Raw genomic sequence first — 57,553 nt, forward strand, 5'->3', positions numbered from 1 at the left:
GCTGGGCCGCGCATATCATCGAGCAGCGCATCGACAACAAGATCATCCGCCCCAGCGCCAACTACACCGGGCCGGAGAACCTGAAGTTCGTGCCGATCAAGGATCGCAAGTAAGACCGGCTGCCGGATTGCCCTGCGTCGGGTTGCATTGAATCCGAGCCTGCGGGCAAAGGGGTAGTTGGTCGCCGACACGGGGCCACTACCCCTTTTTCATACTTATATAGATTTCCCTACACCATGAATTCTGCAAACCGCAAACCGCTACCGGGCACCAAGCTGGATTACTTCGACGCGCGCGCCGCGGTCGAGGCGATCCAGCCGGGTGCCTACGACAAGCTGCCGTACACGTCGCGCGTGCTGGCAGAAAACCTGGTGCGCCGCTGCGACCCCGCCACCCTGACGGATTCGCTCAAGCAGCTGATCGAGCGCAAGCGCGACCTCGACTTCCCGTGGTTCCCCGCGCGCGTGGTGTGCCACGACATCCTGGGGCAGACCGCGCTGGTGGACCTGGCCGGCCTGCGCGACGCCATTGCCGACCAGGGCGGCGACCCGGCCAAGGTCAACCCGGTGGTGCCGGTGCAGCTGATCGTCGACCACTCGCTGGCGGTGGAGTGCGGTGGCTTCGATCCCGATGCCTTCGCCAAGAACCGCGCCATCGAAGACCGGCGCAACGAAGACCGTTTCCATTTCATCGACTGGACCAAGAAGGCGTTCAAGAACGTCGACGTGATCCCGCCGGGCAACGGCATCATGCACCAGATCAACCTGGAGAAGATGTCGCCGGTGATCCACGCTGACCATGGCGTGGCCTACCCCGATACCTGCGTCGGCACCGACAGCCACACCCCGCACGTCGATGCGCTGGGCGTGATCGCCATCGGCGTGGGCGGCCTGGAAGCCGAGAACGTGATGCTCGGCCGCGCCTCGTGGATGCGCCTGCCGGATATCGTCGGCGTGGAGCTGACCGGCAAGCGCCAGCCCGGCATTACCGCCACCGACATCGTGCTGGCGCTGACCGAGTTCCTGCGCAAGGAGAAGGTGGTCGGCGCCTACCTGGAATTCCGTGGCGAAGGCGCGTCGAGCCTGACGCTGGGCGACCGCGCCACCATCTCCAACATGGCCCCGGAATACGGCGCCACCGCGGCGATGTTCTTTATCGACGAGCAGACCATCGAGTACCTGCGCCTGACCGGCCGCACCGACGAGCAGCTCAAGCTGGTCGAGACCTACGCGAAAACCGCCGGCCTGTGGGCGGATTCGCTGAAGAATGCCGAATACGAACGCGTGCTGAAGTTCGACCTGTCGAGCGTGGTGCGCAACATGGCCGGCCCGTCCAACCCGCACAAGCGCCTGCCGACCTCGGCACTGGCCGAGCGTGGCATCGCCGTGGACCTGGACAAGGCTCGCGCGCAGGAGGCCGAAGGCCTGATGCCCGATGGCGCCGTGATCATCGCCGCCATCACCAGCTGCACCAACACCAGCAACCCGCGCAACGTGATCGCCGCCGCGCTGCTGGCGCGCAACGCCAATGCGCGCGGCCTGACGCGCAAGCCGTGGGTCAAGTCGTCGCTGGCGCCTGGCTCCAAGGCGGTCGAGCTGTACCTGGAAGAATCCAACCTGCTGCCCGACCTGGAAAAACTCGGCTTCGGCATCGTCGCCTTTGCCTGCACCACCTGCAACGGCATGTCCGGCGCGCTCGACCCGAAGATCCAGCAGGAAATCATCGACCGCGACCTGTATGCCACCGCCGTGCTGTCCGGCAACCGCAACTTCGACGGCCGCATCCACCCGTATGCCAAGCAGGCCTTCCTGGCCTCGCCGCCGCTGGTGGTCGCCTACGCCATCGCCGGCACCATCCGCTTCGATATCGAGAAGGACGTGCTGGGCAACGACCAGGACGGCAAGCCGGTCTACCTGAAGGACATCTGGCCGACCGACGAAGAGATCGACGCCATCGTCAAGCAAAGCGTCAAGCCCGAGCAGTTCCGCAAGGTCTATGAGCCGATGTTCGCGCTGACCGCCGAGACCGGCGAGAGCGCCGCGCCGCTGTACGACTGGCGCCCGCAGAGCACCTATATCCGCCGTCCGCCGTACTGGGAAGGCGCGCTGGCCGGCGAGCGCACGCTGCAGGGCCTGCGTCCGCTGGCGGTGCTGGGCGACAACATCACCACCGACCACCTGTCGCCGTCCAACGCGATCCTGCTGAACAGCGCGGCCGGCGAGTACCTGGCCAGGATGGGCCTGCCGGAAGAGGACTTCAACTCGTACGCGACGCACCGGGGCGACCACCTGACGGCGCAGCGCGCCACCTTCGCCAACCCCACCCTGATCAATGAAATGGCCGTGGTCGACGGCCAGGTCAAGAAGGGTTCGCTGGCGCGCATCGAGCCGGAAGGCAAGGTGGTGCGCATGTGGGAAGCGATCGAGACCTACATGGACCGCAAGCAGCCGCTGATCATCATCGCCGGCGCGGACTATGGCCAGGGCTCGTCGCGCGACTGGGCCGCCAAGGGCGTGCGCCTGGCCGGCGTGGAAGCCATCGTCGCCGAAGGCTTCGAGCGCATCCACCGCACCAACCTGATCGGCATGGGCGTGCTGCCGCTGGAGTTCAAGCCGGGCGTGAACCGCCTGACACTGGGACTGGACGGCACCGAGACCTACGACGTGATCGGCGAACGCCAGCCGCGCGCGACGCTGACGCTGGTGGTGCATCGCAAGAACGGCGAGCGCGTGGAAGTGCCGGTGACCTGCCGTCTCGACAGCGACGAGGAAGTGTCGATCTACGAGGCTGGCGGAGTACTGCAGCGGTTTGCGCAGGACTTCCTGGAGTCGAACAAGGCGGCGGCTTGAGCTTTGGCTGCAACCGAAGCCGACGGTGTGCTCCCCTCTCCCGGTTGCGGGAGAGGGGTCGGGGTGAGGGCCGGCGCGTCCAGTACCGAAGCGCCTGACTTCGTGGAGGCTCCCGCCCTTACCCCCACCCCTCTCCCACTTCGCGGGAGAGGGGATCGTCCGCCAGGGGCGGTGGCATGCAATCAGCCACCCCGCATACGAACCGCGCGTTGCCTGCGCGCGCATTGATTCCCAGGCTGTACAAGGCCCCCGGCCTAACCACGACAAAACATTCCCATGGCCCACGTACCCCAGATCAAGATCCCCGCCACGTACATCCGTGGCGGCACCAGCAAGGGCGTGTTCTTCCGCCTGCAAGACCTGCCCGAGCGCGCCCAGGTGCCGGGCCCCGCGCGCGACGCGCTGCTGCTGCGCGTGATCGGCAGCCCCGATCCCTATGGCAAGCAGATCGACGGCATGGGCGCGGCCACCTCCAGCACCAGCAAGACCGTGATCCTGTCGAAGAGCACGCGTCCGGATCACGATGTCGACTACCTGTTCGGCCAGGTCTCGATCGACCAGCCCTTTGTCGACTGGAGCGGCAACTGCGGCAACCTGTCGGCCGCGGTCGGCCCGTTCGCCGTCAGCGCCGGCCTGGTCGACCCGAGCCGCATTCCGCAGAACGGCGTGGCCGTGGTGCGCATCTGGCAGGCCAATATCGGCAAGACCATTATCGGCCATGTGCCCATCACCAACGGCGCAGTGCAGGAAACCGGTGACTTCGAACTCGACGGCGTGACCTTCCCGGCCGCCGAAGTCCAGCTCGAGTTCATGGACCCGGCCGCCGATGAAGAAGGCGCGGGCGGCGCGATGTTCCCGACCGGCAATGTCGTCGATGACCTGGAGGTGCCGGGGGTCGGCACGCTCAAGGCAACCATGATCAACGCCGGCATCCCGACCATCTTCGTCAACGCCGAGAGCATCGGCTACACCGGCACCGAGCTGCAGGACGCCATCAACAGCGACACCAGGGCGCTGGCGATGTTCGAGACCATCCGCGCCCATGGCGCGCTGCGCATGGGGCTGATCCAGGACATCGACGAGGCGGCCCGGCGCCAGCACACGCCCAAGGTCGCGTTCGTGGCCAGGCCGGTGGACTACACCGCCTCCAGCGGCAAGCAGGTGGCCGCGGCCGACGTCGACCTGCTGGTGCGCGCGCTGTCGATGGGCAAGCTCCACCATGCCATGATGGGCACGGCGGCGGTGGCAATCGGCACCGCGGCGGCCATCCCCGGCACGCTGGTCAACCTGGCGGCCGGCGGCGGCGAACGCAACGCGGTCCGGTTCGGGCATCCGTCCGGCACGCTGCGCGTCGGCGCCGAGGCGCAGCTGGTCGATGGGGAATGGGTGGTCAGGAAGGCCATCATGAGCCGCAGCGCGCGCGTGCTGATGGAAGGCTGGGTGCGCGTGCCCGGCGACGCGTTCTGAGCTGGCAAGCGCAAGGCCCGCGCCGGCCAGCCGGGCCTCGCCAAAGTATGCGCCTGGAGTTATGGCGGCGGCGGTTTCATGCCGAATCGGCATAACCCTTGCGCCGCCCTTCCAACGCGAATTTCTCCTCACGTATAGTCTCTGCCGCTGCCCGCGCCGGGTTCTGCACCACAGTCCCGGCACGCGGACAGCCACCGACTGAACACGGACGGCACCATTCCACCCATAAGGTATGTCGTGCCGCTTCCAGTACGGGCCACACGTTCGTATAGATACCGAGGAGAAACATGAAACATTCCGCCCGCGTCACCACGCTGGCCGCTGCCCTGCTGTCGGCGAGCCTGATCACCGGCGCCGCCCACGCCCAGCTCGCGCCCGCGGCCCAGCCTGCCGCCGCCGCTGCCACGGCTCCGGCCGAAGCGCGCAAGGCCAACATCGTCATCATCGGCACCGGCGGCACCATTGCCGGCGCCGGCGCCGCGGCGACCAACACTGCCGCCTACCAGTCCGCCGTGGTCCCGGTCGACAAGATCATCGCCTCGGTGCCGGAAGTCTCCAAGGTTGCCAACGTCAAGGGCGAGCAGATCTTCCAGATCGGTTCGGAGAGTTTCAACAACGAACGCCTGCTCAAGCTCGCCAAGCGCGTGTCGGAATTGCTCAAGCAGCCTGACGTCGACGGCATCGTGATCACGCATGGCACCGACACCATCGAGGAAACCGCTTATTTCCTCAACCTGACGCTGAAGAGCGACAAGCCGGTGGTGGTGGTGGGCTCGATGCGCCCGGGCACCGCGCTGGGTGCAGACGGCGCGCTGAACCTCTACGACGCCGTGCTGGTCGCCGCCAACCCGGCGTCCAAGGGCAAGGGCACGCTGGCGGTGCTGAACGACGAGATCCACACCGGCCGCGACGTCTCCAAGACCAACACCTTCAAGACCGAGACCTTCCGCTCGCCTTTCGGCCCGCTGGGCTACGTGGTCGAAGGCCGCACGCTGTTCTACCGCCTGCCGGCGCGTCCGCACACGCTGCAGACGCAGTGGGACATCGACAAGATCGACAAGCTGCCCGAGGTGGCGGTGGTCTATGCCTACGGCAACGCCAACCCGGCGGCGGTCGAGGCGGCGGTTAAGAGCGGCGCCAAGGCCATCATCTATGCCGCCACCGGCAACGGCAGCGTCGGCGACTACATGGTCGAGTCGCTCAAGGCCGCGCGCGCCAAGGGCGTGCAGATCGTGCGCGCGTCGCGCACCGGCAGCGGCGTGGTGGTGCGCAACGCCGAGCAGCCGGACGACAAGTACGACTGGATCGTCACCGATGACCAACTGCCGCAGAAGGCGCGCATCCTGATGGCGCTGGCGCTGACGCAGACCAACGACAGCAAGGCGCTGCAGCAGGTGTTCTGGAAGTACTGATCCAGGACAGTACCGGGTCGCCCAGCGCTAGCTCCTGGCCGATCCCGGAACTCAGGCGCTTCCCGACCCGCGGCCGGGCCGGGAAGCCCGGGGGGTGTCATCAATCCGGCTCAGGGTCGCTCATGAGCTTGAGCACCAGGTGCCGGCCGTCGCTGACCGCACCGTTCCTGCCGACGACGTAAAGAAGGTAATCGCCGGCGATCGCCAGCCCCGGCAGCGGCGGCGCGGTGACCTCGAGCTTGCCGCCTTGCTGCGCGAACGGCAGCTTCACGTACTGGTTGCCCCAGGTCCAGTTGTGCGTGATCGGGCCGGTACGGATCATCGTTACCGATGCCACCTCGGTGCCGGACACCTCCAGCTTGAACTTGTTGCCGTGGCGGATGCTGGCCGGCGCATCGTCGATGACCGGCTTCGCACCCTTGAAGAAGTAAGGCGGCTTGTACTGCTCGATCACCGGGACGGCGGCATCCCGCTGCGCCTGCGTCTGCGGCGATCCCGGAATCAGGTTGACACGGTTGCCGCCCATGACCCAGACCGCCCCATTGGGCATCAGCAGCGCCGTGGAGTGATCGTGCCTTGGCACGGGAGACGACACCAGGTCGGTGCGGCGGCCGTCCGCCGGATTGAACATCTGATAGCGCAGGCTGTTGGTGCGTCCGCTCGTGCCACCAACCACCAGCAGTTTCCCGTCCGGCAGGGCCACCACATTGTTTTGCGTGACTGGCTGGATGAGACTGGCGAGCGGCTTCCATTTCGGCGTCGCGCTGGAAAAATCGATCGTTTCCGCGACCGCCGAGTCGGGCGTGTCGCCCCCGCTCGAGCCGCCGAACAGGAAGACCTCCTGCGACCAGGTGCCGTCCGCGCGAATCGTCACCATCAGCACGCCGGCGCCGCTGTCGTGACCGTTCTGGGCGGTGTCGACAAAGGTCCAGTGATTCTGCGCGCGCGTGGCGACCAGCGGATCGGCGAGCGCGCCCTGGACGTCGAGCAGATAGGTATTGCCGCTGTAGAAGAACGGGTCGTATCCACCGATATTGAGCCCGCCCGGCTGGCCCGGGAGCGGCGGCACCACCTCGGCCGTGACCGCAACCTTCCAGTCCTTCTCGTTCGGGCCGGTCTGGACGACAAAGGCGCGCGGATACATCGGCAACTGCTTCCATGCGTTTTCCAGGGCCACCGTCGTGTCGGTCTTGGGGTCGTAGACTTCCGGCACGCCCTGGCGCACCTTGGTGCTGCCGGCGTTGGCCGGCCCTACGCTGGTGTCCTGGTCGGAGCCGGACAGCACCAGGATCCTGCCGTCCGGCAAGGTCACCGCGGTCGGGTACCAGCGCTGGTATTTCAGGTCTGACGGGGTCGGCGGATCGGTGTTGTTCTCGTTGAGCGGATCGCAGTGAGACAGCACGCCGGTCGGATCCATTTCATAGCCGATTCTGACGCATGGCATCGGCCTTGGTACCCATGCCTCGGCTTTCGGATCGAAGATATTGATCTTCCTGCCGCCGTTGTTGCCGCCCTTGTCATGCAGCCCGACCACGTAGATCCGTCCATCCACGCCGGACACATGCCCATTGCAGAACAGGTTATAGCCCAGGCCCCTGGAAAAGCCGGCATCCGTGAAGAACCGGTCGGTGCTGCTGATGTCCGCGCTGGTCAGGTCGGCGATCGCGTTCTTGGTGAACACGCCGGTATCGATCATCGACTGCAGTCCGCACACATCCAGCAGCTGGGCGTTTTCGCGCTCGAGGTCCGGGCCGTAGCGGGACCAGCCGCTCTCGTCGAGCTGGCCAAGGCCGAACCCGCCCTGTACCAGTTCGATGTATTTCTGGTTGAATCCCGGAAATACATTGCTGCCGGGAACCGGCGCATTGAGATAATGTTTTGGTTTATATTCCGACGGCCGCATCCAGACCAGCATGTTGGGGCAGGTCGAATATTTCTTGTTCCATATCAGCGTTGCATGGATAAAATCCTTGTGAGCCGGAACCAGGCCGCTCTTTTCTCCACATACCGCCGGACCGGCTTCGGGACACTCGACAGCCGCCCGCGCGGGGCCTGCCGGCACGACGACCAGCCATAACGAGCACGTGCCCGCCACTGCCGCCGCGAAAGTTTTTTGCACGGTCTTCATGCCACACCTCCTCCAAGACCATTGCCCCAAAGACCCGGATTTTTTTCAATTTTTTTGGCTTTTCTTTAAATGCATAAATGTTGGTGGCGCGCAGCCTTGCACCGCCTTTTTTTGCATATCCGGTGGTGAGCATAAAATCAGTTTAGGCAGCGTTGTGGCCCGCTGATGCCCAGCTGGTGCACCTATGGTCGTACACGTATGTGACCCACCGCACAGACGTGATGCGTGACATCTGCCTGTCTGGTCGCCGGGTCAGGCCGGCCCGATCGACGAAGTTGCCCGCCTCATGGCGGCGTGGAATTTTTTTCGGTTCAGCCGGGATATGGTTCCGGCCGCGTTTGCAGCGAGCCCGGGCGAAAGCGAATCCTGGCAACTGCCAGCAGATCGCGCCAGTTTCACTGGCGCGCCTGGGTGCTAGGGGGAATTTCTGGCGGTTAATTGCGTTAATAGGATCGAACAGCACGCCCTTCAGCGCGCCGACTCAGAACATGGCGCTGCTCATCAAGGCCTTGGCGACCAGAACGCCCTCGTCGGGCGCTTCGGCGTACACCGAGACATCCGTCACCACCTGCCGGCGGCCACGCCGGGCCACCGACGCCACCGCCCGCAGCGCGGCCCCTTGTGCCGGCGCCAGATACTGGATCGACAGCGAACCGGTCGCTCCGCCTTTCACGTCGTCGGCACTTGCGCCAGACGCCGCCGCGGCCGCGCCGGCGATGTCGATCAGCGTGGCAATGACACCGCCGTGCACGATGCTGCCGTGGGTCACGTTGGTCGGCAGGAACGGCATCTCCAGTTCGACATGGTCCGGCGCCAGGCTTGCCAGCCGCACGCCGAGGGCGCGCGCCACGGGAGATCCCAGCAGCACGTTATCGACCATGGCGCGCATGCGCGGGTCGACGCCGGCTGGGCGGCGGTCTTGGGAAAGGGGCACGGCGGCGATGGTGTGGGGCATGGCTGGACTCCTGAAAAGGCGCGATTCCTGACGCAGCGTAATGGCGCCCGCGGCATGGCTCAATGACGTCCGAGGTAATCCCCCGCCCCCGCGGCACGCCTTTGGCCGGGCTGCCGCTGCGCTCCCGATATAATGGGCGGCCGTTTTACCCTCCGCCCTGCCGCCACCATGCCGTCACTTCCCGAATCCGCCCCGCTCCGCCCCCAACCGGACCACGGCAACACGGATTCCACGCTGTCCGAGCGCCCGGACAGCCCCTGCATCGGCATCTGCTCGACCTTGTTCGACGAGGTGTGCCAGGGCTGCGGCCGCACCGCGGCCGAGGTCAGCAACTGGGTATTTTTCAGCGACGAGGAAAAGCAGCAGGTGTGGGAACGCATCACGCGCGAAGGCACCGGCAAGCGATTCCGCCAGGGCTGAGCCGCGCGCACCCGCAGCCCGTCATTCTCCAGACAGGCGCCGCTCCATCGCTTCGACTTCGCGCCGTTCCAGCCGCTGCCGCGCCAGCTTGCGCCAGCTTTCGGCCAGCGGCGCCAGCGCGGCCATTTCCTCCAGCGCGGCATAGTCGAGCCGGTCGACATACAGCACCCGCAGCAGATGGTGCAGCGACCATCCGGGACAGGGCCGCGCCACCAGTTCGAGCATATCGCCCGCGGCGACCTCGCCGGCTTCCAGCACGCGGTAGTACCAGCCGGTGCGCAGGCTCTGCTGCACGGCGCGCGACATGCCCGCATAGCCGAAGCGGTGATTGAGCTTCCAGCACGGCTGGCGCGCCTGCGACACCTCGACCAGCGCCGTGCCCAGGCGGAAGCGGTCGCCGATGCAGACGTCGGCTTCGGTCACGCCCGTGGTGCTCAGGTTCTCGCCGAAGGCGCCAGGCGTGTCGAGGACGCCGTCGGCCGACGCGCCCTGTTCCCGCAGCGCCAGGCGCCACGCCGGGTAGTGGTCGAAGGCATAGTGGTGCAGCGCCTTTTCCGGGCCGCCGTGGTGCCGCGGATCGCCCTGCCCGTCGCCCACGAGCCCGGTCGTGGTCACGCGCAGGCGCGCGCGCGTTGCGGCCTTGGCAATGCCGCTGGGTACGCCCTTGGGTCCGAACGGGCGCACCGCGCCGGTCAGGACCGCAGCGACCGGCACGCGCAGGATGGATGCGGCCTCGCTCATAGTCCGGCCTGCTCCAGCCAGCGCGCGAACATGCGCTCCCCTGCCGCCGCCACGGTGGCGCCGACGCATGCGGTGCGCGCGCGGATGGTGCGCGGATCGATGCCGGCCTTGCCCAGTTCGACGGTATGGCCGATCAGCCAGGCCTCGATATCGCGCGGCATGACTTCGGGGTGAAACTGCAGCGCCAGCACCTGGTTGCCGATGGCATAAGCCTGGTTCGGTACCGCCGCGGTTGAAGCCAGCAACTGCGCGCCGGCGGGCAGGTCGAAGGTGTCGCCGTGCCAGTGCAGGACTTCCCATTGCGCCGCGGCCAGCTCGGCCAGCGCCGAATCGTGTCCGGCCGGCGTCGGCGTGATCGGCGCCCAGCCGATCTCGCGGGGGCCGGGATAGACCCTGGCACCGGCGGCGCGCGCAATCAGCTGCGCGCCCAGGCAGACGCCGATGAGCTTGCCGCCGGCGGCCAGGCGCTGCCGGATCAGCGCGATTTCCGCCTCCAGCCACGGATAGGCGTCGGTCTCGTAGACCCCGATCGGACCGCCGAGCACCAGCAGCAGGTCGGCCGGCTCGCTGGCGATGGGGCCAAGGTCGTCGACGCCGGCCTGGAACACCCGCAGCGTGTGCCCGCGCGCGCGCAGGGCGTTGCCGATCACGCCCGCGTGCTCGAAGGCGACATGCTGGATCACATGGGTGGTACGCGTTGTCATCAGGGGCTCCTGCCGGAAGTGAGGGAGAGAAAGGCCCACATGTTAGCGTCTGTCGCCGACTGCCGGTGGACGACCCAGGCATGACCCCGCCAGTTTGAGAACCTTCCCGGCGAGGCATGCCGCGGCCCGCGCTATTTTGTCGCAGGCGCCAGCACCAGGGCGTCCGCCGCGCCTTGCGGACCGGGGGCTGCCGACGGCGGCATGGTGATGTACTCCACCGCCGCCCACTTGCCGATCCAGTCACGGTAGCGCGGCAGCAGCGCATTGCCGGACTGCCCGGTGGAGTCCATGAAGCGCGACGCCGCCAGGTCGGACAGGTCATAGAGCGCGCGCACGCTGGCCGCATGGGTGTTTTCGAACGGCGCCTTGTCGTCGCGCAGGTTGTGCCGGCCGACGTTGACCGTATACGTGTCGCCGCCGGTCGGCACGCGCAGGCTGAACAGCGGCGCCAGGTAGCCGACCTTGCCGAACGGCCGGTGCTCCAGTCGCGCGGCGTGGGCCTCGCCCCAGCGCCAGCGCGCGGGATCGTCGCCATAGCGGCGCGACAAGTCCGCGATGGCCTGGGTCCAGGCATCGGCCACGGCATCGTCGCAGCTCTCGGCCGGGCCGGTATGGGGACGGTCGCACCAGAACGCGCCCAGCTTGCGCGGATCGCGCAGGATGTTGAGCATGGGCTGCTGCACGTTGCGCTGGTCCCACAGGCGCACGAAGATTGCCTCGCCGGTTTTCTCCTCGAACAGCCGGCGCGACAGCTCGCGCAGCCATGCAGTGACCACCAGCGGCTCGGCGCGCGCGGCGTCCATGGTGCCGTCCCACCGGCGCAATGCCTCCAGCAAGGCGCGTTCGCGTGCCGGGCGCGCGGCATCGCGGCTGACCGGCGCGGCCAGCAGCAGCGGCAGGACATCGCGCACCGCCAGCGAGACCACGTCCTTCTGGATCGCGGCGAAGCTTTCGAACGTATGCTTGGGCGTCGCCGCCAGCAGCGTGCGGATGCGGTCGAAGCGATACGGCACGGTCCATTCGCTGGTGATGAAGTACGGATAGTCGGGCGCGACGATGCGCTGGTTGGCCGTCACGATCACGCCTCCGGCAGGGTTGTACTGGTGCGGCAGCGCCTCGAACGGGATAAAGCCGGTCCAGTCGTAGCGCGCATCCCAGCCGGGCGCCGGGGCCAGGCCCTTGAGGTCGTTGTCGGCGCGGCGCAGCGGCACGCGGCCCGGCGCATAGAAGCCGATATTGCCGTCGACGTCGGCATAGACGATGTTCTGCTGCGGCGAGTGGAAGTCGCGCAGCGCGTCGGTGAAGCTGTTCCAGTCGCGCGCCTGGTTCAGTCGCAGCCCCGCCAGGAAGGTGCGGTCGTCCGGGCGCAGTGCGGTCCACTGGAATGCCACCACATATTGCGCGCCCAGCGGCGCCGCGGCGCTGGCGAGCGACTCGGCCACATCCGAAATCACCGGCCCGTGGCGCGTGCCGCGGACCTTCAGCGTCACGTCGGCGGCGCCCTTGACGCGGATGGTCTCGGTGCGGGTCTCGAACGCGGCCCAGCCCTGCGGCGTCTGGTACTGGGTGTCGTTGCCCGGTCGCACGCGCTCGAGATACAGGTCCTGCACGTCGGGCGCGGTATTGGTCAGTCCCCAGGCGATGCGGTCGTTGTGCCCCAGCACCACCAGCGGCATGCCGGGCAGCGTGGCGCCGGCAACCTCGAGCCCGGGCGCGCTCAGGCGCGCGAAGTACCACAGCGCCGGCGCCTGCAGCCCCAGATGCGGGTCGTTGGCCAGCATCGGCTTGCCCGATTGGGTGCGCGCGCCCGACACCACCCAGTTGTTGGAGCCCATGCCCTCGACGTAGCCCGGCGGCGCCTTGTCGCCGACGCTGGCCATCGCGCTCGCCAGCGGCGCCAGTTGCCGGTACAGATGGCCATAGTCCATGGTGCGTACCGGCTGCTCGCCCGGATACGGCGCCAGCAGTTCGCTGATGCGGGCCACCGGCAGCACCTGCGCCAGCCGCATGCGCAGCGTCTCCTGGACCCAGTTGCCGCCCAGGTCCCATGCCATCATGGTCTGCCAGCCCAGCGTGTCGGCCGGTTCCCAGCGCTCCGGCCGGGTGCGCAGCAGCAGGAACTCCGGCGGCAGCGGGCCTTTGCGCTGGTCGATCCATGCATTGACGCCGTCGGCATAGGCCTGCAGCGCCGCGCGCGCCTCGGGCGACGCCTGCGCGAAAATGGCCTCGGCGTTGCGCCGCACGCCCAGCGTGCGCAGGAACTTGTCGTTATCGACGGCGGACGGGCCCAGGATTTCCGCGAGCCGGCCCGCGACGATGCGCTTGTTCATCTGCATCTGCCACAGTCGGTCCTGCGCGTGCACGTATCCCAGCGCGAACCACGCATCGGCCTTGCTGGCGGCGCGGATATGCGGCACGCCGTGGCTGTCGCGCACGACCGTGACCGGTTCGCGCAACCCCGCCAGCACCTCGTTGCCCGACACCGGCGGATGTGCCGCATGGCGATACCAGACCAGAGCGCCCGCCGCGCCGGCCACCGCCAGCCCCAGCAGCACCGCCAGCCACCTGGTCAGCCGACCGAACCCGCGCATCGTTGTTCCCCCTTTGTCGTTGTCATGTTGTTCCGCGCACTGTCGCGCATTATCCGCGCATTTTCCACGTATTCCGCGCACGAAAAAATGCCCGGACCAGCCGGGCATTTCCACGCTCCTGTACTGCCCGCGTGCGGGCCCGTCAGGCGGCGGACTTTTTCAGCTGCAGCGACTTGTACTCGAGGAACTCCTCCAGCCCGTACTTGCCGGCTTCGCGGCCGTTGCCGGACTGCTTGTAGCCGCCGAACGGCGCCTGCATGTTGAACGGCCCGCCGTTGATATCGACCTGGCCGGTGCGGATGCGGCGCGCCACGCGGACCGCGCGCGCCTCGTCGCCGGACCAGACCCCGCCGCCCAGGCCGTAGATGCTGTCGTTGGCGATGCGCACCGCGTCTTCCTCGGTGTCATAGCAGATGATCGACAGCACCGGCCCGAAGATCTCTTCCTGCGCCACGGTCGCGCGCGGCTCGACGTTGCCGAGCACGGTCGGCTTGACATAGAAGCCCTGCTCCAGTCCTTCCGGTGTCTCCGGGCCGCCGGCCACCAGCTCGGCGCCCTCTTCCAGGCCGCGGCGGATATAGCCGGTCACGCGGTCCTTCTGCACCGCGGAGATCAGTGGGCCCAGCTTGCTGGTTTCCTGCAGCGGATCGCCCACGGTAAAGCCGGCGACCACCTTCTGCGCGATCGCCTTGACTTCGTCGTAGCGGGCGCGCGGCACCAGCATGCGCGTGTGCGCCGAGCAGGTCTGGCCGGAGTTGAGGAAGCAGGCATTGATGGTGCCCTTTACCGCAGCCGGCAGGTCGGCATCGTCCAGGATCACCGAGGCCGACTTGCCGCCCAGTTCCAGCGCGACGCGCTTGACCGTTTGCGCGGCCAGCTCGGACACGCGCTTGCCGGCGCGGGTCGAGCCGGTGAACGACACCATGTCGACTTCCGGATGGCTGGCCAGCACCTCGCCCACCACCGGGCCGTAACCGGTCACCAGGTTGAACACGCCCGGCGGCAGGCCGGCGGCCTCGATCACTTCGGCCAGCACGAAGGCATTGAGCGGCGCCACCTCGGAGGGCTTGAGCACCACGGTGCAGCCCGCGGCCAGCGCCGGCGCCACCTTCAGCGTGATCTGGTTGAGCGGATAGTTCCACGGCGTGATCGCGCCGACCACGCCCACCGGCTCGCGCACCACCAGCGAATTGCCGACTTCTTCCTCGAAGTGAAAGCCTTCCAGCAGCCTGGCGGCCTGGCCCCAGTTGTAGACCGGGCCGCCGACCTGGATCGCGCGCGCCAGCTTGATCGGCATGCCGACTTCGCCGGCGATCAGCTGCGCCAGTTCTTCGCTGCGTGCCTTCAGCCCTTCGGCGATCCGGGCGATATAGTCGGCCCGCACTGCCGGCGGCGTGGCCGACCAGCCGTCGAAGGCCGCGCGCGCCGCCTGGATGGCATCTTCGGCGTCGCGGGCCGAGCCTTCCGGAATGGTCCCCATCACCGCTTCGGTGGCGGAATGGATGACATCGATCTTGCCGTTGCCGTGGGGCGCGACCCACTTGCCGTTAATGAAGAGTTTGTCTCGTTGTTGCATGGCCACAGTTCTCGGTTTGGTGAATTGGCGATTGCAATTTTTTGTTACTTTTATGGTGCAGGCACATTGTAGAGCGGATTCCGGCCCATGTTATGGCGCTGGGGGAAATGGCGCCGGCCGCGCCTGCCGCTCCGCACAAGAACCTGGCGATAATCGGCCGCGGGTGACAGACGGGAGACACGCGAGGCGTGGACGGGGGAGACTCGCCACGGCGCGCGCACATAACAAAAAAGGGGGCGAGGCATGGTCGATCCGATCTACCGCAAGACAGAGGCGGGACAGGACGAGATCCGCAGCCGCGCGCGCAAGCTGGACCACAAGCTGCGCGCGCTTTTGCTGATGGTCAACGGCGAGCGCCGCGAGCAGGCATTGCTGGCGCAGGTGGCGGGCATGGGGATCGGCCCGGAGGCCATGGCAACGCTGCTGGCCCAGGGGCTGGTCGAAGCCGTCGCCGAACCGGCGCAGCCACCCGCCAGCGCGCCGCAAGCACCCGCACGGGTCGCGCCACCGGCTGCCGACACCAACCTGTTCTCGGTCTACGCGATGCGCCATGCGCCGGTGGCCGAGGTAGCGGCGCCGCCGCATGCCAGTGCAGCGGCGGCCCACTCGCCCGCCGAGATCCAGGCATACCAGCGCGTCTACCATTTCTATACCGACGTGATCGGGCAGCATCTCGGGCTGCGCGGCTACATGCTGCAGGTGAAGGTCGAGAAGGCCGCCGACCTGCCCGCGCTGATGGCGCTGCGCGAACCGCTGCACGCGGCGCTGCTCAAGGCGCGGGGCGACATCACCGCCCGCGCCATCATGGCGCAGCTGGACCAGCTCCGCGACGGCAGCGCCGCCTGACACGCCGGTGCGGACAAAGAAAAGGCCGCCCGTAGGCGGCCTTCAGCATGCAGTGGGGTGTGGCGCTCAGCCGTCGATGCCCTGCGACTGCAGGTACTCGTCGTACGTACCCAGGTAGTCGGTCAGCGTGCCGTCGGTGCGGACCTCGATGATGCGCGTGGCCAGGCCGCTGACGAACTCGCGGTCGTGCGAGACGAAGATCAGCGTGCCCTGGAACTTGTCCAGCGCGATCTGCATCGACTCGATCGATTCCATGTCCATGTGGTTGGTCGGCTCGTCCAGCGCCAGCACGTTGTGGCGGCCCAGCATCAGCTTGCCCCAGATCATGCGGCCCTTCTCGCCGCCGGACAGCACCTTGACGTTCTTCTTGATGTCGTCGGCCGAGAACAGCAGGCGGCCCAGCGTGCCGCGCAGCGAGGTCTCGTCGTCGCCGGCCTGGGTCCACTGGCTCATCCAGTCCATCACGTCGCGGTCTACCGGGAATTCCTCGTAGGTGTCCTGCGGCATGTAGCCGACGTTGGCGTTCTCGGCCCACTTGACCGTGCCGCGGTCCACCTCGACGCCGCGCTGCACGCCGGTCTGCACCGCGCCGTTCAGCAGGCTGCGCAGCAGCGTGGTCTTGCCCGCGCCGTTCTCGCCGATGATCGCCACGCGCTCGCCGGCCTGGATCGCCATCGACAGGTTGTCGATGATCTTGCGGTCGTAGGTCTTGGTGATGCCTTCGACTTCCACCGCGAGGTTGTGCAGCTTCTTCTCGAACTCGAAGCGGATAAACGGGTTCTGGCGCGACGACGGCTTGATGTCCTCGACCTTGATCTTCTCGATCTGCTTGGCGCGCGAGGTGGCCTGGCGGGCCTTGGACTTGTTGGCCGAGAAGCGGCGCACGAAGTCCTGCAGTTCGCTGATGCGCTCCTTGGCGCGCGCGTTGGCGGCCATCTGGCGCTCGCGGGCCTGCATCGACGCTTCCATGTACTCGTCGTAGTTGCCCGGGTAGACCTTGAGCGTGCCGTAGTCCATGTCGGCCATGTGGGTGCAGACCGAGTTCAGGAAGTGGCGATCGTGCGAGATGATGATCATGGTGGAGTTGCGCTCGTTGAGCACGGTCTCCAGCCAGCGGATGGTGTTGATGTCCAGGTTGTTGGTGGGCTCGTCCAGCAGCAGCACGTCCGGGTTCGAGAACAGTGCCTGCGCCAGCAGCACGCGCAGCTTCCAGCCCGGCGCGACGTCGCTCATCGGGCCCTGGTGCTGCGCGGTGGGGATGCCCACGCCCAGCAGCAGTTCGCCGGCGCGCGCCTCGGCGGTGTAGCCGTCGTATTCGGCGTACTTGGCCTCGAGCTCGGCGGCCTTCATGTAGTCTTCGTCGGTCGCTTCCGGATTGGCGTAGATGGCGTCGCGTTCCTGCGCGGCGGCCCACATCTCGGTGTGGCCCATCATCACCACATCCAGCACGCGCATGTCTTCATAGGCGAACTGGTCCTGGCGCAGCTTGCCCAGGCGGATGCCCGGCTCCAGCATGACGTTGCCCGACGACGGCTCGAGGTCGCCGCCCAGGATCTTCATGAAGGTGGACTTGCCGCAGCCGTTCGCGCCGATCAGGCCGTAGCGGTTGCCCTCGCCGAACTTGACCGAGATATTCTCGAACAACGGCTTGGGGCCGAACTGCATGGTGATGTTTGCGGTAGAAAGCACGTCTTGAACCTTGTCTGGAGATTGTGGCGCCGCGGCGCGGGCCGGAAGAATTCCGGCGGCCATGGCCGGCGCTGCGGCACGGGCCACGCCGGGTTCATGCGAGAACCCGGGAGGAAATCAGGAAATAACCGCGCATTCTATCATCCGGACGCATTCCTTGCGACCGGCGCGCGCGGCGGAAAGCCGCTGGCTCAGGCCGGCGGCGGCAGCACCGGATAGCCCGAAAACGCCATGCTGAAGCCGTCGGCACGTGCCGACAGCCGCACCTGCGCCCCGACCGGCAGCGTCAGCTTGCGGGCGCAATGCCCGAACGGCAGGCCGGTCAGCACCGGCACTGGCAGTTGCTCGCGCAGGTAGGCGACCACGGCGTCCATGTCGTAGCCGTTGTCGTAGTCGGTGACGCGGTAATTGGAGAAATCGCCCAGCACGATGGCGCGCTGCGCGCCCAGCACGCCGGCCTGCTGCAGCTGGACCAGCATGCGCTCGACCCGGTAAGGGGGCTCGTTGATGTCTTCCAGGAACAGCACCCCGCCCTGCACCTGCGGCATGAACGGCGTGCCCAGCAGGCTGCACAGCATCGCCAGGTTGCCGCCCCACAGCGTGCCCTCGACGCTGCCGGAGAACGGCTGCCCGCCGGACTGCGGCGCGGCGATGTCGACGCGGTAGGCCGGATTGCGCAGGATGCCCTCGAAGTGCTCCCACATGTAGGCGTCGACGGCTTCGGCGCCGAAGTCGGCCAGCAGCATCGGTCCGGCAAAGGTGACGCCGCCGGTGGCCGCCAGATAGGCCAGCTGGAACGCGGTGAAGTCGCTGTGGCCGACGATGGGCGTGCCGCTGGCACATGCCTGCCCCGCGATGCGGGCAAAGTCGACCTGCGCCAGCAGGCGGGCGATGCCGTAGCCCCCGCGCACCGCCAGCGTCAGCTCATGCGGCACGCCGGTGCCGATCGCGTGCAGGTCGGCCAGCCGCTCCGCGTCGGTGCCGCCGAAGCGCAAGTAGCGCCGCGCCAGCACGTCCGGGTTGGTCATGTGATAGCCATGGTGCTTGAGCCAGGCACAGCCACGCGCGGCGGTGGCGACATCGTGCGGATACCCGGACGAGGCGATCAGTCGGACTTCGGTATGCGGCCTGCTGTTCGGCGTGCTCATGCTTCAGTGTCGTGGTTCTGGTCGGGTCCGGCGGCCGGCTGGGGTGCAGCGTTCTGTGCCGACGCCCCTTGCGCGGCCTTTTGCGCCGCTTTTTGCGCGCGGCGGCGGGCGCCGAAGAAGTCCTTCAGCATCTGGCCGCAGGGCTCGGCCAGCACCCCGCCGGTGATGCTGGTCTGGTGGTTGAGCTGGGCCTGTTCGAACAGGTTGACCACGCTGCCGGCGGCGCCGGTCTTGGGGTCGCTCGCCCCGAACACCACATGGCGCAGCCTTGCATGCAGGATCGCGCCGCTGCACATGGCGCACGGCTCCAGCGTCACGTAGAGCTCGCACTCGGGCATGCGGTAGTTGCCGATGACCTGGGCGGCGGCGCGCAGGGCCTGCATTTCGGCGTGCGCCGACGGGTCGACCGAGCGGATCGGCAGGTTGTGGCCGCGCGCAATGATGGTGTCGTTCCAGACCACCACCGCACCCACCGGCACCTCGCCCGCGGCTTCGGCCAGGCGGGCCTCTTCGAGCGCGGCGCGCATGTAGCGCGCGTCGCGCTCGGCGGCTTGCGCCGGATCGTCCGGCAGCGCGCGCGGCGCACGCAGCGGCAGCGGTGGCGGCGAAGGCGGCAGCGGCGGCTGCGTCATCGTCGCCGCTCAGTCCTGCGCGGGCAGCTGCACCGGCGCGCTGACCTCGGCCCAGCAGTTGGGCGTTTCGAACAGCACCAGCCTGGTCAGCTGCAGCTGGTGGCCGAAGCAGTCCTTGAACACCGGCGCCAGGATGTCGAAGGCCACCTGGGCCAGGTTCTCGACCGTCGGGATCGCGTCCAGCACCACGGTCTTGTGCCCTTCCATCGATTGCAGGAAGTTCAGCAGCGCGGTGTCGCCGCGATAGATCAGGAAGGCGTGGTCCCACTTGCTGACCAGGTGCTCGTTGGCAAGCGCCTTGATATCGCCGAAATCCAGGATCATGCCGTCATCCGACGCGCCCTCGCGATGCAGCACCTCTCCCGACAGCGTCAGGTCGAGCCGGTAGCGGTGGCCGTGGATATTGCGGCACTGCCCGCAGTGGTTGGGGATGCGGTGGCCGGAGTCGAACTCCAGCCGGCGGGTGATGGAAACTTGTTTGCTCATGTGTACCGGCGCCGGTGCCGGCCGCCTGCGTTGAAGCGGACGCCGCGCGTGCGTCCGAAGCCTCTATTGTGGACTGAATTGCCTGGGTCGTGATGCCCTTGTGCGCCCCGATGCCGCCTGGGCCGGAGCCACCCGCGCGACCGCTCAGCGGATGCCCAGCAGCTTGTGGGTCTGCAGCGACAGCCGCCAGCGCGGGTGGCGCTGGCAGAAGGCCACCGCGGCGGCGGTATTTTCCCGCGCCAGCGGACCGTCCATGGCCTGCACCAGGAAATGGCGGAAATCAAGCTTCTCGTATGCGGCGAAGTCTTGCCCTTCCTGCGGGATCACCACCTTCAGCTCATCGCCGCGCGTGACCACCAGCTCCGAACCCATCTTGGGGCTGACGCAGACCCAGTCGATGCCGGGCGGCACGGCAATGGTGCCGTTGGTCTCGATCGCGATCTCGAAGCCCTGCGCATGCAGCGCGTCGATCAGCGGCGCATCGAGCTGCAGCAGCGGCTCGCCCCCGGTGCAGACCACCAGCGGCTTGCCGCCGGCACCCTGCGGCCACTCCGACGCGACCACCGCGGCCAGTTCCTCGGCGCTGCGGTACTTGCCGCCGCGCGTGCCATCGGTGCCGACGAAATCCGTATCGCAGAACTGGCACACCGCGCTGGCGCGGTCCTGCTCGCGGCCGCTCCACAGGTTGCAGCCGGCAAAGCGGCAGAACACCGCGGCGCGGCCGGCGTTGGCGCCTTCGCCCTGCAGCGTATAGAAGATTTCCTTGACGGCGTAAGTCATGCGTGGGGGTCTCTCTCGGACCGTAAACAGCGGTTCGCAGCAGTTCGGCAGCGTTTGCTGGCCGGGGTTCAGTAAAGGATGGGCAGGGCCGGAGCCGGACCTCGCGCCGCGTGGTCACATTGGCGCGTGTCGCGCCCTCTGTGGACCGAAACGTATCGATCGGGGCGGCTGTGCTGGCAGCGCGGGTGCTGCCGGGTGGGGCTGTCCTGGCCTGTCGCAGGCTGCGCCCGGCATTGGGCCGGACGTGCCGCAAGTATACCAGAGGCCCCAGGGTTTCCGCTCGGCCGCCGCAGCCCCGTCCGCCCCGGCAAAGGTGATGTACAGCGCTCGCGCCGGGCCGCGTCGGGCCCGCGTCGGCGCGGCCCGCCCGGCCCGTTGCGCGCCTACTTCAGCCCGAGATAGTCGCGCTTGCCGATCTGCACGCCCTTGTGGCGCAGGATGTCGTAGGCGGTGGTCACGTGGAAATAGAAATTGGGCAAGGCAAAGCCGAGCAGGTAGGACTTGCCGTCGAAGCGCAGCGGGCCCTGGGGCAGCTTCAGTTCGACCACCCGCTGTTCGCTGCCTTCCAGCTGCGCCGGCGTGATCTGCTCGAGAAACACGATGGTGCGGCCGATGCGGTCCTGCAGTTCCGCAAAGGTCGTTTCGGTATCGGCAAAGGACGGCACCTCGATCCCGGCCAGCCGCGCGGCGCAGCCCTTGGCGGCATCGCTGGCGCGCTGCACCTGCGCCGGCAGCGCATCCATGTCGGCGATCAGGCGGGTCTGGATCAGGTCGGCCGGGTCCATCCCCTGCGCCTGGGCGTGCGCCGCGCCCTTGGCGAGGATCGCGTCGAGGTGGCCCAGGGCGCGGATAAACGGAGGGATCGAAACGTCGTACATCGAAAGTGCCATGGAGGGTCTCCTGTGCAGGGGCGGGTTGCTTGTCTTGCGGCCCGGCATGCGGACCGGACCGCAGCCGCGAGCATAGACCGGATCGGCCTTCGCTGCCGACCATGCGCCGCGGGCCGGCATCCTGATTTAACATAGCCAGCCACCGCCCCCGCAATCCTGCAATCCCGCCGCCCTGCCCAGCCTGCGCCCGACATGAACGCGCCGTTCCCTCTCCGCACGGAGTGCCCGCCCGGTGCCTGCATCTGCGGGCGCGAAGCGCTGCTGAGCGACCCCGATGCCGACCTGCGCGTGTTGCGCCTGACGCGCGCCGAGGAAAAGCGGCTGGTCGAACGGCTCGAGAACCTGACCAGCCTGGCCGAGCTGCAGCGCATGGAGGGCCTGATGCAGGCCCAGCTCGGCATCGTGCTGAGCATCACGCCCAGCGCGCGCGGCGTGCGCACCGTGCGCGGCATCAGCATCCAGGTGCTGGAGCAGCCGGGCCTGTGCCGCAAGATCCGCCAGTCGATCCCGTCCGCGATCCGGCGCAGCATGGAGGCGCACCCAGAAATCGCCTACGCCATCGTTGATGCGCACGACCTGCTGGGCGGAACCTGAGCGCGCCGCTCAGCCGTTGCTGTCGGCCAGCCGCAGCGCGTGTTCGCGCACATCCGCCGGCCAGTCCGCGATCTGCCGGGCGAATCCCGCCAGGTCGCGGGCGAACAGCGCCCGGCTCGCCTCCTCGAATCCTGCCAGGTCGCCGGCAATCGCCACCATGAAGTGATACGCGCGCTCGCTGGCGGCGCGGCTGAGGTCCTTGCCGGCGTGATCGCGGCGTGCCTGCTCGACCAGCTTGCGCAGAGCCACCGAGGCGCCGCCCGGCTGCGCGGCCAGCCATTCCCAGTGGCGCGGCAGCAGCGTCACCTCGCGCGATACCACCCCCAGCCTGGGCCGGCCGCGGCCGCGCGGTTCGGCTGTCTGCGGCACATCGCCGCCCTCGCCGACCTCACCGGCCGCCGGGTGCGGCGCGGCCAGCTGCGCCGCGCGCACTGCCGACCGTTCAAGCATCTCGTCTTCGGTACCGCTGGTATCCAGGTCGATCGAGCGGCCGGTGCAGTCGTCGAACACCAGCACCGGCCCCGCGGCGCCGTGGTCCAGGGCCCGTCTCAGCGCCAGCGCGTTGTCCGGCAGCGGACCCGAGGCAATGCGGCGGTGGCCGTCGAAGGTGGTGAAGTGGCGAGGCATCAGGGCGGTCATGGCAGCTCTGCGAAAGAGAAACAAGAACATCGCCAAATATTACCCGGATGAAATAAGAAGTCAATATTACCCGGGTAATTTATGGCGATCCGGCCATCAGGGTGTAGGACCGCGCCCGATACCTGCGCCGGCACCACTGACCTATCACTGAGACATAGGCCGAACAAGCGGAGGTCGGGCGGCATGACGATTTCATACTGGGCAGCCGGGACCACCCTTTCCAGCCCGCCCCTGGACGGCGACGCGACCTGCGACGCCTGCGTGATCGGCGCGGGCATCGCCGGGCTGTCGGTCGCCTATGAATTGGCCGCGGCCGGACAGGCCGTGATCGTGATCGATGCGGACGGGCCTGGCGCGGGCGAGACCGGCCGGACCACCGCGCACCTGATGACGGCCTTCGACGATTATTTTTTCTACATCGAACGCCACCTCGGGCATCAGGCGGCACGGCAGGTGGCCCAGAGCCACGCGGCCGCGGTGTCGCGGATGGAATCGATCTGCGCGGCGGAGGCCATCGACTGCGACTTCCGGCGCGTCGATGGATTTCTCTTTGCCGAATCGGCCGATGGCGAGGACCTGCTCGCGAGGGAACTGGATGCCGCGCACCGGGCCGGCCTGGACGACGTCGAGCGGGCCGGCGACGTGCCGACTGGCAAGGTGGCGCTGCGCTCGGCGCTGCGGTTTCCGCGGCAAGGCCAGCTCCATCCGCTGAAGTACCTGGGCGGCCTGGTCGACGCGATCCAGCGCCGCGGCGGCAAGGTGTACGGCAAGACCCGCGCCATGGAGGTCGAGGACGGCCGGCCCGCCACCGTGCGCACCGGCAGCGGCGCGCGCATCGAGGCCGGCAATGTCATCGTCGCCACCAATACGCCGTTTATCGACCGCTTTGCCATCCATACCAAGCAGGCCGCATACCGGACCTTCGTGGTGGGCATGAAGGTGCCGCGCGGCAGCATGCCGCTGTGCCAGTTCTGGGACACGCTCGATCCCTACCACTACGTGCGCATCGCCGGCGACCTCGACGCCGGCTACCACTTGCTGATCAGCGGCGGCGAGGACCACAAGGTCGGCCAGGCGGACGATGCCGGGCAGCGCTTTGGCAGGCTGGTCGACTGGACCCGCCAGCGCTTCCCCGTGGTCGACGAACCCGTGTTCGCGTGGTCGGGCCAGGTGATGGAGCCGGTCGACGGGGTCGCCTTTATCGGCCGCAACCCGGGCGACGCCCATGTCTATGTCGTGACCGGCGATTCCGGCAATGGCATGACCCACGGCGCGATCGCCGGCATGCTGATCCGCGACCAGATCACCGACCGCACCAATGACTGGGCCGAGCTTTACGATCCGTCGCGCAAGTCGGTGACGGCCGTGGTCGAGTACGCGCGCGAGAACGCCAATGTGGTGGTCCAGTACGCCGACTGGCTCGGCAAGGACGACGGCGTCGCGCTCGATGCCATCGCCCCGGGCGCAGGACATGTGGTCAAGGCAGGCGGCCGCCATGTGGCCGCGTTCCGCGATGCGGATGGCGGCCTGCACACCTTCGACGCCACCTGCCCGCACCTGAAATGCCTGGTCCAGTGGAACAGCCTGGAGCAATCCTTCGATTGCCCATGCCATGGCTCGCGCTTCGGCGTCGATGGCTCGGTGCTGCATGGTCCGGCGAAAGGTGGCCTGGAACCCGTCAACGTGACACGGGACGACCAGCGCCATCATTGAACGGGGAGGCACGCCGCGCCGGCACTGCGATGGCATTGCGATGGCGCGGCGAACGCGAGGGCCCTTGCGCGCCATGAATGCGCCATGAATGCGTCCTGAACGTCAAAGGAGTCGCCATGCTCACTCCCGCCAGCATTGCCAAGCACCCGATCCATCCGATGCTGATCACCATTCCCATCGGCTTGTGGGTCTTTTCCTTTGCCTGCGACCTGATCCGCTATTTCGGCGGCGACAGTCCCAACTGGCCGGTGGTGGCCCTCTATGCCATGGTCGGCGGCATCATTGGCGCGCTGATCGCGGCCTTGCCTGGCCTGGTCGACCTGCTGTCGCTGCCCAGCGGCATCCGCCGCATTGCGCTGCTGCACATGGGCATCAACCTGACGGTGGTCGCGCTCTATGTGGTCAACGCCTGGTGGCGCATGCGCGGCGCCGGTGCCGGCGCCATCGTGCTGTCGGCGATCGCCATCGGCCTGCTGGTGGTGTCCGGCTGGCTCGGCGGGAAGATGGTGCATGTCCACGGCGTGGGCGTGCAGACGCCGCCCGCACCGCTGCGGTGACCTGGCGGGCCCTTACAGCAGGTCGCGCAGCCTGTAGTACCACATCCCCAGCACCAGCGCCGGGGTCCTGAACAGCGCGCCGCCCGGGAAGCGGTGATGCCGGATGCGGGTAAAGACATCGAATCTCGAGGCATCGCCGCTCATCGCCTCGGCGATCAGTTTGCCGGCCATGCCGGCAAACGACAGCCCGTGGCCGGAGAATCCCTGCGCGTAGTAGAGGTTGGTGCCGATGCGGCCCAGGTCGGGCGCCCGGTTCATGGTGATATCGACGAAGCCGCCCCAGGAATAATCGATGGTCAGGTCCGCCGTCTGCGGAAACACCTGCAGCATGCGCGCGCGGATGCGTTGCACCAGGTTGCCGGGCGGGCGCGCGCTGAAGGTCTCGCCGGCTCCGAACAGCAGGCGGTTGTCGGCACTGAGACGGAAGTAGTCGACGATCAGGTTGTTGTCGGATACCGCGACCCGGCTCGGCATCAGCGCGGCGGCACGTTGCGCGTCCATCGGCTCGGTCGCGATCATGTACGTCCCCACCGGCATGATGCGCGCCGCGATCTCCGGCGCCAGATGGTCGCCGAATTCGCCCAGGTAGACGTTGCCCGCCAGCACCACCTGCCGGCACCGCACTTCGCCCTCGGCGGTCTTTACCACCGGCGCCTGGTCGCGCTCGACGCGGTAGGCGGGCGAATTCTCGAATACCTCGACACCCTGCCGGCGCGCCGCATCGGCCAGCCCCAGGCAATACTTGAGCGGATGCAGGTGGCCCGAGTGCGGGTCATACGCTCCCGCGACGAAGCGGTCGCTGGCGACATGGCGGCCCAGCTGCGAACCCTCCACCCATTCGAGCGGATAGTCATAGCGCTCGCGCATATGGCGCACCCAGCGGCGCAGGCCGTCGACCTTGTGCGCCCTCGGCGCCAGCGTCATGTAGCCGCGCACGTGGTCGCAGGCAATGCCGTAGGCGGCGATGCGCTGCTCCAGCAGCCGCATGCCTTCGACCGATGCATTCCAGGCAGCCTGCGCTACCTCGGCCGGGCACTGGCGCTCGATCGCGCCCTCGCCCTCCGCACCGAAGCCCACGATGGCCTGGCCGCCATTGCGCCCGGAAGCGCCCCAGCCGATCCGATGCGCCTCGAGCAGCGCAACATCGAAACCCCGCGCAGCCAGCTCCAGCGCGCACGACAGGCCGGCATAGCCGCCGCCCACCACGCACACCTCCGCATCCGTGCGTCCCTGCAACGGCCGGCTCGGCGCCGGCCGCGCGACGCTCGCCTCGTAGTACGAGTTCTCGATGACGCCCAGTTCTTTCTGCAGCAGCCCCGACATCGCCTTCGGCTCCGGTTGCGCCTGGCCCGCGCCTACGGCACGCGCACGTTGACAAACTGCCAGGGGTCTTCGTCGCCCGCCTCCGGATACAGCTGCGAGTGCTGCGTCAGCGGCGTCCAGTCGCCATAGACGCCGACCAGTTCGCCCAGGTAAGGCCGCGCCACGCGCAGCACCGCTTCGTAATCCAGGTCATCGGGCTCGACCACGCCCGCGCGCGGATGCTCGAGCGCCCAGACCACGCCGCCCAGGATGCCGGCGACCACCTGCAGGCTGGTGGCGGTGTTGTGTTCCACCAGTTGCCGGGCCTGTTCCGTGGTCAGCCGGGACCCGTACCAGTAGACGCCGCGCGCATTGCCCATCAGCAACACCCCGAGCTCGTCCCTGCCGGCGACGATGTCGTCGCGCAGGATGCGCTGGTGGTCCTGCTTGCGGCCGCCGTTCCCCATCAGTTCGTCGATCGACAACAGCGCGTCCGCGCAGGGGTGGTAGGCATAGTGCACCGTGGGCCGGTAAACGACTTCGCCGCTGTCGCGCAGTGTCAGGTGATCGGCAATCGAAATCGATTCGCCGTGGGTGATCAGGAAGCCGTGGTAAGGGCCGCCCAGCGGCGTCCAGCTGCGCACGCGCGTGGCGAATCCCGGACGCGTCAGGTAAACCGCCGCATCCGAGCCGAACCCGTGCCGCCGCGCATCAGCCGGCCAGTGCCGTTCGTGCGTGCCCCAGCCGAGTTCGGCCGGTTGCAGCCCCTCCTCGATAAAGGCGTCGACCGACCACGTATTGATGAACTCATTGGCGGCCTTGCGCGGCTCGCCGACCTGGGTATCCTGCTCGGCGATGTGGATGGCACGGATATCCAGCTGCCGCGCCAGTGCCGCCCAGTCCTCGAAGCTTGCCGGCGTTTCATGGTCGACGTCGTTGTCCGCCGCGATATTGATTAGCGCCTGCTTGACCAGTGCCGACACCAGGCCCGGGTTGGCGCCCTGCGTCAGGATCGCGGTGGGCCCGTCGCGCTTGTCGAGGCGGAACGCCAGCACGCCTTCGCGCAAGGCATAGTTGCTGCGGCGCGAGAGCGGCGCGGCCGGGTCCGTGGCCGCGCCCGCCCACGGCTCGATCGAGGTATCCAGGTACAGCGCGCCGTGCTCCCAGCAATAGCGCACCAGCGCCTCGCTCGATACGTTGACCGACAGGTTCAGCAGGAAGTCGCCCTCGCCGACGAGATCCTGCAGCACCTGCTTGTGATTTTCCTCGGTCAGCGCCTTGCTCACTACGCGGATGCCATAACCCTGCGCAATGGAGAGATCGTTGCCGGCCGGACAGATCACGGTGATCTGCCCCGGCGTGATGTCGAGATGGCGCAGCAACACCGGCAACACGGAACGCGCGATGCTGCCGAAACCGACGACCAGCATGCGGCCGGCCAGTCCGCCGAACTTCTTGAAAGTGGTTGCCGGCGAGTCCATCGCGTGCTCCCGAGATACCGCCGCTGCGGAGATGACTTCTATCTCTCATAAGCAATCCGCATGCCGGTCCCCTGAGGCGCGCCCTGCGCAGCGATATGTCGCTGCCTGCTGCCGCGCACACCGACCGATGTGGCCTCAGGTAACTATTGCCACCGGACACCGGCAAACCTTGCAACGGTGTGCGCGCCACCATGCGCGCCGGGCTGGAACGCCCCTTGCGGCTGCCGTGCTTCCAACGCAAGGAGACGACGATGAAAGCTCGGACATGGATGATGGCGTGGCTTGCCTGCACGGCGCTGGCCAGCGGCGCGGCACTGGCGCAGGGCGCGGGTGGTGCTGGCGGAGGCGCCGGCGGCAGCTCGGGCGGCGGCAGCGCCGGCACGGGTCCGTCGGGCACGACCGGCACGCCGGGCAGCCCGGGCACGCCCGGGACCGGCACCAGCATGACCGACGGCGGCGGCAAGGCCGCCAGCGGCGACACGCACGGCAGCTCGCGCTCGTCGGCCGGCAAACGACATGGCACCGATGCCGGCGCCGGGCGGGCGGCGGGGGCATCGGGCGTGGCCGCGCCCTCGGGCTCGACGGGGTCGCCGTCGGTTACCGGGCCGGGGACCACGCGTAGCGGCGGACTGGACGCGCCCAGCACGGGCACCGGCGGCACCGGCACCACCGGACCGTCGGGCGGCGCGCCCGGAACCGGCATGGGTCGCTGAGCAGCGCGCGACTGAGCGCGGACAGCAGCGCGGGCGCGGCGCCCCGGCTAGAACGGCGCCGCGAACGTCAGCCGCACGCCTTGCTGCAGCCCGCCCATGCCGACCATCACGTTGTAGTCGAGTCCAAACGTCATCGAGCGCGTGCGCAACTTGCCGCCCAGTCCCAGCTGCAGGCGATCGCGCCCGTATGGCGCGTTGACCACCGTGTAAGCAGGTCCGGTGCCGGCAAGGTCCGCGTACGCCAGCCCGGCCCCGCTCTGGCCGCTGAAATCATGCTGGTATTCCAGCCGCGCGAACGGCAGGAACAGGCCCCATCGCGTCGCCGTGGCGTATTCCGTGCGCAGCCCGAGCGTGCCGGACACCGTGGTCACGGTCTGGCCGAAATACTTGAGCGCGCTGAACCCGGCACCGGTCTCGGTGAACGGGTCGAGCGTGCTGTCGGACACTGACAGCCGTCCGTACGGCGACACCAGCCAGGCCTCGCTCCGGTACTCGTATCCCGCCGACAGCGAGGCGAAGATCTGGTGGCCGTCGCGCTTGCCGTAGGCGAACGCGCTTTCGTCGCCCACCCAGCGGCGCGAATCGAAGCTGAGCGAGCCGTAGCCGGCGACGCCGTCGATAAACAGCGACGGCTGCGGCCGGTAGCTGCCGTACAGCGCGGCGCTGAAACTGTCCGCCGTGCTGCGCGTGCCGGCCGAACCCACGTCGGTGCTGTCGCGGCCATAGCCGAAGCCGATGCCCAGCGTGAGCTGGTCGGAGAAGCGATAGTCGGCCCCGGCCGTCACGCCACCCGTGGTGAAGCGGAAGCCCGAGCGCTGGGTTCCCGCATTGGCGAAGCCGAAGTCGACGGTGCCCGCGGTCCAGAACGCCAGGCGCGCGTCGTCAGCGTCTTCCCCGGCAGGCTGGCCGCCAGGGTCCGCGCCGCCGGGCAGGTCCGGCGCATTGCCGGGGCCATTGCCAGCGCCATTGCCGACGCCATTGCCGACGCCTGCCGCCGCGCGCGCGGTGCGCGAGCCAGCGGCAGGGTCGGTGGCGCGCCCGCGCTGGCCGGCTGATGCCGTGCCGCGCAGGCAGGCATCGCGCGCGGCGAAGCCCTCGACCGCCTGGCAGCGTTCCGGATCAGCCTGGGCGCGCGGCATCACCACCGAGATCTGGTTGCCCGACGGCGCCCTGCCCTTGCCGTGCAGTGCCTCCAGGCGCTGGTTGTAGTTGGCGATCTGCGCGGTGGCAAAGCGCCGGGCCGCCTGGATCTGGGCGTTGACCAGCCCCACCACGTCAGGGTCGGTGGACGGGTCCCGGCGCGCTGCCACGGCCACCTGGATCAGCGCCGGCGACGACGTCGCCACGGCATTGCTGAGCGTATAGGTCACCACCGCGGTACCGGCGAAGGCGGCCGCGGGTACGAAGTTGACGGTGTAGGCGGTGGCGGCGACCTGCTTGCCGTCCGCGGCCGGCGTCTTCGGCGCGACGCTGGCGACGGTGGCGGTGCCGGCATCGGCGGGCACCACCGACACGATCGCGGCGCCGGTAAACGGACCGCCGGTTGCGCCCTCGGTGACATCCACATCGACGGGCCGGCCCGCCAGCGTCGACACCTGCCTCTGCGCCACCGGGACCGGCACCGCATTGACCGTGACGGTCACCGGCACCGGCGCCGAGGTGCCGGCGCTGTTGGCCAGCGCATACGTGAACGTGATCGGGCCCGACGCGGTCGGCACCGGCGTATAGATGATGTCCAGTCCGTTCACCACGGCGCTGCCGCTGGGCGGTGGCGTGACGATGCTGACGCCGGAGAAGGGGCCGTTGGCGGCATTGGCGGCGGCATGGATCGTCACCGGCGCATTGGACAGCGTGGTCACCGCCACCGGTGGCGCCGAGGGTATGCCCTGCCCCGTCGCCAGCGTATAGACGCGGGTGGTGCTGTACGGGGCGCCGGCGCCGGTGCTGCTGTCGCTCACGCGCACCGTGAAGGTATGGCTGCCGGGCGCCGACGGCGTGCCGCTCAATACCCCGGTGGACGCGTTCAGCGACAGCCCCGCCGGCAGCGTTCCGGCAGCCACGGCAAAGGTATACGGCGCGATGCCGCCACCCGCCGTGAACGCCTGGCTGTACGCAACGCCTGCGACCGGCGCAGGCAGCGTCGCCGGCGACAGGCTCAGCGCCGGCGCGCCTACGGTGAGCGTGTAGGCGCGGCTGCCGGTATAGGGCCCGGTGCCGGTGCTGCTGTCGGTGGCACTGACGGTGAAGTTGTAAGTGCCACCGGCGGTGGGCGTGCCCGACAGCACGCCGCCTGCCGACAGCGTCATGCCGGCAGGCAAGGTCCCCGCCGTGATCGCAAACGTGTATGGCGCCGTGCCGCTGCCGGCCGTGACAGCCTGGCTGTAGGCCGTGGCGACGGTCGCCTGCGGCAGCGTCGCCGGGTTGATGACGATGGTCGGCGCTCCGATCGTGAGGCTGTACGCGCGGCTTCCGGTAAAACCGAGGCTGTCGGTCGCCTGGATCGTGAAGCTGTAGCTGCCGCCGGCCGCCGTCGTGCCGGCAATGGCGCCGGTCGTGTTGTTCAGCGTCAGGCCGGGCGGCAAGGCGCCCGCGATCACACTGTAGGTGTAGGGCCCGGTGCCGCCGCTGGCTGTCACGCTCTGGCTGTAAGCGATGCCCAGCGCAGGATTGGCCAGCGTCGCGGGCGCCAGCACCACCGTCGGCGTGGCGATGGTCAGCGTATAGGCACCGGCCACGCTGTACGGCCCCGTCCCCGTGCTGCTGTCGTTGGCCTGGATGGTGAACGACACGGTCCCAGCCGTGCCCGGCGTACCAGCCAGCACGCCCGTCGCGCTATTGAACGCCAGCCCGGACGGCATGATGCCGCCGGTGACCGTCATCGCGTAGGCATAGGGAGCGGTGCCGCCGCTCGCCGTGAAGGCCTGGCTGAACGGCGTTCCCGCCACCGCGCTGAGCCCGCCTGGCGACGGCGACAGGTTCATCGCCGCACCGCCCAGCACCAGCGACAACGGGCCGCTGATGACACTGAAAGGCCCGGTTCCGGTGCTGCTGTCCGTCACCCGCACCGTGAAATTGAAGATCCCGCCTGCCGTTGGCGTACCCGCAAGCAAACCCGATGCCGACAGCGTCAGGCCGGCCGGCAGCGTGCCCCCCGCCAGTGCATAGGTGTAGGGCCCGGTTCCACCGGTGGCTACTGCCAGCGAGTGGCTGTAGGCGACGCCCACCGAGGCCGGGGGCGGCGACGATGGCGCATACAAGAGGGTCGGGCTCGCCACGGTGATCGTCACGGTAGCTGGCGCCGAGGTGCCGGAGGCGTTGGTGGCCGTATAGGTAAAGCTGTCCGGTCCGGCATAGGACGAGTTGGGCGTGTAGCTGATCGACGTACCGGCGACGATCGCCGAGCCGTGGCTGGGCGGCGTCGCCACGCTGACGCTGCTCGCCGCTCCGCCCGTGATGTTCAGCGTGATGGGGTTGCCGGCGCTGCCGTAGGCCACCGTGGCACTGACGCTGTTGGCCACCGGCGGGCCCGAGACATAGGTGAACTGATCGGCGGCGCTGATGGCGCTGGTGCCGCCGGCGGTGGTCACGGTGACGTCGATGGTGCCGGCCGCGCGCGCCGGCGCCGTGGCCGTCAGCGAGGTCGGGCTGTTGACCACGAACGATGCGGCGGTACCGCCGAAGCTGACCGCAGTCACGCCGACGAAGTTGGTGCCGGTAACGGTCACCGCGGTGCCGCCGCTGAGGGGGCCGGACGAAGGCGTCACCGCGGTCACGGTCGGCGGGCCGGCGGTGACATTGAAGTTCACCGTACCGTTGGGCGCCCAGGTCGCGCCATTGTCGCTGGTGAAGAACGTCGCGCTGTCGGTGCCGGTGAAATTGGCCGGCGGCATGTAGACGAAGCCGTTCTCGTTCTGGCCATTCGGCAGGTTGCTGTTGTAGATGTACAGCGTGCCGCCCTGGGCGGTGGGGGTGCTATTGGTGGATGCGCCGGAATTGCCGTTGCCGCCGGCCTCGTAGGCGATACCGAACTGGTTAGGATCGCAGACAGCATAGTCCGCGGCAGTGAAGGCATAGACCTTCTGCTGGTTGGACGTGGCGGCGATGTTCAGCGTGCACGAGACGGCAAATGCCGGCGCCGCAGACCCCAGCAGCAAACCCAGACACAGTGCCACCAGCACCGACCCGAGCCGGCAACGCCAGCCCTGCCACCACCGACGGACACGTGCGACGGCCCCCGCCGCCTGCCCGGCACGCTCCGCGCCGGCGCAACCCCTGGCTTCTCTTGACACCCGATTTCTCCCGACACCCGCGGCTTGCGGCGGGTTGCCATTGCCGTCGTCGAGCGCGGCGCGCCGATGCTTGGCCGGGCGGCTCGGGACGGGCGTTGTTATTTTTGTTGACTTTCCGCTGGCATCGCCAACACTTCGGTCTGTCCGTGAATCGCGCGGGATGGCTGCGGAACGGGCCGCAATACTGACGCGGCCCGGAGCAGAAAATACGTCAAATCGATCAATACGTAATTGATCAAATTTGATATCAGATATCAAATTTAATTAAATCAGTATTGGTGCGGCGCCGTTGGCAGGCAGGCGCCGCGTCTTGGGGTGTTGTTCAACCGGGGAGGCAGATCTTGGACCAGTATCTGGGAGAAATCCGTCTGTGCGCGTTTGCGTTTGCGCCAAAAGGATGGGCGCTGTGCAACGGCGCCTTGTTGTCCATCGCGCAGAACCAGGCGCTGTTCAGCCTGCTCGGCACGCAATACGGCGGCAATGGCACCACCAATTTCGCCTTGCCCGACCTGCGCGGCCGCACGCCGCTGCACCGCGATCCCGACGGCATCGCACAGGGCCAGACGGCCGGGGTCGAGTCGGTCACGCTGACCACTTCACAGGTGCCCGCCCACACCCATCCGTTCAACGTCTCTTCCAGCCCGGCGACGGCGCTGAATGTCGGCGTGTCGCAGGACCGCGTGCTGGCGGCCAGCAACCTTTATAACCCCAACGATCCGTCGGTCTCCGGTCCGGGCGAACTGTTGTACGGCACGCCGGACTCGCTCACGCCATGGCTGGACGAAGCCTGCGGCAGCACCGGCGGCGGGCAGCCGCACGACAACATGCAGCCGTCGCTGGTGCTGAACTACATCATTTCGCTGGTCGGCATCTACCCGAGCCGGAGTTGAGGAGAGATCATGGCGCAACCGTTCGTGGGTGAGATCCGCATGTTCGCCGGCAACTTTGCACCGGTGGGATGGGAGTTCTGCGCTGGCCAGACGCTCAGCATTGCCGAGTACCAGCTGCTGTTCTCGCTGCTGGGCACGCTCTACGGTGGCGACGGCACCAACACCTTCAGGCTACCCGACCTGCGTGGCAAGCTGCCGCTGGGCCAGGGCAGCGGGCCGGGACTGAGCCAGCGCACTATCGGCCAGGCCTTCGGCAGCCCGAGCATAACCCTGCTGCCGGGCCAGATCCCCGGGCACACCCATCCGATCCAGGCGACCAACACCATCGCCTCGACCGTGACGCCGGGACCGGGCGTACTGCCCGGCACCACGCCGTCGCCCAACGCCTTCTACGACGCCGGCACCGCCAACCCGCCCGGCAAGAACGCGTTTGCGGCCGGCACGCTCGGCATGAGCGGCGGCACCCAGCCACACAGCAACCAGATGCCGACGCTGTCGCTGAACTACATCATCGCCACGGATGGAATCTATCCGTCGCAAAGCTGAACACGGAGGCAATATGTCAGACCAGTACCTGGGAGAAATCCGCATCTTCGGCTGCAACTACCCGCCGGCCGGCTGGGCTGCCTGCGACGGGCAACTGATTGCGATCCAGCAGAACCCGGCGCTGTTTTCGCTGCTCGGCACCCAGTACGGTGGCAACGGCACCACCAACTTCGCCCTGCCCGACCTGCGCGGCCGCGCCGTGACCGGCCCGGTCGACAACCAGCCTGGCAATCCGCAGGGCACCGCCACGGTCACGCTCACCGCGGCGGAAATGCCCGCGCACAACCACGCGGTATACGGCGATACCGCGCGCGCGGTGTCCACCGAGGCCAGCGCCAGGCTGCCCGCCCGCTTCATGCTGCCCAACAACCAGAGCTGCATCCCCGTCAATGCCTCGCCGGCACCGGTCATGACCACCTTGTCGCCGCAGGCCGTGGGCACGGCCGGCGCCAGCCAGCCGCACGAGAACATGCAGCCCTGCACGGCGCTGATGTACTGCATCGCGCTGAGCGGCGATTATCCGCCGCGCCCGTAGGCCGCCGATGACCGCCATCGCCGTGCCCGGCATCGCCCTGCGGCCGGTCGCCGCGACGGATGAAGCCTTCCTGGCACGCCTGTACGCCACCACCCGGGACGCGGAAATGCACCGCACCGGGTGGAGCGAGGCGCAGCGCGCCTGCTTCCTCGCCATGCAGTTCAAGGCCCAGCAGCGCGCCTACCAGGCCTACCCGGACGCCGAATTCCTGCTGATGCTGCGTCACGGCGAGACCATCGGGCGCCTGTACCTGCAGCACAACGCCTGCGCGCTGCGCGTGATCGACCTGTCCTTGCTGCCCGAACACCAGCACCAGGGCATCGGCGGCAGCGTGCTGGCGGCGGTGTTGGCACTGGCCGGAAGCACGGGCAAGACCGTCGACCTGCATGTGGAACGGCACAACCGCGCCCAGGCGCTGTACCGGCGGCTCGGTTTCCGGACGGTGCAGGACAACGGCATCTATCGACGGATGGTCTGGGACGGTCCACGCTCCCTTGCCGAAGGGCCTGCGCAGGCCTGAGTTAAACGCCGCTTACTGCCAACGGCCGGCACCCCGCCCCGCCCTCTCACCCTAATCCCGATGAGTAATGGCGACCGGCATGGCGCGATCCTATATTGCCCCAGCAGCATGCATGTCCGGCGCAACGCGCAACGCGACATCGCTGCACGGAGCGCGGGCCACAACAAGTCCTCAGCCGCCACCCCGCGCTTGCGTCACGCATCCCGACCAATAAGGCGGCACATTGTTGCAGGGGTAAATGCCGTTCCCGTTGCTTCATGACCGATTCAAGATCCGAGGGGTAACACCATGAACGCTCCAACCGTCAGCGCATTCGACTTTTCATCGCCCGGCGCCGTGCAGTTCAATGCCGGCGCGCCAGCCATCATCCTGGGGGCCAGCACCGTGCACGTGCTGGCCTGGATCTACGTGGACAGCGCGGGACTGCCCGCCGACCAGAAAGTGTTTTCGCTCAGCCAATCGCTGATCCTGGGCGTCGGCACCGGCGATGGCGACGTGCCGATGCTCTATCCGGAGGTGTGGGACAACGCCGGCAACCGCTACACCTTCCAGGCCGGCCAGATCCCGACCGACCAGTGGAGCCTGGTGGAGATGATCTGGACCCAGGGCCAGAGCCTGGTGGGCCTGATCAACGGGGTGCAGGTGCAATCGGTGCCGGTGTCCGGCAATCCGCTGCAACAACCGGTCAGCAGCGGCACCAGCTACGTGGGCGCGTTCTGGGACGGCACTTCGTATCCGTTCTGCGGCATGGTGCAGTCGGTGCTGCTGACCAACGGCGCGGACCAGACCGCAACCCAGGGCTTTGTGCTCCAGCCATCGGGCGCCATCAGCAACTGGGGGCCGAGCGACCCGGTTTTCATGGGCAATGCCAGCACCGTGACGCTCGACACGCCACCGTCGACGCCCTACGTCGCGCCGGTCCAGCCGCCCGCGCCCACTTACGTCGGCGAGCAAATGCCGGGCACCGTGGCTGCCAGCACACCGTTCATCATGCTGGTGCCGGGAACGGACAGCAGCACCTACACCATCCTCAGCATCAGCCAGGTATGGCAGCAGCTGGTGGAACTGACCGGGCAGCCCGGCCTGGACACCGGCTACGAGGTCGACGTGACCACCGGCGTCAGCATCACCGACAGCGAAACGCAAACCCTCGGGGTCAGCCTGGGGCTGGAGTCGGGTTTCGACATCGGCGTGTTCAGCGCCAAGGTCAACCTGACGCTGTCCTATTCGATGTCGTTCACCGAAGAATTGTCGATCAGCGAGGCCACCACGATCGCGAAGAAGTTTGAAATCGACAAGCCGGACGTGACCACGACCGGCGTCTGGTGGCAAGGCCTGCCCACCCTCACGACATTCCAGGTGATCGACAACATGAACACCGTAGGCGCCTGCGTGCAGGATCCGCTGCCGGAGATCGCCGCCACGGTCTATCCGCCGCAAAGCCAGCGCACGCTGAAGACCGTGACCAGCGCGCTGGCGGGCAAGTCAGACGCGGCGCGGCCTTCGCTCAGGCTGTAGCGGTCAGGGTGGGCGCGGGCACGCGCCGGTCAGGCGGCGGCCCCTTGCGCGGGGGCGGCCGTACGCAGCGTCCACAGCGGTGGCCACTGCGCGAACGGCGGCACGGTATGGGCAAGCGCCACCACGCCGTGCCGTCCGTCCGCGCCGACCTTGTCGTAGATCACGCGCGCATGCACCTTCACGGTGTCGACGCTGACGCCGAGGATGGCCGCGATGTCCTCGTTCGACTTGCCTTGCGCCAGCCATCCGCACACCTCGAGCTGGCGCGGCGTCAGGGTCGGGAATGCCAGCCGCAGGCGCTCGGCCGGCCCCAGGCTGGCGACGGTGCGCTGCTGCGCCTGGCGATAGCAGCGCAGCAAGTGCGGGCGCAGCGCCTGCAGGCGGTCGCGGTCGCCGTCGCTGAAAGGCGGGCTGCCGCTGACGCGAAAGCTCACCACGGTGACCGCATAGCCTTCGTGCTGGAACACGATCGCCAGCAGCCGCCGCGCATTCGACGGCAGCAAGGCTTCCCGCGCCATCGGCAGCGCCATGAACTCGTCGTCGCTGAAGAAATCCGATTCGCGCAAGGCGCGTTCGCCATAGAACGCGGGGTCGTACTGCCAGAACGGATGGCTGTGGCGGTGCCTGGCAAAGGCCTGCATGCCGCGCGCCCGCGCGGCGGGGTCGTCGTCCACCGAGACCAGCGCGCGGACCTCTTGGCTGCGATGGTGGAATTCGGCATAGCCGACGACGTCGCCGTCGGTAAGCCTGGCCACGCTGGGGAACAGCACGTCGGGCAGCGCCAGCAGGTCGGGCTCGTGCTCGTACAGGGAGATCACTTCATCCCGGAATGCCTGCAGCTTCTTGTCCTCGGACGTCAGGGCGGTCGGTGAGGGGCGCATACTTGCCTTTCGCCTGCGGCGGCACAAGAGTAACGACAAGAATGATGAAAATGCCAGACCGTCGGATTGTAGCGTGCCGCGCGCGGAGGCGACATGCGGCGGCGCCACGCGACTGAGCCACGAACCGACCACCTGCGGCGAGTGCGACCGGTGCCGAAACTTTGCCCCCGGCTCCGCGTTCTAAATTTTCATATGCTGAGCAAATTGTCTGCCACATTGTCTGGGAAGCGGCACACGCTCCGGCACGCGATCTGGTTTTGGCTGGCGCTCGGGACCGTGGCCGTGCTGGTGGCCGCGGTCGCGATGTCGCCCGCCTTCAAGGATCTGGTCGGACAGGCGGTCGACTGGGCGCGCGGGATCATGGCACAGCACCCTGTGACGGGGGCGCTGGTGTTCTTCGTGTTCTCTGCGGTGTCGGCGATGCTGGCCTTTGCCTCGAGCGTGGTGCTGGTACCGGTGGCCAGCGAGGTATGGGGCAAGCCGCTGACGGTGCTGCTGCTGTGGGCCGGCTGGCTGGTGGGCGCGTGCGCGGCCTTCGGCATCGGTCGCCTGGCCGGTCCGCTGCTCGCCCGTATCGGCTACGCGGACAAGCTGGAGAAATACCGGGGCTATGTGTCGAAACGGATGAAGTTCTGGGCGGTGCTGCTGTTCTGCATCGCGGTGCCTTCGGAAATCCCCGGCTACCTGTTCGGCACCATGCATTACCCCTTCCTGAAATTCCTCGCGGCCATGGCCCTCGCCGAAGCGGGCTATGCGCTCGGCATCGTGGTCGCGGGCGAAAGCCTGGCCATCGACCAGCCCCTGCACTTCCTTGTCGCCGTGGGTGTCCTCGCAGTGGTGGCGGTCGCGGCCGGCCTGGCGCTGCGTGCGCGCAAGCACCGCTCGCGCCGCCTGCCGCAGCGCTGAGACGCCTGGTATGCGGGGCGTTGGCGCCACCCGCGGCCAGCTGGCCGAGGCCGGCATCTCACAGGTTTTGCCCGGTAATCCACCAATACAGGTAATAGCCTGTTTTTACGAATAACAGGCCAAAGCTTGTAAATCCGTGCAACAGGCAATATCCTGTATCTGTCCGGCCGCCGGCCGGATCCGGGACCGCGCCATGCACTACGCCATCAAGACCGTCCACCAGTTGCGTCCGATTCTGCAGGGATTCCGCAAGTCCCGCGGCATGACCCAGGCCGTGATGGCCGAGCACCTAGGGGTCACGCAGCAGACCTATGCCGAACTGGAAGCCAACCCCGCCGCCGTCAGCGTCGAACGCCTGCTGCGGGTGCTGCGCGTGCTCGGCGTCGAACTCGTGCTGTCGCAGACCGAGGCTGGCGCCGCCGCGCAGCCCGCGCCCGCCCGCCCCCGTGCCAAGCCCGGGGCGCCAACAGGCAAGACCGGGCCGGCCCGCCCCGCGACTGGCCGGCGCCCGCGCGAGGACTGGTGACCATGGCGCGCGCGCGGCAAGGCAACCGCCTCGACCTGTGGATGAACGGCATCCCGGTCGGCCATTGGGAAACCGGCGCCGGCGGTGACCGGCTGGTCTATCGCGAAGACTGGATCGCCGACCCGCAGGGACGCCCGCTGTCGCTGTCGCTGCCGTTCACGCCGGGCAACCAGCCGCATCGCGGCCCGGCGGTAGCCAATTATTTCGACAACCTGCTGCCCGACAGCGATGTCATCCGCCGCCGCATCGCGGCGCGCTATCGGGCCGGCGGTACCGACGCCTTCGCGCTGCTGGCCACGGTGGGACGCGACTGCGTCGGCGCCATCCAGATGTTGCCGCCCGGCGAAGCGCCCGAGGCGCTGCAGACGGTCAGCGGCCGCGCGCTCAGCGACGAAGACATTGCGACGCTGCTGCACGAAACCACGTCGGCGCCCGTGCTCGGCCATCGCGAGCCCATCGACGACCTGCGGCTGTCGATCGCCGGCGCCCAGGAGAAAACCGCGCTGCTGCGCTGGTGCGGACACTGGCAACTGCCCCAGGGCAGCACGCCGACCACGCACATCTTCAAGCTGCCGCTCGGGCTGGTGGGCAACATGCGCGCCGACATGCGCACCTCGGTGGAAAACGAATGGCTGTGCGCGCAGATCGTGGCGGCTTATGGCCTGCCCGTGGCGCAGTGCGAGATCGCCCGCTTTGCCGGCACCAAGGCGCTGGTGGTCGAACGCTTCGACCGCAGGCCGTCGAGCCGCGGCACCTGGCTGCTGCGCCTGCCGCAGGAAGACATGTGCCAGGCCACCGGCATCTCGGCGCTGCAGAAATACGAGTCCGACGGCGGACCCGGCATCCGGCAGATTGCCGAGATCCTGTCCGGTTCGCGCGCTGCCGCGACCGACCGCCGGCATTTCTTTATGGCGCAGGTGGTGTTCTGGCTGCTGGCCGCAACCGACGGCCACGCCAAGAACTTCAGCATCAGCCACCTGCCGGGCAGCCAGTATGAGGCGACGCCGCTGTACGACGTGCTGTCGGCGCATCCGGTGATCGGGCGCGGCCGCAACCAGCTGGCGCCGCAGAAGGCGCGGCTGGCAATGGCGCTGCATGGCCGCAACACCCACTACGCCATCCATGAGATCCGCGCGCGCCACTGGTTTGCGCAGGGACAGCGCATCGGCTTTTCTCCCGCAGAGGTGGAGGCCGTGCTGGACCACGTGACCGGGCAGACCGCACAGGTCATCGACCAGGTTGCGTCGGGATTGCCGGCGGACTTCCCGCTGGATGTGGCCGACGCGATCTTCGACGGCATGCGCCGGCACAACCGCAGGCTGGCGGCGCGGGCCGAGGCGGACCTGTGAACGCGGGCGGACGCCGGCGCAGGCATCGATCAACCAAAAGGGAAATAAAGCGGAAGGGAAATGGTGCCCATGGGCAGGATCGAACTGCCGACCTCTCCCTTACCAAGGGAGTGCTCTGCCACTGAGCCACATGGGCGGGTGTTCCGGCGTGGGACCACGCGGAATCAAATGGAGCGGGAGACGAGTCTCGAACTCGCGACCTCAACCTTGGCAAGGTTGCGCTCTACCAACTGAGCTACTCCCGCATGCTGGCTCCCCGACCTGGGCTCGAACCAGGGACCTGCGGATTAACAGTCCGTCGCTCTACCGACTGAGCTATCAGGGAACATATCGCCGTTCAGCGAAGCGCGAATTCTACAACATCATTGCGCCGAATTGAAAGCCCGATTTGAAAGCTTTTGCAGCGTTGCCTCCAGGGCCCGCGCCAGGGGTCACGCCGCGCCGCGCACGCCACGCCCCGGCGCATGCCGGTCGACGTCGATCACGGCCTGCGCGAACGCCGTGGGCGCCTCCTGCGGCGGATTGTGGCCCACCCCGCCGCTCAGGGTGCGGTGCTGGTACCAGCCGGTGAACTTGCTGGCATAGGCACTCGGCTTCGGATGCGGCGCGCCGTTGGCATCGCCCTCGATGGTGATGGTGGGCACGCCGATGGCGGGCGCCGTGGCAAGCCGCTGCTCGATCGCGTCGAACCTGGACTCGCCGGCGGCCAGTCCCTGGCGCCAGCGGTAGTTGTGGATGGTGATGGCGACGTGGTCGGGGTTGTCGAGCGCCGCGGCGCTGCGCGCGAAGGTGGCGTCGTCGAAGTTCCACTGCGGCGAGGCCAGCTTCCAGATCAGCCTGGCGAACTGGTGCGTGTATTGCTGATAGCCGGCGCGGCCGCGGTCGGTGGCGAAATAGAACTGGTACCACCACTGCAGCTCGGCCTCCGGCGCCAGCGGCTGGCGGCCGGCGGCCTGGCTGCCGATCAGGTAGCCGCTGACCGACACCAACGCGCGCACGCGCTCGGGCCACAGCGCCGCCATGATGTCGGCGGTACGCGCGCCCCAGTCGAAGCCCGCGACTACGGCATTCTGTATCTTGAGCGCGTCCATCAGCGCGATCATGTCGGCGGCGATCGCCGAAGGCTGGCCGTTGCGCAGCGTGTCGGCCGACAGGAAGGTGGTCGAGCCATAGCCGCGCAGGTAAGGCACGATCACGCGATAGCCGCGCGCCGCCAGCAGCGGCGCCACGTCCGCAAAGCTGTGGATGTCATAGGGCCAGCCGTGCAGCAGCAAGGCCACCGGCCCGTCGGCCGGGCCGGCCTCCGCGTAGCCGACGTTGAGCACGCCGGCGTCGATCTGCCGGATCGAGGCAAAGCTGGTATGCGTGCCCGGCGCGATGGTCGGCAGCGCGTCCGCCGGCGACACACCGGCCTGTGCGCGCGCCGCGCGCGCCAGTCCGAGCGAACCGGCTGCCAGCGTCACCGCGGCGGCACCGAGAAAGCCCCGACGGGGCAGATTGATGGCGTTCGACATGTTGTTCTCCTGTATGCGTGGTGTGAATCCGAACGCAAGTCTAGGAGGCCCGTGCAAGCGGCATGTGTCTGAAAGCGGGCCTTGTGTATCGCCGTGTATCGGGATGGGGATCGCCCCATACGGTGATACAAAGCGGCGATACAAAGCGGCGATACAAAATGGCCCGTCGCTTCGGCGCAGCGCTACGCGTAGGTCTCGCAATTCCCTGTCATGGCGGCTTCGCTCCATGCCAGGCCCGGGCGGATGCGATGCCCGATCTCGCGCTCGGCCACCGCCACCGGCGGCACGGCATAACGCTCCCGATGGGGCTCCGGCTGGCGCTGCGGCCGCGTCGCCGGCTCGTGCGTCTCCAGTTCGAGGCAATGCCTGAAGTCGCTCGCCGCCAGGCGCGCGCCGATGAACTTGCCAAACGCATCGAGCTGGACCTGCGAGGTCATGCCGGCGCTGCCGCCGATCGCCGGACAGATGATCCACGTCGTGTCGCCCCGGGTGAACAGGTGCAGGCGCCTGGCCTGGTCCGCCGGCCGCAGCGCGTGCTCTTCGCCGGCGACGCCGTCCAGCGAAAAGGCTTCGATATATTCGTCGGTATGGCGGTGGCTCAGGCAGATGACCACCTTCGGACGCCAGCGCTCGCAGGTCCTGGCGATAAAGCGGAAGCGTTCGCCCTCCCGGCACAACGCGACATAGCGCTTCTGCGGAATCAGTTCCGGCTGGCCCCGGAACGCCTTGGACCAGGTGGTTCTGCCGTCGACATGCGCGGGCAGCGGAAACAGGCTCAGCCTGAATTCCGCGCCCGCCGGCGAGTACAGATGGCCCCAGTAGTAATGTTCCCAGTCGTTGTCGCCGAGCCGCACCCCTAGCGCCTCCGCCCGCGCGGCGGCCATGATGCGCGCCACGCACTGGTGGCCAAACCACTTGGCCATGTCTTGTCGATGCTGCTGGCGGAACACGGCATCCCATGCCGGTGGTGCCAGGTGTGGATGAAGCGGTGCGACGATAGGCTCGGACCATGCCGGGCTGCGGTCGCATATCCAGACGGCAGCCCCTGGATTGCCTCCTTCCATGCCGACGTAGGAGGCAAAATAACGGTCCAGTTCCTGGCGCGTGAACATCCGTGAATGCTGCATTTTATCCCTTGCTGCTTAGTGGGACCCCCAATATTTAATGCCGCAGCATGCCGCCGCCGCAACGGGCGTACGTACTGCCGTGGTCATATGCAAATTCTTTTTTATGCTGGGCAGGAAAATAGACGGAGGCAGAATGCCCCTCCCCCGAGCGGCATGCTTCCATCGTTTTTTATAATGTCCCGGACGACCTGCTTTACGGCCTGCCGAGTGATTGGAACAGGCGTGTTCCGGCGCGCGACGCCGCCCTGGCAGGCGGTTCGGTCGCGGCTGGGTCGAGCACCATTGGTGGCCCCGGGAAGACGCTTGGCGTCAGCGCTTAATTAATCAGGCTGCAACTTATTCATTATTTTACTTCCCCCATAAATACAAAAAATTACAAATGTTTCGAACCTGTAAAACGAAGCCGTGCACCATATAAGCGAGCACACCGTCCATCCAACGCACCATGCCGGTGCCGGTTCGACTGATATAGGGTTCTTATAGCCCTTTGTTGATTGAGATGATTTTATCCAAAGCCTTCGGATATAGGAATTTCAATCTTCTAAGGTCTGAAATAAGCGATCTGCTGCGGCGCAATATATTTTGGGCGCGATTTTCCATCCCCTCGCCGGAGGGGATAAAAAACAGCTGACGAATTAACCAAAAGCCGGGCTGCGCCGCGCGCTTGCGGCTCAGAATCCGGAAAAGCGGATGCCGATCGAGCCGTAGCCGTAGTAGCGATCCAGCTTGCCGGCGGTGGTCGCGTTGTAGAGGAACGGGATGGTGCCGACGAAGTTGTACAGCGAGGCCTGCCCGCGCAGGAACACCTCGACGTTCTTGGCCACCCCATACGACAACTCCAGCCCCAGCGTATGGTTGGAGCGGATCGGCGCGTTGCCGTAGGTTTCGGCGCGGCTGTCGACGTTGCTGCGCAGCAGGTACTGGAACTGGTAGCCCAGGCGTGCGGCGAAGCGCTCGTATTTCCAGCGCCACGACCCGCCCAGGTTCAGGTAGCCGGCGGTGTAGTTGAAATCGTCGTTGAAATCCAGCCCGAACTGGCTGGCATTGACCGAGAACGAGGCCGACTGCAGCGTGACGTTGCCCACGTTGCACGGCGCCGCGAGCTGGCCGTTGGCGAGATTGTCGGAGCCGATGGCAACATTGAAATTGCAGTTGCCGCGCTGCAGCCGGGTATTGAGGCTGCCGACCGTGACGCGGCTGATCCCAAGCCCGACAAAGCCGGTGAGCTGGTTGCGCTCGCTCAGCTCGCCCGAGAAGATCACGTCGGCCTGGGCCTGGACATCGTTGGCGTTGTTCACGGTGAGGCTGTTGAACGTGGTGTTCCGGACCATCACCGGCGACGAGCGGTCCAGGCTGCCGGCGTGGTCGCCCCACAGAGAGAAACGCAGCATGATGCGGTCGCGCGCGCCGGCCTCGGCCAGCGGGTCGTAGTGCATTGCCAGCATCCAGGTATCGATGTGATTGCGGTCCTGCCCGTACTCGATGCCGCGGCGCCAGTAGGTGGCCGAGCCCGACCAGTGCGGCGAGAACTTGTAGCCCAGCATCAGCTTGCCGCCGCGGTAGTCGCCCGCATTGTCGGACACCGGGCCCTGGCGCCCGCGCAGGTTGAACACATCGACGGTACGGTTGACCATGTCGTAGCTGGCCTCCACCCGCACCGAGGTGAACTCGCCGGTGGCGGGCTCGGCCTGCATGAACACATCGTCGGGGGCGGCCCTGGCCGTGCCGGCGGCACACAGCCCCAGCATCAGGGCGCAGGCGCGGTCGAGCCGGCGCTTTCGAAGCAGCTGCATAGGAAACTCCGAGGCCGCTGGGCGAGCCTCATGCAGGGCGCGTTCCGCGAAAAGCGCCCGATGCAGGCAGAACATGACCCGGTCATCCTCGGCGCAACGCTTGCGGCATGCCGCAAGCGATCGGATGACCGGGAACCTGGCCTTCCCCGTGCGGGCGGAAGGCCACCACTACGGCGCTACGCGCCGCTCACGGGTTGAGCGTGACCGTGGTCTTGAGGCCGTCGCCGACCACCATTTCAGCATCGGTCTTGACCAGTGCCGTCTTGGCGAATGCGATGTCGTTGTTGACCAGCATGCCCACGCGCACATCCCTGCCGGGCAGGCCGGTAGTGGTGGCGAACGTCACCGGGAAGGTGCTGGTCGCCTTGGGCGTGAGCGCGTCGACCTGCGCCTGGCTGAGCGCGCCGGAAGAGCGCAGCTTGCCGAGGAAGGTGGTGAACGGCAGGTTGAGCGAGCCACCGTTGGCGCTGGAGAACAGGCTGTCCGCGGCGGCGTTGGTCAGGCTTGCCGCGACCGACAGGCCGCCGCTGACACGGAAGGAATACGCGGTGTTGGCCGGCACCACCGCATCGACCAGTTGCGAGCCGTTGAAGGTCAGCGTCACGTTCTCAATGATCACGTCGACCTGGTTGCCGTTATAGGTGTAGCTCAGCCCCGCGCGCACTTGCGTCGGCCCGCCGTTGAAGGCATCGCCGTTCTGTGCCACGCCGACCTGGATCGCATCGAGCGAGCCGCCGGTGGCGGTGATGGTGTCGGTGATCGGCTGCGACACACCGTTGATGGTCAGGTTGGAGAGCACCAGCGAGTTCTTCAGCCGGACCGCATCGGCCACGCTGTTGATGGCGCCGGCATCGACCACGCCGCCGAGGTTCGCCGCGACCTGCTGGATCTGGGCGGCACTGCCGCTCGATACGGCGTCGCCGAGCTGCGCGAGCCCCGCCGCGTTCGCGGCATTGGTCAGCGCGCTATCCGTGACCGCCTGCACCAGCGCCGTGGTCGTGGCCGCCTGGGCGCTCTGCGTGACGATGTTGATCGATCCGCCTTCGATCAGGGCCGACAGCGTTTCGGTGGGGCTGCTGCTGATGTCGATCGCTTCCAGCGCGGTGCTGACGCTATCCACTTCGCCGGCGATCACCGGCGCGGCCAGTGCGGCCACATTGGTGGCCACGGCGCCGATGTTCGATTGCAGGCTGGCGGGCAGCCCCGCTTGCGCGTTCTGCACGGCGCTGGACACGACACCCGCCACCAGCGCACCGCTGCTCAGGTCCGCCGTGCCCGACGCGCCCGCCACCGCGGTGGCGACCGCCTTCGACGCCGCCGCGGCCGAATCCGCGGGCGTCAGCGTACCGCCCTCGCCCAGGCCGGTCAGCGTCTTGGAGACGTGGTCGACCAGTTGCTGCACCACCACCGCCGCGCGCAGCGCTTGCGCATCCTGCATCGGGTCAAGCGTGGCCAGGTCCTTGCCGGCGAGGCCCAGGCCCGTTGCCAGCGGCGCGACCGAGCCTGCCCCGAGCTGCACCGCCAGCGTGGTCAGCGGCGAGACTACCTGTGTCACGCCCTCGCGGTAATCGATCGCCGCGGCCTGCAGCACGCCGGCGAACGGCAACTTGGTACCGGCATCGGTGCCGCCGGTCACCTTCAGCGCGCTCTTGGTGCAGCCTGCCGGGAACGTGAAGTCGCCGGTGGCATTGGTGACCGCGGTCTTGTTCTCGCAGTCAAGGAAGGTGACGGTCGAGCCCGACAGGTAGAAGTCCACCGCCTTGCCGCTGACCGTGGCCGACGGTTGGGACGGCTGGCCGGGCGCTGGCGCATCGTCGCCACCGCCGCCGCAAGCGACGAGCGTTGCCGCCGCGCCTGCCATGATGCCAAGGATGAAGATGTTCCGGGTTTTGCTTTGCACGCTGCTCTCCTGAGATCAATACTTCGCTACGACGAAACATGGTGGGGAAGCCTGCGACGGCTAACCTGCCGCGCGCAGTCTGCGGCGCCCTGTGCTGCCCCTGCTGCCCTTGTTACCACCCGCGACGCTGCAGGCCGATGCCGCGGCAGCAGCTTGCAGGTCGCGGCAGCCCGCAGATAAACGCATCCACCAATCGGTGTCACCCCTACGTGGCGGGGGAAACTCAAAGCGTCGGCGCGGCACATGGCGGGGGCCGGGCCGGGGCGTCCATGACGCTCGCTGGCAATGGTTCATGGCAGGCTCACCGACTCCTGCGCCTCGCCCATGACGTGTACCGGGAAATCGTCCGGGCGCAGCCAGCGCGACAGGTACTGCCCCATCGCATCCAGCAGCACATCGGACATCATTCCCCCGGCCCCGGCCAGCGGCGGACAGATCAGCCACGTGGTGCCGTCGCGTTCCAGCACGCGCAGCGTCTTGGGCTGGTCGGCGGGTTGCAGCACGTGGTCGGTGGCGTGTGCCTGCGCCAGGCCGAATGCCTGCGCGAAGTCGTCGGCGTGCCGCTCGCCCAGGCAGACCACCACCTTCGGCTTCCAGAGCCGGCGAATGCCGTCGATGAAGGCAAAACGGCGGCCTTCGCGGCACAGGTCGAGATAGCGCCGTCGCGGAAACAGTTGCGGCTGGCCGCGAAACGCCTTCGACCACGGGATCTCGTCGGTCAGGCGCGCCGGCAGCGGAAACAGGCTGAGCTTGAACTCGGCGCCCTGCGGGCCGTACAGGTGATGGTCGAAGTAATGCCTCCAGTCCTGCTCGCCCATGGTGGTCTTGAACACCCTGGCGCGCGCCGCGGCCATGATGCGCGCGATCTTCTGGTGCGATTGCCAGCGCTCCATGTGATGCCGATACTGGCTGCGGTATGCGGCATCCCAGGCGGTTGGGCGCGCATGCGGAATCAGCGGGCCCGACAGCGGCGCCACGCCGGGATGCGGAGAGCTGTCGCAGAACCAGACCGCAGCGCCTGGATTGCCGCCTTCCATCCCTACGTACGACGCGAAATACGAATCCAGCTGTTCGCGCGTGAAGACCGTCAGTGGCTCTGTGTTCTTTCTCATTCCTCTACCGCGGTGGAGTGAAGGATGCCCGGACGCTGCACCGCATCCGCCGTGCCGGTGTCTCGCACCAGGCCGGCGGTTCCGGACCTGCTCGTCATCGCTTTTTATTCTCACCCCCGCAGCGAGGGGTGCGCTGCCCTGTCGTTTCCCTCCTTGCGCGGGGTAACGCAGAAGCCCGAATGGCGGCATTTTCGCGCGCGAAAAAACGCGCGAAAGTCGGTCACGTCCCCCACGATTTGCGCTGCGGGCCCCGGCGCGAGACCGGTGCACACGCGTGCGGAGTTTCCCTTCCGATGAAGGGTACCGACGCTTTTGGCTGCATCGCACTATTCGCTCCAGAAAACACGGAGCACGCCGGGGCCTTCAGCGCACCGGCAGTACGAGAGCGTTGCAGTTGCATGGACGGCCCTCACCGATGCGGCCCGTGGCAGGTCTTGCGCTGACCGCCGCCACACCATGCAACCGCTGCCGCAAGGCAGCCCCGCACGACTCTGCTTGATCACGCCATGAGCATGCACACGCAGATGCATGCCGTGCGACGAGCCTGGCCGCCACTTCGCGCGGACCGGGAGTTCGGAGGAGACAACAAGGGCATGGGCACTCGCATGGGTGCCCATTACTCAACGCTTCTGGGAGAAGCAATTGGGTATCTATCGCGATATGTTTGCCAGGCACCACGATCAGCTCGCGCTGATGGCTCGCCTGCTCGACGCCGGCGCCATCTGGGTGGCGGCAATCCTGGCCAGTGAAGCGCGCTTCGACACCGCGCAGGCGCCAATCCACCAGTTCATCCAGTACTTTGCCTGTGCCATTGCCTTCATCGTGCTGCCAGGCTTCGACGTGTACACGTCGTGGCGCGGACGCAGCCTGTTCTCGCTCGCCTGGCGGTTATTGTCAGCGTGGAGCCTGGTCTGGCTGGTGAGCCTGCTGCTGACCTACCTGCTGCACCAGACCGACTCGCTGTCGCGCCTGTGGATGGTGTACTGGTACCTGTTCGCGCTGGCAGGGCTGGTGGCGCTGCGCGTGGTCAGTCGTGCCGTGCTCAACCTGCTGCGCGTTGCCGGCGCCAACAACAAGCGCGTCGTCATCGTCGGCTTCGGCCGCACCGGCCAGGAAATGTACCGCCGCGCCACCGCCAGCCACACCACCGGCTACAAGATCAGCGGCATCTATGCCGCCGAAGGCGAGCCCACGCCGGAAGGACGCCGCCGCATCAACGACAGCGCCGACATCGCCGCGTTCGCACGCGAGCACGGCATTGCCGAGATCTGGCTGACGCTGCCGATGAGCGAGCACCGCCTGATGCAGGAGATCGCCTTCTCGCTGCGCAATGACTTCATCGACATCAAGTGGATGCCGAGCGTGCTCGACTTCGACCTGCTCAACCACAACGTCGGCAATTTCCTCGGCATGCCCGCGGTGGAGATGAACAAGCCGCCGTCGCTGGGCGTGCGCGGCACCATCAAGGCAATCTTCGACCGCACCTTCGCCGCGCTGGTGCTGGTGGCGCTGTCGCCCCTGTTCCTGCTGATCGCCGTGCTGATCAAGCGCGACTCGCCCGGGCCGGTGTTCTTCAAGCAGGAACGTCTCGGCCTGGACGGACGCGTCATCCACGTCTACAAGTTCCGCAGCATGAAGGTGCATGCCGAACACGGCGTCGTCACGCAGGCCACCAAGGGCGACAGCCGCATCACGCCGATCGGCGCCTTCCTGCGCCGCACCAGCCTGGACGAGCTGCCGCAGTTCATCAACGTGCTGAAGGGCGAGATGAGCGTGGTGGGCCCGCGTCCGCACGCGATGGCGCACAACAACATGTACAAGGAGCAGCTCGACTTCTACATGCTGCGCCACCGCGTCAAGCCGGGCATCACCGGGTGGGCGCAGATCAACGGCTATCGCGGCGAGACCGACACCCTCGACAAGATGGCCAAGCGGGTCGAGCACGACATCTTCTACATCCGCAACTGGTCGTTCTGGCTCGACCTGCGCATCATTTTCTGGACCGCCTTCCGCGGCTGGATGGGCAGCAACGCTTACTGAACCAGGCCAGCCCATGCCCATCCCTTCCGCGTCCATTCCGGCGCCTGTTTAGCCATCGAACCCGCAAGCCAATGATCAAAGTCCTGCACGTGACCGAGTGCCTGGGAGGTGTCGAGACCTACCTGCACCTGCTGGCCTCCCATATCAACGACCAGCGCATCAGCTTCCACTTTGCGCTGCCGAAGCAATGCTCGGTCTCGGCGATTGCCGATGCGCGCAATTTCGGCGTCAGCTACCTGCCGATTCCGCGCAAGCTCGATCCGCTCAACGACCTGAAGGCGGCACTGAACCTGCGTGCGCTGGTGAAGCGCGTGGCGCCGCAGATCGTCCACCTGCACAGCTCCAAGGCGGGGCTGGTGGGCCGGCTGGCCTGCATCGGCCTGAACGTGCGCGTGGTCTACACCCCGCATGCCTACTATTACCTGGGCCTGCGCGGCATCAAGCGCCGCGTGTTCCTGATGGCGGAGCGCTTCCTGCACCGGCTTACCGATGCGGTGCTGGCGACCTCGCCGTCGGAGCGCGACCGCGCCATCCATGAGGTGGGCCTGCCGCGCGAGCGCGCGCACTCCATCCTGAACGCCGTCGAGCCCCGCTCCGTGCCGGTGGAAAGGCAGCTGGGGGCCGGCGTCAAGCGCGTGATCATGGTGGCGCGGATCAGCCCGCAGAAGAACATCCCCATGTTCCTGGACGTGGCCAGGCTATTCCAGGGCCGTACCGACATCGAATTCATGCTGGTCGGCTACGGCCACTACGAAAACGACCGCGCCACGCTCGATGCCATGCTGCAGGAGCGCGGGCTGGTCGAGGGCAAGGACATCACCGCGATCGCGTGGATGAGCCGCGCCGAGCTGCTGGAACTGCTGGCGGATGCCGCGGTGGTGGTGCTGACCTCGCACTACGAGAGCTTCGGCTACGTGCTGGCGGAAGCCAATGCGCTGGCGATCCCGGTGGTCGGCACCGACGTCGACGGCATCAAGGACATCATCGTCGATGGCAGCAACGGCTTTATCGTGCCGGTGGACGACGCCCCTTCCATGGCCAGTTCGATCGAAGCCATCGTCGGCGATGCCACGCTGTGGCAGACCATGTCCGAACACGCCGTGACGCGGGCCAAGTCCGAGTTCAACATCGTGACCCAGGCCCAGAAGTTCGAGTCCTTCTACTCGCGCGCGGTGCTCGCCTAGCACCGCACCGGCCGTTGCTGGTCAGGGCGGCGCATTGCCGCCGGGCCAGCTGGCCAGCAGCATCCCGGCGTCGGCAAGCACGGTGCCGTCCTGCAGCGCCGCGCACGGGCGCGCGCCTGCGGCGCTGCCCAGCGCCCTCACCTTGCAGCCGTCCGGCCCCGCCTGCGCCAGCGCCTCGCGCAACAGCGCCCGGCCTTGCGGCCCCCAATAGATGCGATGCACCGCGCCATCCTTGCGCAGCGACAGCACGAAGCTGTCCTGGCGCTGGCGCCAGTGGGCGTCCTGCGCCCCGGCAAGCAGGCCCAGCAGGTCGCGCAGCATGGCGATGACCGGCTTCTCCGAGCCATCGTTCCTGAGCAGGCCGAAGTTCGCCTCGCGGTCCCATCTTGCCTGGCCGCGGTCGCGCCATGCATAGATGCCGAGCATGGGCACCTGCGCCATGACGCCGGCGAGCACCTGCCTGGCGATCAGCGTCGCCTGCGCGGCTTCGCTGCGCACCGGCAGGTACGAGGCATAGCCCCATTCGCTGACGATCAGTTGCGCGCCCGGACGCGGCGAATTGCGGATGCGGCCGCCCAGCTGCCGATAGTCGCGCAGCAGCGTCTCGGGCGTGGCGCGGTACGGATGGATGCTGAGCCCCTTCATGCAGCCCAGCCGCGGATCGGTCAGCAGGCGCGACAGGGACTGTTCCGCCACAGGATTTGCCGGCCCGGGCAGCCGCGCCAGGCCGAACAGGTAAACCGACGGTGGCGGCACCGTGCCGGCCTGCGCCAGCGTGTCGCAGATCCTGCCGGCGGTCGAGAGCAGCCGCGAAACGGGTACCGACGGATGCAGGAAGGTCTTGTTGTCGGGCTCGTTCCAGATCTCGTATGAGAGGTCCGGCCCGGCGTTGCGCTGCATGAACTGGCTGGCGAAGGCGGCGAAGCTGGCCTCGCTGGCGTCGCTGCCACCGTCCTCGCCCTGGTCGCCCCAGATATACCGCCCGCCATACAGCGTGACCAGCATCTGCAGGCCGGCCTGGCGTGCCTGCGCAATGACCTGCGCGTAGCGCTGCGGCGCCAGGTGTCCGCGCACCACCCCGGGCCGCACGCCGAAACGCACGTGCGAGAAGCCGAGGCGCCGGATCTCGGCGAAGTCGCGGGCCGACACCGTGGCCGGATCGATCTGCACGGCAAAGGCCGGCATCGACGCAATCCGGCCAGAGGCCTGCCCGTTCTCGGCATGCGCCTGCCGGGCGGGCCACCAGCCCGAGACCGCGATCAGCGCGGCCAGCGCCAGCGCACGCGTCTGCGCCCCGCGGCGCGGCGATGCGGCGCTACGCGGCGACATGCCTGCGCAGTACGCCCATGGCGAGCGCACCGGTCTGGAACAGCGCAATGACGAGGAACGACACCAGCATGACCTGCGCCGCCACGAGGTAGTCCAGCTGCGGATATCGCCATGCCCCCAGCACGACGCCGGCAAGCAGGCCGATGCCCGCGGCCAGGAAGATGGCGCGCGCCATGCCGAACGCCTTCAGCAAGGTGCGCAGGCACATCACCACCGCAAACACGATTGGAAACAGCGAAAAGAAGCGCACGTCGAGATCCCCATACGCCGCGCCGAACAGCATGACCACGACCTGGTCGCCAAACAGCAGCAGCAGCACGCTCAGCGCGCCGGACAGCACCACGCCGCCCAGCACGAAGCCGGCCGCGTTCCGGGCCAGCGTCAGCGTGTCGTCCTGCCGGAACGACGCCGCAAACCTCGGCATCAGGTGGTAGCCCAGCGCCATCAGGATATATTGGGCCGGCAGCAGCACCGTCAGCAGGATGCGGAACTTGGCCGAATCGGCGAAATGCCCGAGCGAGCCGAGCAGCACCACCAGGCCCGGCCCGACCAGCCAGCTCATCAGCTGCGCGCTGGCCGAGCTGGCACCGAACCCCAGCCACTGGCGCGGCGACTCCGGCCGGCCCGGGATCAGTTCGATGCGGCCGCGGCGGCGCAGCGTGGCGGCCGCGACCAGGGTCGGCAGCAGGATCGCGGCCGCGAGCAGCAGCATTGCCGCGGGCGCCGGCTGCGTGCCGGAGGCCAGGCCGATCATGGCCACGCCGCCGCCGATCAGGGTGTGGCAGACCAGCAGCCCGGCATAGCCGCGCGTCTTCGCGCCCACCGTCCTGAGCACCCAGTACGCGGTGTAGCTGGCAAACAGCACCGCGGCGGCCGCGCAGGCCGACGTGCTCAGGCCATGCCCGTACAGGTAGAGGATGGACCCGGCCGCGACCGGAAGCACCGTCAGCACCGCGACTTCGGCCGAAAAGCGCACGCGCAGCTTGATCCCTTCGATCAGCGCGGGCTCGTGCAGGAACGAAACATAGAAGATGTTGATAAACACCACCAGCGACAGCACCACCGCCACCAGCCCATAGCCCGCCACGTCCATCGAGCGGGCCAGCGCCACGTTGATGCCGAACTGCACCGCCGTATATGCGGCCTGCTCGAACACCGCGCCCAGCGCCGACAGCATGCGGCGCATTACGGCGTCCCCTTGAGCGATGGCGCCGCGTCGAGCGGCGCCGGCGCGGCCGGCACCGCCAGCTTCTGGCTGAACAGTTGCGCCAGGCCTTGCGTAATCTCGCGGCCCAGCCGCGCCGAACGCTTGAACTGCGCCGCGCCCAGCGAGCGCGCGTAGGTGAGCCTTTCGATCACGTCGTCAGCGCCGGCACTCTGCCGCACCGCGAAATCGCCGCGCCCGCTCAGCTTGAAGAACGACGCGACCTTGGTGTCCCAGACGATGCCGACGGAAGGCACGCCGAAGCTGAAGGCGATGATGTTGGCGTGCATGCGGTGCCCGACCATGCTGTGGCAGCCCGCGATGATCGATGCCAGCTCCGCCGGGGACCTGGGCAGCATGTAGTCCACGCCGTCCGCAACCGCCGCACCCAGCCGGCTCCTGACCGTGGCCGCGGCGAGATTGTCTTCCTCGGCGCCGTTGGTGAACAGCACCACGCGCTGTCCGCCCTGGCGCAGCTTGTGCACCAGTTCCACGAACATGCCCAGCCCGGCGCCCTGCTCCGATACGGCGACGAGGTCCGCGTTGTAGTGCAGCGATTCGACGTCCGAGACGCAGATCCCCACGTCCCAGCGCTTCTCCAGCCCGTGCTCCGCATACAGCGACGAACTCAGGATGGCGGGATCGGGAATGATGGCGACATCGCAAGGCTCGCCCGCGCCAAGGCCGACGATATTGCGCCGCGAGCTTTCATCCCGCACCGAAACGAATTGCGGCGCCGCCAGCGCGAAGAAGCGCGACACCAGGTAGCGCCCCAGGCGCGACCAGCCGGCCGCCACGCCCACCGACACCAGCGCGACCTTCGCGTTACTGCCAAGGCAGCGGGCCAGCAGGTAGAGCTTGAGGGGAAAGTTCAGGTCCACGTCGCACAGCAACTGGCCGCCGCCGACCACCACCATATCCGCATCGGCCAGCTGCTGCTGCCAGCGGGTGCGCCATTGCCGCCGGTATTTCAGCCAGATGGCAGCGGTCAGCACCGGCACCCGGGCCCAGCCAGGCAGCCGCGAGAAGAGCCGCATCAGGCGACCCTTCTTCAGCGAGTTTTCGCCCAGCCGGGTGCGCCCGGCGATGTCCAGGAAGCTGACCCGGCAATCCGGCACCGCCTGGCGGATCAGGTGGGCCAGCGTTTCGGCGATCACCGCATCGCCGAGGTTGTCACTGTATGGCACCGCGCATATGACGACGTGCTTCATCTTGTTTGGCCGGCAAGGCACTTAGCAAAGGGATGAGGAACAAGCTGACCGAGGTGAGATGGCGAACATAGCTGCCCAGGTCCGGCTCGAAGATAAACTGCACCAGGATATGCGCCACCACCAGCGTGGCGAACCAGCGGCGCTTGCGCCCGGCCTCGGTCGCCGCCGGCGTGCCGGACAAGCCGCGCAGCGCCACGCGCAGGATCGCGGCATGCATCAGCATCATGGCCAGGTCGACCGGGGCGCGGAAGCTGATCACCGGCAGCACGAACATCACCGCCGCGTACAGGTAGTTGACAATGAAATTCACACCGGATGTGGGCGGGTACAGGTTCCAGATCATGGTGCGGTTGTCGCTGCCGATGCTCAGCGCATAGTTGTTCGAGATATCCCGCGGCGACTGCAGGATAAACAGGATCTCGGACGGCGCCACCAGGATCGCGCCCACCACGCAGGCCAGCACGATGGCCTTCCATGCCGGCGACAGCCGCGCCGACGCGCGGATGCCCAGCGCCAGCACCAGGATCATCGCGTAGTAGTTGCGGATGAAGAGCGCGTAGCAGCCGTACAGCACCATGGTCATGACCACCAGCGCGCGGTACGACACGCCGCGCGACATCCCGCCCATGACCAGCACGATCGACATCGCGATCACCACGGTCTCCTTGCCCGGCGACAGCAGGTTCAGCAGCATGCAGGGCAGCACGAACAGCCAGCGCGTGGCGAGGTCGCGCAGGCTCGCCAACCGGCTCGACGCCAGCGCAAGATAGGCCACGCCGACCGTGGCGGTGACGACATTCACATACTCCGCCCCGAACACCGAGAACACTTTGGCGGTGGCGGCGAACGAATCGTCAAGGTCGGTCGAGCCGCTGACCAGGAATTCCAGCATCTTGTTGGAATCGGTGACCCATTTTTCCGGCAGCGAGTCGCGCCCGAAGAAATAGATCGTCAGGTACAGCAGGCTCAGCACCAGGCTCGCCACCGTGGCCAGCCCGCGCTCGGCCAAGACCCAGTCGCGGTCCAGTCTCGCGGCTTGCATGGCTTACGCCTTCTCGCTCTGCGAGTAGCCGTAGTAGGCATAGCGATAGCGCCCGTACTTGGAGCCATAGCCGTAGCGGAAGGCGTTGGGGTCGAGGCCGTTGAAGATCACTCCCTTCACGCTCACGTTGACCTGCCCCAGCTGCTTGGCGCATTCCGAGATCTCGCCGATCGAGCTCTTGCCGAAACGCGTCACCAGGAACACCGTGGCGCAACGCTCGGCCAGGATCGCGGCATCGGCGACGGCCAGCACCGGCGGGCTGTCGATCATCAGCATGTCGTAGCGCGCGCTGAGCTCTTCCAGCAGCCTGACCATGCGCTCCTTCAGCATCAGTTCGGCCGGATTCGGCGGAATCGTCCCCGTGCCGATAAAGTCCAGTCCCTGCACCACGTTGCGGTGGATCACGTCTTCCAGCGACAGCTTGCCGGCCAGCACGTCGGACAAACCCGGCTCGCGGTCCTTGCCGAAGTACTGGTTCAGGTAGCCCTTGCGCATGTCGGCGTCGACCAGCAGCACGCGCTTGCCGCCGGAGGCCATCAGCGCGGCCAGGTTGACCGAGACAAAGGACTTGCCCACGCCGGCGGTGGCACCGGTCAGCAGCACGCGGTTGTTGGGCGCATCCAGCATGGCGAACTGCAGCGAGGTGCGCAGGCTGCGCAGGCTTTCCACCGAGGGCTCGTTGGGGAAGCGGTCGGCCAGCAGATAGTGGCCACGCTTGCGCGCCTGGATGTCCTTGCTGATGGTGAGCTGGTGTTCGGACTGGGGCACCGTCGCGTAGACGTTGAGCCCGGTGTGTTCCTCGATGTCCTTGGGGTCGGTGATGCCGCCATACAGGGCATTGCGCACAAAGGCCACCACGGCCCCCGCCAGCACGCCAAGCACTGCCGCCAGCACGATCACCAGCGCCTTCTTCGGCTTGACCGGCTCCTCGGGCACCGGCGAGGTGTCGACCAGCCGCACGCTGCCGACCTTGCCCGCCTTCACCAGCTTGAGCTGCTGCATATTGTTCAGCATGCCGACATAGAGGTCGTTGTTGACCTGCACGTCGCGCATCAGGCGCACGGTATCCTGCTCCAGCGTCGGCAGGGTCTTGACCCGGCCAGCGACCGCTCCCACCTTGGCGGCAAGCGCGGCAATCTGCTTGTCGATGGCCTGCATCGACGGGTGGCCCGGCGCAAAGCGCGTCACCAGCTCGGCGCGCTTCTGCTTGAGTTCCAGCAGCGAGGTTTCGGCGGTCACGCTCTCCTGCAGGAAGGCCTTGCCCTCTTCGCTCAGGTTGAAGGTGCCGCGCTCGTTGCGCATGGCGTTGTACTTCACTTCCGCGCGCTCGAGCTCGCCCTTCAGCTGCGGCAGCAGGTTATTGAGGAACAGCAGCGATTTTTCCGCTTCGGCGGCCTTGCGGTTGATGTTCTGCGCCACGTATTCGTCGCCGATCTCGTTCAGGATCGCCGCCGTCAGCCTGGCGTCATTGCCTTCCAGCGAAGCCCCGATCACGCCGCTCTGCTTGCCCTTCTCCGCGATGTTCAGCTGCTGCTGCAGCTGCTCCAGCGTCTTCAGCCGCGACTGGCGCACCAGGTTGAAGGCAATGCCAGGCTTGGCCTTCAGCGCCGTCACCAGCAGCCGGATCTCGCCCACCGCATGGCTGGCCTCGACCACTTCGCCGACGCGGCCGACGATGGGCTTGTCCAGGCTGCTCTGCTCGAGCCGGTAGCGGCCATCGCCCAGGCTCACCAGCAGGAAGTTCTCGCCTTGCAGCGCCTCGGGCACGTCGAAGGTCGGCACCTCGATCGATTCACCGGCCCACGCATAGCCGCCCATGCCGAA

General features: G+C 67.6%; 46 protein-coding genes and 3 tRNA genes (1 of these 49 cut by a window edge). 19 read left to right on the top strand and 30 right to left on the bottom strand.

The annotated features are described in order from the left end of the window. Positions 1–236: 236 nt before the first annotated feature. The 3 genes from acnD (at position 237) to GA0116996_RS06655 (ending at position 5,728) form a co-directional block, all read left to right on the top strand. Complete coding sequence (gene acnD / locus GA0116996_RS06645) at positions 237–2,849, top strand: Fe/S-dependent 2-methylisocitrate dehydratase AcnD (RefSeq protein WP_092308432.1); 2,613 nt, start codon at positions 237–239, stop codon at positions 2,847–2,849. A gap of 276 nt (positions 2,850–3,125) precedes the next feature. After that, on the top strand, positions 3,126–4,316 hold the full coding sequence (prpF, locus tag GA0116996_RS06650; RefSeq protein WP_092308434.1) for a 2-methylaconitate cis-trans isomerase PrpF: 1,191 nt from the start codon (positions 3,126–3,128) through the stop codon (positions 4,314–4,316). A gap of 287 nt (positions 4,317–4,603) precedes the next feature. Further along, the gene (locus GA0116996_RS06655) at positions 4,604–5,728 is read left to right on the top strand and encodes an asparaginase (protein ID WP_092308436.1); all 1,125 of its coding nucleotides are present in this window, start codon (positions 4,604–4,606) and stop codon (positions 5,726–5,728) included. Between the two features lie 100 nt (positions 5,729–5,828). Here the strand turns inward: GA0116996_RS06655 and GA0116996_RS06660 are convergent, their stop codons facing one another. Then, positions 5,829–7,856 carry a galactose oxidase early set domain-containing protein gene (locus GA0116996_RS06660; protein ID WP_092308438.1) on the bottom strand — a complete coding sequence of 676 codons (2,028 nt, stop codon included), beginning with the start codon at positions 7,854–7,856 and terminating at the stop codon, positions 5,829–5,831. 481 nt (positions 7,857–8,337) lie between these two features. Then, positions 8,338–8,811 (bottom strand): PaaI family thioesterase, encoded by a 474-nt coding sequence (locus tag GA0116996_RS06665; RefSeq protein ID WP_092308440.1) that lies wholly within the window; start codon positions 8,809–8,811, stop codon positions 8,338–8,340. Positions 8,812–8,979: 168 nt separating this feature from the next. On the opposite strand from GA0116996_RS06665, the gene GA0116996_RS06670 reads away from it, so the two are divergent. Then, on the top strand, positions 8,980–9,231 hold the full coding sequence (locus GA0116996_RS06670) for a DUF1289 domain-containing protein (RefSeq protein WP_092308442.1): 252 nt from the start codon (positions 8,980–8,982) through the stop codon (positions 9,229–9,231). 21 nt (positions 9,232–9,252) lie between these two features. On the opposite strand, the gene GA0116996_RS06675 is transcribed toward GA0116996_RS06670, so the two are convergent. From GA0116996_RS06675 to GA0116996_RS06690, 4 genes are all read right to left on the bottom strand, one after another. Then, positions 9,253–9,972 (bottom strand): MOSC domain-containing protein, encoded by a 720-nt coding sequence (locus GA0116996_RS06675; RefSeq protein WP_092308444.1) that lies wholly within the window; start codon positions 9,970–9,972, stop codon positions 9,253–9,255. Then, a complete protein-coding gene (locus GA0116996_RS06680) occupies positions 9,969–10,676 on the bottom strand; it encodes a glutamine amidotransferase (protein WP_092308446.1) in 708 nt (235 codons plus the stop codon). The genes GA0116996_RS06675 and GA0116996_RS06680 overlap by 4 nt, the downstream gene beginning before the upstream one ends. Before the next feature lie 131 nt (positions 10,677–10,807). Continuing rightward, positions 10,808–13,267, bottom strand: coding sequence for a penicillin acylase family protein (locus GA0116996_RS06685; protein ID WP_092308448.1), 2,460 nt, complete (start codon positions 13,265–13,267; stop codon positions 10,808–10,810). 142 nt (positions 13,268–13,409) lie between these two features. Beyond that, positions 13,410–14,843, bottom strand: coding sequence for an aldehyde dehydrogenase family protein (locus GA0116996_RS06690; RefSeq protein ID WP_092308450.1), 1,434 nt, complete (start codon positions 14,841–14,843; stop codon positions 13,410–13,412). A 243-nt stretch (positions 14,844–15,086) separates the two neighbouring features. Here GA0116996_RS06690 and GA0116996_RS06695 point away from each other — a divergent pair, with 243 nt between their 5' ends. Beyond that, positions 15,087–15,689 (top strand): hypothetical protein, encoded by a 603-nt coding sequence (locus GA0116996_RS06695; protein ID WP_092308452.1) that lies wholly within the window; start codon positions 15,087–15,089, stop codon positions 15,687–15,689. Between the two features lie 66 nt (positions 15,690–15,755). Here the strand turns inward: GA0116996_RS06695 and GA0116996_RS06700 are convergent, their stop codons facing one another. The 6 genes from GA0116996_RS06700 to GA0116996_RS06725 all read right to left on the bottom strand — a co-directional run bounded on the left by GA0116996_RS06700 (position 15,756) and on the right by GA0116996_RS06725 (position 21,314). After that, positions 15,756–17,378: an ABC-F family ATPase gene (locus GA0116996_RS06700; RefSeq protein WP_092308453.1), complete on the bottom strand. Its 1,623-nt coding sequence runs from the start codon at positions 17,376–17,378 to the stop codon at positions 15,756–15,758. A gap of 191 nt (positions 17,379–17,569) precedes the next feature. Next, positions 17,570–18,526 carry a muramoyltetrapeptide carboxypeptidase gene (ldcA, locus tag GA0116996_RS06705; protein ID WP_092308455.1) on the bottom strand — a complete coding sequence of 319 codons (957 nt, stop codon included), beginning with the start codon at positions 18,524–18,526 and terminating at the stop codon, positions 17,570–17,572. Then, on the bottom strand, positions 18,523–19,158 hold the full coding sequence (tadA, locus tag GA0116996_RS06710; protein WP_092308457.1) for a tRNA adenosine(34) deaminase TadA: 636 nt from the start codon (positions 19,156–19,158) through the stop codon (positions 18,523–18,525). Before tadA ends, ldcA begins: the two co-directional genes overlap by 4 nt. A gap of 9 nt (positions 19,159–19,167) precedes the next feature. Beyond that, entirely contained in the window at positions 19,168–19,644 is a 477-nt protein-coding gene (locus tag GA0116996_RS06715) for a 6-pyruvoyl trahydropterin synthase family protein (RefSeq protein WP_092308459.1), read from the bottom strand. 144 nt (positions 19,645–19,788) lie between these two features. Beyond that, positions 19,789–20,424, bottom strand: a complete 636-nt coding sequence (gene queE, locus GA0116996_RS06720) for a 7-carboxy-7-deazaguanine synthase (RefSeq protein ID WP_092308461.1) — start codon at positions 20,422–20,424, stop codon at positions 19,789–19,791. 383 nt (positions 20,425–20,807) lie between these two features. Continuing rightward, positions 20,808–21,314, bottom strand: coding sequence for a DUF1993 domain-containing protein (locus GA0116996_RS06725; protein WP_092308463.1), 507 nt, complete (start codon positions 21,312–21,314; stop codon positions 20,808–20,810). Between the two features lie 192 nt (positions 21,315–21,506). On the opposite strand from GA0116996_RS06725, the gene GA0116996_RS06730 reads away from it, so the two are divergent. Continuing rightward, positions 21,507–21,908 carry a hypothetical protein gene (locus tag GA0116996_RS06730; RefSeq protein WP_062799553.1) on the top strand — a complete coding sequence of 134 codons (402 nt, stop codon included), beginning with the start codon at positions 21,507–21,509 and terminating at the stop codon, positions 21,906–21,908. 9 nt (positions 21,909–21,917) lie between these two features. On the opposite strand, the gene GA0116996_RS06735 is transcribed toward GA0116996_RS06730, so the two are convergent. Continuing rightward, positions 21,918–22,547 carry a DUF2239 family protein gene (locus GA0116996_RS06735; RefSeq protein ID WP_092308465.1) on the bottom strand — a complete coding sequence of 210 codons (630 nt, stop codon included), beginning with the start codon at positions 22,545–22,547 and terminating at the stop codon, positions 21,918–21,920. Positions 22,548–22,730: 183 nt separating this feature from the next. On the opposite strand from GA0116996_RS06735, the gene GA0116996_RS06740 reads away from it, so the two are divergent. Together GA0116996_RS06740 and GA0116996_RS06745 are read left to right on the top strand one after the other, a co-directional pair. Further along, positions 22,731–24,260: an FAD-dependent oxidoreductase gene (locus GA0116996_RS06740; protein ID WP_244159773.1), complete on the top strand. Its 1,530-nt coding sequence runs from the start codon at positions 22,731–22,733 to the stop codon at positions 24,258–24,260. Positions 24,261–24,376: 116 nt separating this feature from the next. Further along, a complete protein-coding gene (locus tag GA0116996_RS06745; RefSeq protein ID WP_092308467.1) occupies positions 24,377–24,817 on the top strand; it encodes a DUF2231 domain-containing protein in 441 nt (146 codons plus the stop codon). Positions 24,818–24,829: 12 nt separating this feature from the next. Here GA0116996_RS06745 and GA0116996_RS06750 read toward each other — a convergent pair whose 3' ends face one another. Both GA0116996_RS06750 and GA0116996_RS06755 read right to left on the bottom strand, forming a co-directional pair. After that, the gene (locus tag GA0116996_RS06750) at positions 24,830–26,140 is read right to left on the bottom strand and encodes an NAD(P)/FAD-dependent oxidoreductase (RefSeq protein ID WP_092308468.1); all 1,311 of its coding nucleotides are present in this window, start codon (positions 26,138–26,140) and stop codon (positions 24,830–24,832) included. 32 nt (positions 26,141–26,172) lie between these two features. Continuing rightward, on the bottom strand, positions 26,173–27,600 hold the full coding sequence (locus tag GA0116996_RS06755; RefSeq protein ID WP_092308469.1) for a homospermidine synthase: 1,428 nt from the start codon (positions 27,598–27,600) through the stop codon (positions 26,173–26,175). 251 nt (positions 27,601–27,851) lie between these two features. On the opposite strand from GA0116996_RS06755, the gene GA0116996_RS06760 reads away from it, so the two are divergent. After that, a complete protein-coding gene (locus GA0116996_RS06760) occupies positions 27,852–28,313 on the top strand; it encodes a hypothetical protein (RefSeq protein ID WP_244159774.1) in 462 nt (153 codons plus the stop codon). 47 nt (positions 28,314–28,360) lie between these two features. Here GA0116996_RS06760 and GA0116996_RS06765 read toward each other — a convergent pair whose 3' ends face one another. Next, entirely contained in the window at positions 28,361–32,491 is a 4,131-nt protein-coding gene (locus tag GA0116996_RS06765) for a putative Ig domain-containing protein (protein ID WP_092308471.1), read from the bottom strand. A gap of 452 nt (positions 32,492–32,943) precedes the next feature. Between GA0116996_RS06765 and GA0116996_RS06770 the strand changes: the two genes are divergently transcribed. From GA0116996_RS06770 to GA0116996_RS06790, 5 genes are all read left to right on the top strand, one after another. Continuing rightward, on the top strand, positions 32,944–33,492 hold the full coding sequence (locus GA0116996_RS06770; protein ID WP_092308475.1) for a phage tail protein: 549 nt from the start codon (positions 32,944–32,946) through the stop codon (positions 33,490–33,492). A 9-nt stretch (positions 33,493–33,501) separates the two neighbouring features. Continuing rightward, positions 33,502–34,038 carry a phage tail protein gene (locus GA0116996_RS06775; RefSeq protein WP_092308477.1) on the top strand — a complete coding sequence of 179 codons (537 nt, stop codon included), beginning with the start codon at positions 33,502–33,504 and terminating at the stop codon, positions 34,036–34,038. Positions 34,039–34,051: 13 nt separating this feature from the next. Next, positions 34,052–34,573: a phage tail protein gene (locus GA0116996_RS06780; RefSeq protein WP_092308479.1), complete on the top strand. Its 522-nt coding sequence runs from the start codon at positions 34,052–34,054 to the stop codon at positions 34,571–34,573. A 7-nt stretch (positions 34,574–34,580) separates the two neighbouring features. Further along, positions 34,581–35,093 carry a GNAT family N-acetyltransferase gene (locus tag GA0116996_RS06785; RefSeq protein ID WP_092308481.1) on the top strand — a complete coding sequence of 171 codons (513 nt, stop codon included), beginning with the start codon at positions 34,581–34,583 and terminating at the stop codon, positions 35,091–35,093. 288 nt (positions 35,094–35,381) lie between these two features. Further along, positions 35,382–36,611 carry a hypothetical protein gene (locus tag GA0116996_RS06790; protein WP_092308488.1) on the top strand — a complete coding sequence of 410 codons (1,230 nt, stop codon included), beginning with the start codon at positions 35,382–35,384 and terminating at the stop codon, positions 36,609–36,611. Between the two features lie 29 nt (positions 36,612–36,640). On the opposite strand, the gene GA0116996_RS06795 is transcribed toward GA0116996_RS06790, so the two are convergent. Next, complete coding sequence (locus GA0116996_RS06795; protein WP_092308491.1) at positions 36,641–37,492, bottom strand: helix-turn-helix transcriptional regulator; 852 nt, start codon at positions 37,490–37,492, stop codon at positions 36,641–36,643. Positions 37,493–37,768: 276 nt separating this feature from the next. Between GA0116996_RS06795 and GA0116996_RS06800 the strand changes: the two genes are divergently transcribed. From GA0116996_RS06800 to GA0116996_RS06810, 3 genes are all read left to right on the top strand, one after another. Continuing rightward, positions 37,769–38,398, top strand: a complete 630-nt coding sequence (locus GA0116996_RS06800) for a TVP38/TMEM64 family protein (protein ID WP_244159776.1) — start codon at positions 37,769–37,771, stop codon at positions 38,396–38,398. 193 nt (positions 38,399–38,591) lie between these two features. After that, positions 38,592–38,924 carry a helix-turn-helix transcriptional regulator gene (locus GA0116996_RS06805; RefSeq protein WP_092308497.1) on the top strand — a complete coding sequence of 111 codons (333 nt, stop codon included), beginning with the start codon at positions 38,592–38,594 and terminating at the stop codon, positions 38,922–38,924. A 2-nt stretch (positions 38,925–38,926) separates the two neighbouring features. Next, on the top strand, positions 38,927–40,273 hold the full coding sequence (locus GA0116996_RS06810; RefSeq protein WP_167355479.1) for a type II toxin-antitoxin system HipA family toxin: 1,347 nt from the start codon (positions 38,927–38,929) through the stop codon (positions 40,271–40,273). A gap of 61 nt (positions 40,274–40,334) precedes the next feature. Here GA0116996_RS06810 and GA0116996_RS06815 read toward each other — a convergent pair. The 8 genes from GA0116996_RS06815 to GA0116996_RS06850 form a co-directional block, all read right to left on the bottom strand. After that, positions 40,335–40,409 (bottom strand) — tRNA-Thr (locus GA0116996_RS06815). A 33-nt stretch (positions 40,410–40,442) separates the two neighbouring features. Continuing rightward, a tRNA-Gly gene (locus tag GA0116996_RS06820) sits at positions 40,443–40,518 on the bottom strand. Between the two features lie 4 nt (positions 40,519–40,522). Further along, positions 40,523–40,598: transfer RNA gene (locus tag GA0116996_RS06825), tRNA-Asn, on the bottom strand. Between the two features lie 106 nt (positions 40,599–40,704). Continuing rightward, positions 40,705–41,787, bottom strand: coding sequence for an alpha/beta fold hydrolase (locus GA0116996_RS06830; protein ID WP_092308504.1), 1,083 nt, complete (start codon positions 41,785–41,787; stop codon positions 40,705–40,707). A 182-nt stretch (positions 41,788–41,969) separates the two neighbouring features. Then, a complete protein-coding gene (locus GA0116996_RS06835) occupies positions 41,970–42,710 on the bottom strand; it encodes a transcriptional regulator (protein WP_244159778.1) in 741 nt (246 codons plus the stop codon). 875 nt (positions 42,711–43,585) lie between these two features. Continuing rightward, the gene (locus GA0116996_RS06840) at positions 43,586–44,707 is read right to left on the bottom strand and encodes a hypothetical protein (protein ID WP_092308509.1); all 1,122 of its coding nucleotides are present in this window, start codon (positions 44,705–44,707) and stop codon (positions 43,586–43,588) included. A 187-nt stretch (positions 44,708–44,894) separates the two neighbouring features. Beyond that, a complete protein-coding gene (locus GA0116996_RS06845; protein WP_092308512.1) occupies positions 44,895–46,607 on the bottom strand; it encodes a hypothetical protein in 1,713 nt (570 codons plus the stop codon). A 290-nt stretch (positions 46,608–46,897) separates the two neighbouring features. Further along, positions 46,898–47,719: a transcriptional regulator gene (locus GA0116996_RS06850; protein WP_092308515.1), complete on the bottom strand. Its 822-nt coding sequence runs from the start codon at positions 47,717–47,719 to the stop codon at positions 46,898–46,900. 660 nt (positions 47,720–48,379) lie between these two features. On the opposite strand from GA0116996_RS06850, the gene GA0116996_RS06855 reads away from it, so the two are divergent. Together GA0116996_RS06855 and GA0116996_RS06860 are read left to right on the top strand one after the other, a co-directional pair. Further along, on the top strand, positions 48,380–49,759 hold the full coding sequence (locus GA0116996_RS06855) for an undecaprenyl-phosphate glucose phosphotransferase (RefSeq protein ID WP_092308517.1): 1,380 nt from the start codon (positions 48,380–48,382) through the stop codon (positions 49,757–49,759). Positions 49,760–49,830: 71 nt separating this feature from the next. Then, positions 49,831–50,943 (top strand): glycosyltransferase, encoded by a 1,113-nt coding sequence (locus GA0116996_RS06860; RefSeq protein WP_092308523.1) that lies wholly within the window; start codon positions 49,831–49,833, stop codon positions 50,941–50,943. Positions 50,944–50,964: 21 nt separating this feature from the next. Here GA0116996_RS06860 and GA0116996_RS06865 read toward each other — a convergent pair whose 3' ends face one another. The 5 genes in view from GA0116996_RS06865 to GA0116996_RS06885 are tightly spaced (at most 3 nt apart) and all read right to left on the bottom strand, a layout consistent with a single transcriptional unit that may run on beyond the window. Beyond that, on the bottom strand, positions 50,965–52,272 hold the full coding sequence (locus tag GA0116996_RS06865; RefSeq protein WP_092308526.1) for a glycoside hydrolase family 5 protein: 1,308 nt from the start codon (positions 52,270–52,272) through the stop codon (positions 50,965–50,967). Continuing rightward, positions 52,259–53,458, bottom strand: a complete 1,200-nt coding sequence (locus GA0116996_RS06870; protein WP_092308529.1) for a lipopolysaccharide biosynthesis protein — start codon at positions 53,456–53,458, stop codon at positions 52,259–52,261. Before GA0116996_RS06870 ends, GA0116996_RS06865 begins: the two co-directional genes overlap by 14 nt. Continuing rightward, positions 53,458–54,687: a polysaccharide pyruvyl transferase family protein gene (locus tag GA0116996_RS06875; RefSeq protein WP_092308532.1), complete on the bottom strand. Its 1,230-nt coding sequence runs from the start codon at positions 54,685–54,687 to the stop codon at positions 53,458–53,460. The genes GA0116996_RS06870 and GA0116996_RS06875 overlap by 1 nt, the downstream gene beginning before the upstream one ends. Continuing rightward, positions 54,650–55,729 carry a hypothetical protein gene (locus GA0116996_RS06880; protein ID WP_092308535.1) on the bottom strand — a complete coding sequence of 360 codons (1,080 nt, stop codon included), beginning with the start codon at positions 55,727–55,729 and terminating at the stop codon, positions 54,650–54,652. Before GA0116996_RS06880 ends, GA0116996_RS06875 begins: the two co-directional genes overlap by 38 nt. Positions 55,730–55,732: 3 nt before the next feature. Next, positions 55,733–57,553: the 3' portion of a polysaccharide biosynthesis tyrosine autokinase gene (locus GA0116996_RS06885; RefSeq protein ID WP_092308537.1), read on the bottom strand. Its footprint extends 414 nt past the window's final position; only the last 1,821 of its 2,235 coding nucleotides appear in the window; its start codon lies beyond the right edge, outside the window; the stop codon is at positions 55,733–55,735.

This window comes from Cupriavidus alkaliphilus, from assembly GCF_900094595.1.
Classification (GTDB): Bacteria; Pseudomonadota; Gammaproteobacteria; order Burkholderiales; family Burkholderiaceae; genus Cupriavidus; species Cupriavidus alkaliphilus.

Coding starts and splice junctions, on each gene's coding strand:
- acnD (WP_092308432.1), top strand. CDS start 237: ATGAATTCTGCAAACCGCAAACCGCTACCGGGCACCAAGCTGGATTAC.
- prpF (WP_092308434.1), top strand. CDS start 3,126: ATGGCCCACGTACCCCAGATCAAGATCCCCGCCACGTACATCCGTGGC.
- GA0116996_RS06655 (WP_092308436.1), top strand. CDS start 4,604: ATGAAACATTCCGCCCGCGTCACCACGCTGGCCGCTGCCCTGCTGTCG.
- GA0116996_RS06660 (WP_092308438.1), bottom strand. CDS start 7,856: ATGAAGACCGTGCAAAAAACTTTCGCGGCGGCAGTGGCGGGCACGTGC.
- GA0116996_RS06665 (WP_092308440.1), bottom strand. CDS start 8,811: ATGCCCCACACCATCGCCGCCGTGCCCCTTTCCCAAGACCGCCGCCCA.
- GA0116996_RS06670 (WP_092308442.1), top strand. CDS start 8,980: ATGCCGTCACTTCCCGAATCCGCCCCGCTCCGCCCCCAACCGGACCAC.
- GA0116996_RS06675 (WP_092308444.1), bottom strand. CDS start 9,972: ATGAGCGAGGCCGCATCCATCCTGCGCGTGCCGGTCGCTGCGGTCCTG.
- GA0116996_RS06680 (WP_092308446.1), bottom strand. CDS start 10,676: ATGACAACGCGTACCACCCATGTGATCCAGCATGTCGCCTTCGAGCAC.
- GA0116996_RS06685 (WP_092308448.1), bottom strand. CDS start 13,267: ATGCGCGGGTTCGGTCGGCTGACCAGGTGGCTGGCGGTGCTGCTGGGG.
- GA0116996_RS06690 (WP_092308450.1), bottom strand. CDS start 14,843: ATGCAACAACGAGACAAACTCTTCATTAACGGCAAGTGGGTCGCGCCC.
- GA0116996_RS06695 (WP_092308452.1), top strand. CDS start 15,087: ATGGTCGATCCGATCTACCGCAAGACAGAGGCGGGACAGGACGAGATC.
- ldcA (WP_092308455.1), bottom strand. CDS start 18,526: ATGAGCACGCCGAACAGCAGGCCGCATACCGAAGTCCGACTGATCGCC.
- tadA (WP_092308457.1), bottom strand. CDS start 19,158: ATGACGCAGCCGCCGCTGCCGCCTTCGCCGCCACCGCTGCCGCTGCGT.
- GA0116996_RS06715 (WP_092308459.1), bottom strand. CDS start 19,644: ATGAGCAAACAAGTTTCCATCACCCGCCGGCTGGAGTTCGACTCCGGC.
- queE (WP_092308461.1), bottom strand. CDS start 20,424: ATGACTTACGCCGTCAAGGAAATCTTCTATACGCTGCAGGGCGAAGGC.
- GA0116996_RS06725 (WP_092308463.1), bottom strand. CDS start 21,314: ATGGCACTTTCGATGTACGACGTTTCGATCCCTCCGTTTATCCGCGCC.
- GA0116996_RS06730 (WP_062799553.1), top strand. CDS start 21,507: ATGAACGCGCCGTTCCCTCTCCGCACGGAGTGCCCGCCCGGTGCCTGC.
- GA0116996_RS06735 (WP_092308465.1), bottom strand. CDS start 22,547: ATGACCGCCCTGATGCCTCGCCACTTCACCACCTTCGACGGCCACCGC.
- GA0116996_RS06740 (WP_244159773.1), top strand. CDS start 22,731: ATGACGATTTCATACTGGGCAGCCGGGACCACCCTTTCCAGCCCGCCC.
- GA0116996_RS06745 (WP_092308467.1), top strand. CDS start 24,377: ATGCTCACTCCCGCCAGCATTGCCAAGCACCCGATCCATCCGATGCTG.
- GA0116996_RS06750 (WP_092308468.1), bottom strand. CDS start 26,140: ATGTCGGGGCTGCTGCAGAAAGAACTGGGCGTCATCGAGAACTCGTAC.
- GA0116996_RS06755 (WP_092308469.1), bottom strand. CDS start 27,600: ATGGACTCGCCGGCAACCACTTTCAAGAAGTTCGGCGGACTGGCCGGC.
- GA0116996_RS06760 (WP_244159774.1), top strand. CDS start 27,852: ATGAAAGCTCGGACATGGATGATGGCGTGGCTTGCCTGCACGGCGCTG.
- GA0116996_RS06775 (WP_092308477.1), top strand. CDS start 33,502: ATGGCGCAACCGTTCGTGGGTGAGATCCGCATGTTCGCCGGCAACTTT.
- GA0116996_RS06780 (WP_092308479.1), top strand. CDS start 34,052: ATGTCAGACCAGTACCTGGGAGAAATCCGCATCTTCGGCTGCAACTAC.
- GA0116996_RS06785 (WP_092308481.1), top strand. CDS start 34,581: ATGACCGCCATCGCCGTGCCCGGCATCGCCCTGCGGCCGGTCGCCGCG.
- GA0116996_RS06790 (WP_092308488.1), top strand. CDS start 35,382: ATGAACGCTCCAACCGTCAGCGCATTCGACTTTTCATCGCCCGGCGCC.
- GA0116996_RS06795 (WP_092308491.1), bottom strand. CDS start 37,492: ATGCGCCCCTCACCGACCGCCCTGACGTCCGAGGACAAGAAGCTGCAG.
- GA0116996_RS06805 (WP_092308497.1), top strand. CDS start 38,592: ATGCACTACGCCATCAAGACCGTCCACCAGTTGCGTCCGATTCTGCAG.
- GA0116996_RS06810 (WP_167355479.1), top strand. CDS start 38,927: ATGGCGCGCGCGCGGCAAGGCAACCGCCTCGACCTGTGGATGAACGGC.
- GA0116996_RS06830 (WP_092308504.1), bottom strand. CDS start 41,787: ATGTCGAACGCCATCAATCTGCCCCGTCGGGGCTTTCTCGGTGCCGCC.
- GA0116996_RS06835 (WP_244159778.1), bottom strand. CDS start 42,710: ATGGCCAAGTGGTTTGGCCACCAGTGCGTGGCGCGCATCATGGCCGCC.
- GA0116996_RS06840 (WP_092308509.1), bottom strand. CDS start 44,707: ATGCAGCTGCTTCGAAAGCGCCGGCTCGACCGCGCCTGCGCCCTGATG.
- GA0116996_RS06850 (WP_092308515.1), bottom strand. CDS start 47,719: ATGAGAAAGAACACAGAGCCACTGACGGTCTTCACGCGCGAACAGCTG.
- GA0116996_RS06855 (WP_092308517.1), top strand. CDS start 48,380: ATGTTTGCCAGGCACCACGATCAGCTCGCGCTGATGGCTCGCCTGCTC.
- GA0116996_RS06860 (WP_092308523.1), top strand. CDS start 49,831: ATGATCAAAGTCCTGCACGTGACCGAGTGCCTGGGAGGTGTCGAGACC.
- GA0116996_RS06865 (WP_092308526.1), bottom strand. CDS start 52,272: ATGTCGCCGCGTAGCGCCGCATCGCCGCGCCGCGGGGCGCAGACGCGT.
- GA0116996_RS06870 (WP_092308529.1), bottom strand. CDS start 53,458: ATGCGCCGCATGCTGTCGGCGCTGGGCGCGGTGTTCGAGCAGGCCGCA.
- GA0116996_RS06875 (WP_092308532.1), bottom strand. CDS start 54,687: ATGAAGCACGTCGTCATATGCGCGGTGCCATACAGTGACAACCTCGGC.
- GA0116996_RS06880 (WP_092308535.1), bottom strand. CDS start 55,729: ATGCAAGCCGCGAGACTGGACCGCGACTGGGTCTTGGCCGAGCGCGGG.